This window comes from Paenibacillus sp. UNC499MF (assembly GCF_900107975.1).
Classification (GTDB): domain Bacteria; phylum Bacillota; class Bacilli; order Paenibacillales; family NBRC-103111; genus Paenibacillus_F.
In genome coordinates this window covers 91499-148772 of the sequence record NZ_FNVF01000011.1, presented here as the reverse complement: position 1 = coordinate 148772, position 57274 = coordinate 91499, and the positions used below count along the sequence as shown (strand labels likewise).

Genomic DNA, 57274 nt, shown 5'->3' with positions numbered 1-57274 from the left:
ATCGGGTTATAATCGTCTCTCTTCCGGCATTTGTAGACGGCGGCAAAGTCCAGGATGTTAATAACCAGCTGGATGAGTGTAAAGTAACCCAGCAATTCCGTTAGATTGCTGAAGAAGACAAGAATACAGGCAAATGTAACCTGAGCGATAATCGAGAAGCTGGGGGTTTCGAATTTGGGATGGACTTTCCCGAAGCGTTGGAAGAACAGTCCGTCCTTCGCCATGGCATACTCCAGGCGCGGCTGAAACATAATACACGAGCTCAAAGAACCCAGAATAACAATGATTGCGGTAACGGCCACAAAGGATGAGGCCATACCAGATAATCCCGGAATGTATTTTACGGCGTCGGACACGGCAGCGCTGGAGCCCATCAGCTTGTCGAACGGCATCAAGCCGGTGACACACACCGCAAGCAGTGTATAAAGGCCAAGTATAATCAGCACCGAGCTGATTAACGCCTTAGGGAGAACTTTCCCCGGATTTTTGAATTCTCCGGCCATAAAACAGATGGCTGCCATTCCCGTGTACGCCCAGGTCGTAGCGGATACGCCTCCGATAAGGCTTGAGCTTCCGGCTCCCGCCGCTGGAGTGTAAGAGAAGTTGTCAAAATTCATATACATAAGTCCGAGCACAATAACAATCAGGAAAGGTATAATTTTAACAGCGGTAATAATGACCTGAAAGCTTCCGCCTCCCTTAACGCTGCGGTAATGGATGGATGTGATAATCAGAATGATCGCCACCCCGAGCAGCTTGCCGGCGAACCCGGCAAAGAACGGGAAGAAGCTTGCCAAGTAGGCCACGATGGCCAAAGCCATAATTGAAATGGACGGCGGATCGAGCGCCCAGAATGTCGCCCAGCCATACAGGAAGGCCAGGGGCCTCCAGCCCGCTTTATTCAGATAAACGTAACCGCTTCCATTTTGCGGATAAGCCGTGGATAATTCAGCCAGCACCATGACCTGGGGAATTGCGATGATCCCGCCTATAATCCAGGCCAGGATTGAAATCGAGGGAAGACCCGCCGCTTTTGCCACATCTCCCGAAGAGACAAATATTCCGGAACCTACCGTAGTTCCAACCGCGATAGCCAGGGCCGACCAGAAACCCAGTTTTCGTGTAAGTGTGTCATTACTCATAGCGAGTTCCTCCAAATCAAGATGATAGGACTTCCATATCCCTTATTTTCCTGATTGATTTCTTAAGTGCCTCATGCGGGTTCTCATAATAACCGGATCCCATAATCTCTAAGGTGCAAGCTCCTTGATAACCGCGGCTTTGAAGCGCTGCTACATATTCCCTCCAATTCAGCACCCCGTCATCTAAAGCCAGATGCGCATCGGAAGAGCGGTCTCCGTCAATCAGATGGAAATGGCAGAGCTCTGGCAGTTTCGTAAAGTAATCCTCCGGTGTCTCACCTGCGAGCTGCATCGCTACGGTATCGATCATTCCTTTTAACGAAGGGGAATCGATGTCCCTCATCACCCTCAGTATTCCCTCCACATCGGTCAGAAGATTCGATTCGAACCGGGTCAGAGGCTCCAATGCAAGCGTCATCCCCTCCTTCTCAGCCACCCGCGATACCTTATAGATCGAATCGGTTGCATATTTCCACGATTCCTCCCGGGATACCGAGAAGTCCCCGATTCCCGAAGTCATAAGCATCATATCCGTCCCCAGCTCCAGCGCGGCGTACAGATTATCGATGAAATAATCAATGCTCTTCTGCCGCAAATGCGTGTCTGAGGCCGCGATGTTGAACGGATAAACGCACTGCTCCGGCGTGTAACAGACAACCTGCATATCTCTTGACTTCAACTGCTGCCTGATTTGCCTTAAGTTACCGAGAACATTGCGGTAGACATACAAATGAGGCTCACCCGCCCACAGTTCGATATGACCGATGCCTAGCTCCGACATGGAATCCAGGAAATGCTGAAACGGAAAATGCTTGTACGTAATGTTCATTCCGGCTAGGTTCATTGCTTCACCCTCTCTTAATGAAAGCGTTTTATTATTTGTTATGCTTTGTATTATAACTAAGAGTTACATTGATTTCAATGCCTTTTTTTAAAAGGGTAAAAATTCCGGTGTCTCGTCTTAAAAGTACGATCCTACTTTCAGTTCGTTTAACAGAACACAAAAAAGCAAGCTTGGCGGTGCTGCCCGCTCTGCTTGCTCTTTTGGGGATTAATTTTAGCTTGATTAACAAACCTCGACCAGCTCATTTGATTTAAAACCGTTACAGAAATCATGGGATGTCTTTCCTGAAGGACGGGTACACTAGGTTGGGACCATCGCTGATCCAAACAAGCTGTGCTTCCGTATCACGTACGTACAAGGAGGGAAACAACATGTCCGAGAATAACAATAAACAGAACCGCAACAGCAACGGCCAAGACGGTATTAATGCCGGTGAAGCTGTGGGAACCGTCGGAGGTGCTGCGGCAGGCGCTGCCGTTGGCTCCATTCTAGGCCCTTTGGGCACATTGGCAGGCGGGGTTGCGGGCGCCGCATTAGGCAACAAAGCCGGTGAAGGACTGGGCGACAATGATAAGCAGTCGGGCCATGGAAATAAAAACAGATCATCTTCGGGCCAGGAATAACCTCCACGCAGAACAAAAAAAGGAGAACAGGGATTCACTGTTCTCCTTTTTGAATTTGCACCTTTTTCCACCCGAAGCGGCAAAATTATTTTCCATTAGGACGCATTTTCCCGTACATTCGCCACTTCTTACTGCGCCGTCAAAATCAACGGCCCATCCGGCGTGATTGCGACCGTATGCTCATACTGCGCGGACAATTTGCCGTCGGCTGTTCTCGCCGTCCACTGATCGTCGTCGATCATGATACGGAATGTACCTTCGTTGAGCATCGGTTCAATCGTAAACACCATGCCTTCCTTTAACCGAATGCCTTTGCCGGCTGCGCCGATATGCTCGTAGCTCGGTTCCTCGTGCAGGCTCCGCCCGATCCCGTGCGCCAGCAGATCGCGTACGACCGAAAACCCGTTCGCTTCCGCATGCTGTTGAATCGCCGACGTTATGTCTCCGAGCCTGCCCCCGGGGATCGCCCGGGCGATCCCCAGATCCAAGCATTCTTTGGTCACCTTCATTAATTTTTGCGCCTCCGGCCGGATATTGCCCACCGCATAGCAATGGCACGAATCGCCGAACCATCCCCCGTATTCCACGACGATGTCAAGCTTGAGCAAGTCGCCGTCCTTAAGCGCCCGGTTGGAAGGAATGCCGTGGGCCACCACATCGTTGACCGAGGTGCAGGTTTCGGCGGGGAAACCGTTGTACCCTTTCGTAAACTGCCTGCCGCCCAGCTTGGTGATGTGTCTGGCAACAAAGTCATTGATTTCCCGGGTAGTGATCCCAGGCTCGATCAGTTTGGCCGCCTCGCGGTAACAGTCCGCAATGATTTGGCCCGCCGGCTTCATCTCTTCGATTTCCCTGGGTGATTTTAAAATGATCATCTTGGTTTATTCCCCCCTTATTTCTACTATAATTTTAAAAAACGGGCGATATCCCCGGCCTCCTCGTGCAGCTTTCCGCGGCGAAGCGAAACCGAGGCGCAGCCGACCAAGGCGGCCAGCAGCATTTCCGCGTGCTGCCGCCGATACGGCGGTTCCGCACCGTTTATACCGGAAACGGCAGCCCCGTCCGCCGCACGCCCGGTTTCCAGCAGCGCGGAAAGCGGCGCGAGCACTTCCCGGCGAAAGGCGGACGCGAGAGGGGCCGAGCGCGCTTCAGGCAGCCAGGCAAAGCCCTCACCGGCCTGCTTGTGCAGCAGATACAGGGCGTGGTCCTCCGCCCATAGCTGCAGCAGCCGGACGCCGGCTGCGGCGACGGGGCCAAGCTCTGCGGCAGCGGCCGTTTCGCGGCCTCCGCTTCGGGAATCCGCGGCAGCCGAGCTCTCGGCGTCCGGCTCGGCAGCGGAGCCGAAAAGCCCACCCGTCGGCGCCTGCCCTGAAGCCGAAGCGCGCCGGACCTCCGACGGGGCCTTCAGTTGAGCCTCCAGCGGGACCTTCGGCAGAGCCTCCAGAGGGGCCTCCAGCCATCCCCCTGCCCGCTCCAACGCGTCCCACAGCAAATCGTGGAGCAAATCACCCTTATTGCTGTAATAATGGTATACCGTGCCATAGCCGAGTCCCGCCTGCGCAGCCACATCGCGGATTTCCAGTAAAAGCCCTTTATTCAAAAACACATCGGCAGCGGCTTTCCGGATTTGTGCCAGACGCCTCAGCCGGATCTCTTCGTTTTGTTCCTTCGTGCGTGGAGTCATCCCGTCCGTTCACCTCTTTTATTTTTGACCTACTATTATGTCAATATAAAACATCGGCTTGCAAATAACAAGAGTTAGCCGGAGGATTTCCGGCTCAAACCTATAACCTGGAAACCCGTGCTTTACCGACGGGTTGGGGCCTGATTGCTGTTGTTATCATGTGAAAGGTAAATAAAAAAAGCGATAGACCGCCCGCCAAGGCAGGATCCATCACTTAATTGTCGTGGTTAAAGATTTTTACCGGGCCTGTCCGCTCTATATATAGACGTTGTGCACCAGAGCCAGAGTCCTTAGATGGTCCGCCCATCTTAGATTTATTTTTGCTGCTGACAATACCGTTTTAACTGCGTATTACACAGCTTTTTAGATATCCGCCTCCCTTTCGTCGTCCTATTCCGCCTCGTCTTCCCGCCGCTCGCACACGATAATCTGCCGCTCGAAGTTCCCTTTGCGGACGACGCAGCGGTCCTTCACGGCGAAGCCCGCCCGCTCCAGAGCGGCGTCTACCGGCTCCGCCGAAATGACGACCGCCCGCGGAGACAGCCTGCGGGCGCTGCGCAGCATCTCGAGCTGCTCCTCCGTGCTCAGGACCGAGCACAGATTGTACGGCATATCGAGAAGCAGCGCATCGTAAGCGCCATCCAGATCGCGGATGTCGCAGATCTTCACCACATCGGGATACCCGAAGTGGGCGAGATTTTCCCGCGCGCCGCGGACGGCAAGCGGGTTGAGGTCGCGGCCGACGATGTCGATGCCCATCGACAACGCCTCCACCAGCACCGTGCCGATGCCGCAGCACGGATCGACTGCGCGGATGCCGGCCGGGTCCGGCACCGCGATGTTAACCGCGGCGCGGGCCACGCGCGTGCTCAGGGCCGTGGAGTAGTGCCGCGGCTTGCTGTTGTGCGCCAGCCAGAGAGCTTCGCTCCGGCGGCACGGGCCCAGCACCCAGCGGCCGCCGGCGTAAGCCGCGCCGAGCAGGTGCCGGGGCTGCTTCATGTCCGCTTTGCCCCGGACATGCCGGCCGATCAGGCGCTCGATGGCGCGCCGCTCGTCGTAGGAGGCCTTCCCTTCGGCCTCCACATAGAGCAGCTTGAACGTGTCCCCGTTCAAATCGAGCGACTCGGCCTCCTCGGCCAGCTCGTCCAGGCTGGCCGCCTGGAGCCGGACCTCCAGCCGGTGCCGGATAAACGGGCTCCGGCTCGGGTCGAGGTCCAGCGGGCTCTCGGCCCAACCGTCCTGCGGCCGGACGCCCAGGAGGGTGCGCAGCTCCAGCATGCAGAGCTCCTTTTCATCTTCGTGGCAGGCGAAGCTGTATACAAAAGACGACATAGGCCGGCCGTCTGCGGATAAGTTCATCAAGATCCCTTCCTTGCTGTTGAGTGACTGGTATCCCCGTATTTTATCGGATACCCCGGTCTGCGTCTACAAGCGGCTTTGCTCCCACGTTAAAATGCTTCCGATGAATAAACTCCCGCATCCATACCTTCGCTTTCCGCTTCTCCGGAGCATTAGAACCCCAGAGAGGAACTCGTAGTAGGTGCACGTAACCGGATAGAAAAATTTATCAAGAACTAGGCATTACAAAAATTTTTCATCATATATAGGTGATATACGTTCGGATTTGATGAGGAGGATATCATGCATCCTAGGTTACCTATAGAAAAATATTTTGGGCAGTTTGAACTGGTGCATGCTTTTTATGGGGCTATGCCTACAGGTGTCAGCGTTTCCGAAACCGGTCGTATTTTTGTTTGCTTTCCGAAATGGGGAGACGACGTTCAATTTACTGTGGCGGAAATTGTTGAGGGTGAATTGCAGCCTTATCCCAGTTTAGAAACCAATTTGGTTAATACCGGAAATATTACAATGTCTTTCGTCAGTGTCCAAAGTATCGTTGCTGATGGAAGAGGAACCCTTTGGGTACTGGATACAGGTGCACCAAATTTTTCTGAACCTATTCAAGGGGGAGCAAAATTAGTTGCTGTTGATTTAAGCAGGAATACAATAAGGAGAGTATATACCTTTGCCGAAGATGTTGTCCTGCCGACAACTTATCTGAATGATGTCCGTTTGGATTTTCGGGTTGGAAGAGCAGGCTATGCCTATATAACGGATTCTTCTTCCAAAGGGCCGGGGGCTGTTATCGTCGTAGATTTAGAAAATGGGAACGCGTTCAGACGGTTAAATGGGGCCCTATCAACTTCACCTGACCCCTATTTTTTACCGAAAGTAGAAGGTCGAATTTTGATGAATCGAAACCCGGACGGCTCGACGTCCCCATTCAGATTGGCTTCCGATAGTTTAGCGATTTCTCCTGATGGAAAGATTTTATTTTATGCTCCGCTAACCAGCCGTCAGCTGTTCTCGATCTCAACAGAAGCCCTAAGAGACAGAAGGATACAGGACATGGATTTATCCCACTATGTGCGGTATTGGGGGGAAAAAGGCGCGTCTGATGGAATGATCACCGGCGCAAAAGGAACCGTTTATGCGGGAGACTATGAAAACAACAGTATCCGGAAGATATTGCCGAATGGCACTATGGAAACCATCGCACATGACCCGAGAATTTTATGGCCGGATACTTTTTCGATTGGCCCCGATCAATACTTATATGTCATTGTGAATCAATTACATCGGCAGGCGAGATTTCATTATGGAAGAGACCAGCGGGAAAAACCGTATAGTTTACTTCGTATGAGAATTGATGAATTCCCTGCTCCTACCTTTTCATAAGGAAGGTAGCTATCCCTCATCAGGGAGCCGGCCATCTACCAGCTCTTTTCGCATTTTTCGCGACTGATCCCGTCAAGCTGAACCGCATCACAAATGGTGGTATAGCAGAAGGTGGAAATAGAAGGCACTTTAATTAGAAACCTAATAGCACAGGCGGAATCCGGTTTAACTTCGGATTCTTTTTTTATGCACGTACCAGGCTCCTACTTAAAAGACACGCCTTGTTAAGACATGCGGCAGGCAGCATAAGGTCTTTCCGTCTCCTGCCGCAACAAAAAATCCCCGACACCGGGTCAGGGATTCGGCCTGTTCCGTTCGGAGCAGGGGAGGAAGACGCAGCCCGAGCGAAATCCCGGGAGCGTCTTTTTTATTGAACTAGCGGGCAAGTTAGTTGAATCCGACATTTTAATACCGGATCACCGTATCGAGCGCGACTTCGATCATCTGGCGGAACGTCGTCTGGCGCTCTTCCGCCGTCGTTTCCTCGCCGGTCACGAGGTGATCGCTGACGGTCAGAATGGACAGCGCGCGGGCTTTACGCTTGGCGGCCAGCGTGTACAGCGCGGCGGTTTCCATCTCTACCGCCAAAGTGCCGTACTTCGTCAGCAGAGCCGCTGTCGCCCCTTCGTCGTCGCGGTAGAACGTGTCGCTCGTGAAGACGCTGCCCACGTGTACGGGCATGCCTGCGGCTTCGGCGGCTTCGTACGCGCTCTTCAGCAGCCCGAAATCAGCGGCCGGGGCAAAATCCAGCCCGTTGAAGCGGATGCGGTTAACCGCGGAATCCGTATGCGAAGTCATCGCAAGCACAAGATCGCGCACCTTGACGTCTTCATGGAAGGCTCCGCACGTACCGACGCGCACCAGCGTCTTCACGCCGTAGCTTTCCAGCAGCTCGTGCACGTAGATCGAAATGGTCGGCACGCCCATGCCCGTCCCTTGAACAGAGACGCGCTGGCCTTTATAGGTTCCGGTAAATCCGTACATCCCCCGCACTTCGTTATAACATACGACATCCTCCAGGAAATTCTCGGCGATAAACTTCGCCCGCAGCGGGTCTCCCGGCAGCAAAATACGTTCCGCGATTTCGTTTTCCTTCGCTCCGATATGTACACTCATGATTGACAGGCTCCTCTCAACTTCTTTCGCATTTGTTGATCATCTCGCCGGTACCGGCACGTCCGCCGGCTTCCTTTTAACGGTACGGTACCGCGGTTATTTCCAGTGGCTGCCGATAAATTCGTCCCGCCCGGATTGGGCACGGTCTTCTTTATAATGCTTCGGATTTTTACGGTGGTAATCCTGATGATACTCCTCGGCTGCGTAGAAAGGTCCCGCCGGCACGATTTCCGTCACGATCGGCTTGTCGAAACGGCCGCTTTGCGCCAGCTCAAGCTTGGACTGCTCCGCAAGATCCCGCTGTTTTTCCGTGTGAGTAAAAATAGCCGCCCGGTAGGAAAGCCCCCGGTCCTGAAACTGCCCGAACGCATCCGTCGGATCGATCTGCTGCCAGAACAGCTCCAACAGCTTTTCATAAGGAAAAACGTCTGGGTCGAACCGGATTTGCACCGCTTCCGCATGGCCGGTCTCTCCCGCCTTCACCTGCTCGTAGGTCGGATCGGTCTCGCTGCCGCCCGTATACCCCGATACGATGCCATGAATGCCCGGCAGTTCCTCGAAAGGAGTCACCATGCACCAGAAGCAGCCTCCGGCAAAGGTAGCCAGTTCTTCTGCAGGCGCCTTTTTTTCGAATTCTGTCATCTATATTCCTCCCGTCTAACCGTCCAGGTTAAAATGTGTCCCGCATGGCCTAAAAATAGCACGGCTCCAGCCGCTATGGCAAGTTTCGCGACGGTTTCGCCCAGCATAAATACCCGCAACCGGAATTGCGGGCATCGCTTCTGGAAATGCGGCGGAAACACGGCCTGCATAAAGGAGACTATTCCCCCTCCACGCCTCCGGAAGGATCCTGTTCCATACGGCTGAGCGCCGTGTCCACAAGAAAATCAAAAAGATCGTCATCTTCCTCCAGCTGCTGCTCGATGGCGACAATTTCTTCTTCCGTGCCGGATTCGGCGGTAAAGTTCAAGCTGTACATCCATTCTTTCCCCTTTTTGCTGAAAAGGGCCACTTCATAAGCGGTCTTGCCTTCCGCCAGTTTAAATTCCACTTTGCCGATATATCCGTTCTCCGCATCGTGAATCATGCTTGCGTTCAATACTTGAATCGTTTGTCCGTCCATTTCACCCATTATGTCACCTGCTTAAATTAGATTTCGTAGTAAATCGGCTTGTTCCTATGCGTTGGTTTATATTGTACAGGAAGAATCGTCTGCGGGATAGAGCGGAGGTCTCAGGCGGATAGAAGCCGAAAATGCTCCGCCGCCCGTCTCCAGGTTATCCGGAGCTGCGGCCCTTTATTCCCGCCCGATGATGCCCGATGCGAGCAGCTCGTAAGATTTCAGACGCTGCGCGTAATCCGGCACCTGCGTCACGATGAGGAACTCATCCGCCCCGCACGTTCTCTGCAGCTCGCGCAGCTGCTCCTTGATCTGGCCGGCCGTGCCGACCAGCGTGCGCCCGTCGGGCGCTTCCGCTTTCTCCGGCCGCGTGCCGGCCGCAGCGGCCCCGTCCTCCGCCGGAGCGGCATCCCGCTGCCCTTCCCGGCCCGGCGCATGAGCGGCTTCGCTTCCGGCAGCCTCCTCCGCGGCCGGAAGCCCGGCGTTCAGCCAGCCCGCCGCCTCTGCGGCCAGCTCGCGGGCCTGCTCCTCCGTCTCGGCGCAGACCGCGCCGACGGCGACGATGGCTTTCGGCTCCGCCAGCAGGCGGGAAGGCCGGAAAGCGCTGCGGTACTCTCCGAGCACGGCGGCGCCGTCGTTGTCGCTCATGAACCGGCCGAATACGTAGCCTGTCCCGTATTCGGCCGCGTAAGCGGCGCTTTTGGCATTCGTGCCGAGCAGCCACAGCTCCGGCGAATCGGCGGGAACCGGGCGGGCTGTTACCCGCTCCCCTTCCACGGTAAATTCGCCTTCGATCAGCGCCGTCAGATCGCGGATTTTGTCCGGCATCTGCCGCACATTCTCCAGGAAATTGCCGCTCAGGGCAAGCGTGACATGCGCGGAACCGCCCGGAGCCCGGCCGATGCCGAGGTCGATGCGCCCGGGGTGCAGCGTCGCGAGAAGATGGAACGCTTCCGCGACTTTAACCGGCTGGTAGTGCGGCAGCAGAACGGCGCCCGATCCGATCCGGATATGCTCCGTGTGGGCCCCGATATGGGCCAGAAGCACTTCCGGACACGCGGAGGCAAGCTGCTTCATGTCGTGATGCTCGGATACCCAGTAGCGCGTATAGCCGAGCTTCTCGGCTGTCCGCGCCAGCGTGACGGCCTGTCCAAGCGCCGTGTAGGAATCCGCTTTTTGCATGACCGGTACGAGATCCAGCACGCTGAGACGCAGCGGCAACGGTTTCATCTGTCTTCCTCCTTCACGTCTGTCGTCAGAATCCGTAAATGGTCATGCCGCCGTCCACATAAAGCGTCTGACCCGTCACATAGCTGGCCGCATCCGAAGAGAGGAACACGACCGGCCCGACCAGCTCCTCCAGCCTGCCTACCCGCTTCAGCGGCGTGCGGCCCGTCACCTCGGCCACGAAGGACTCGTCGGCCAGCAGCTTTTCCGTAAGCGGCGTCGGGAAATACCAGGGACCGATGGCGTTGACCAGGATATCGTATTTCGCCCATTCCAGCGCCAGGATTTTGGTCATTTGAATGAGTGCCGCCTTGGTCGAGCCGTACACGACTCCCGTGCGCAGCGCCATATGGCCCGCAACGGAGGCGACATTCACGATCCGTCCGCCCCCGTTCTCCTTCATGTGGCGCCCGACGGTCTGCGACATCAGAAATGCGGACTTGAGATTCGTCTGCACGATCGCGTCCCACTCCTCATCCGTTACTTCGAGCGCCGGCGTACGGATGTTCATGCCCGCGTTGTTGACGAGAATATCGAGACGTCCCGCTTCGCGTACGGCACGGCCGACAGCCTCCGTCACGCCTTCGCGCGTCCCCGCATCGGCCGCTATCGCGTAGGCTTTGCGCCCGGTCGCTTCGGCAATTTCCGCCGCTACCGCGTCCAGATCGCTCTGTGTCCGCGAAAGCAGCACGACATCCGCTCCGGCTTCCGCCAGACCGATAGCCAGCGCCCGGCCGATGCCTCTTCCCGCCCCGGTCACCAGAGCCGTTTTGCCTTCCAGCTGAAAAGACGGCAAATACATTCTATCCACTCCTTTTATATAACCGCACCCGCGCATACGGGAACAGAACAGTAAACTAAATTAGTTTTCATGATAAAAGATTAACCGCCAGAAAGCAAAGGCCGGCTTTTCAAAAATCAGGGATAAGGACGCAAAAAACAGACAGTTCCGGCCGGCCCATGCTTTCCTGCGCCTTCCGAACCTGTCTGCCTGTCTAAACCGTCAACCGTCTTTACGCGGGGTGAGCTTGCGGGGATCCACGCCGTTGTCGATACGGAGAGGAGCGTGGAACGACTTCGCCAGCTTATCCCACGACACGATTTTAAAGTTCTGGTTGCGTTTGTTTCCGTTATCCACATTCTCATCGTCCTGCGCCACGAAAATCCCGTTAGGATAGGCCGGACCCAGACCGAATCCGACGACATCGATTCCGTCCGTCTCCGTTGTCCCGTCGATAAGCCCGTCCTTGACGGCGAAGCTGCCCAAATAGCGGTTTGTGCCTTGGCGGTTGTAAACCGCGTAAGTGCTGTTACCCTGGCTGGAAGCCAGGAGATAGCCTTTGCCGTCCGCCCCGTAATAGAGCGTTAATCCTTCGATATCCGCAGTTAAATGCCCTTTACCCGCCTCATCCACCTTGGCGTAAGGCTTCAGGCCGCTGTCCGGCTCGGCGCTGATTTTCCAGATGGCCTTATCTTCTTCCGCAATATAGATCGTCCCGTACTCGTCGTCCGCGACAATTCCTTCCGCTTGGGACGCCAGTTTAAAGTGGCGTACAAGCTTGCCTTCCACACCGGCCGGTCCGGGTATCAGCTCGATTTGTTCAAATTCCCCTTCTTTGCCGAGTACAAGCGCGTAATACTTGCCGGTTTTAAGGCTGTGATACAGGCTGAAGCCGTATACCTCGCCCATGTCCGGTTTGATCGGCTTGGCCGCGATATTCGTGAGCGCCCCCGTCTCCGGGGAGATCGAGAACACGTCGATCGTGTTGCTCGTCCGGTTCGTCGCCGCCGCAATGTCTATTGGCTTGCCGCCGAGCTCATATCCGTAGCGCACGTCAATGTTGTTCATTTTGCCGAGCTTGTAGGACTGGACCTGCTTGCCGTTCAGGTCATAGACCAGAATGCCGCCGCCCTTGTTGGTCGCAATCAGCCTGCTCTTGGCAGGATCGTCCGGATGGACCCAGATGGCAGGATCATCGGCCGCATCTTCCCCCGTGTCAACCGCTTCCGTTTCACCGTCCGCCGTTACCCGGACAAGCTCCTCGCCGGCAGCCGTCTGATCCCCGCCGCCGCTGCGCAGCTTGCTGAGCACGAGCTCGACGAAGCCCGGCGGCACATATGTTTTGTCCCCGATCAGCTTCACGCGCCCGTTCAATTTTCCGTCCGTTCCGTTTAGCTTATATCCGTCGTTCCCGATGGTGACCGAACCTTCAAGACCGCTCTGCAGAGCAAAATGGGCCGTCTGGGTGCTTTGATTCCACGACACGTGCGCTCCTGCCTGTTCCAGCATATCCCTCAGCGGTTCATAGCCTTCCTCGACCGAAGCCCAGGCAGCCTGGCTGTAAAAACTTGCGGCGATCAGCAGTACGCTTAAGCTTTTGAACAGTTTCATCGTTAAGGTCCTCCCGGTATTTACCCGAATGAGCTTCTGCCTTCATTATGTAGGGTGAATATTAGAGGAGATCACGGAAGGCATTAACGTTTTGTTAAAACGCATTTCATTTATAATGGCAGCCTCCAAAGGAAAGTATTGACAGAAGGCGTGAAATGCTTTTTAATAACGTTGAGAATGAGAATCATAATCAACATAAAACATACAAGCATTCTCCGTACCTACATAATCTTGAGGGGGAACCAAGAAATGAACCGTCGTAAACGGTCCTTGTCTACACTGGCTCTTTTGATTTTCACGATTTTTGCCCTTGCTGCATCCGGGTGCGGCAAAACGGAAACGGCTCCCGCCGGTTCAGCGGCACCGAACACGTCATCACCTGCCCCTGCGGCGGCGGATACCGCGCGTAAAGTAAAGCATGCGATGGGAGACACCGAGATCAAAGGCACTCCGCAGCGCGTCGTGATTCTGACCAACGAAGGAACCGAGGCTCTTCTGGAACTCGGCGTCAAACCTGTCGGCGCGGTTAAATCGGGCGTCGGTAAGACGTGGTATCCCCACATTAAAGATGCGATGCAGGGCGTCACGGAGCTTGGAGAGGAAGTCCAGCCGAACCTGGAGCTGATCGTGACTCTCAAGCCCGACCTCATCATCGGAAACAAAGTCAGACACGAGAAAATATACAGCCAGCTCCAGCAGATCGCCCCGACCGTTTTCGCCGAAACGTTAACCGGGCAGTGGAAACAAAACTTCAAGCTCTATGCCGAAGCCTTGAATAAAAAAGCAGAGGGCGAACAAGCACTCGCCGCTTACGACAAGCATGTGGCGGATGTGAAAGCGAAATTCGGCACCAAAACATCGGCCAAAGTATCCATCGTCCGCTTCCTCCCGGGAGCCGTCCGTATTTACCAGAACGATACGTTCTCCGGCATTATTCTGAAGGATTTGGGCTTCGCACGGCCAGCGGCCCAGAACAAGAACGCCTTCATGGAGGTCATTACAAAAGAACGCATGGTCGACATGGACGGGGATATCCTCTTCTACTTCAATTCCGATTACGATGATTCTAAAGGCGGCACGAAAACCCAGCAGGAATGGATGTCGGACCCGCTCTACAAAAATCTTAACGCGGCCAAAAACAACAAAGCCTTCCAAATCGATGAAATCATCTGGAATACTTCAGGCGGGATCAAAGCCGCCAACCTGATGCTGGACGATCTGGTCAAGTACGCGGATAAGCTGTAAGCAGGCAAGGCTCCGGCCTTCGCGATTTCCGCCTTCAAACTGCGGGACCTGCCAAGGTCTTGCCCCCCTAGCTCTCCTATACACGAGCGCCTTATAACGGCCCCTTGTATAGGGGAGTTTTTTGGCTGGCCCAAGCGTGCCGGTGCCTAATCTTTTATCTTTCTATGGCAGACTCCTTTTAAAAGAAAAAAAGCGCCTGTGCCCCGGCGCAGTTCCTAACGCCGAAAAAAAGAACCTTCCCCATTAGAATGGAGCAAGGTTCTTTACGGTAAGTTAACGTTCGGTAAGAGCGGGCTCTGAAGACGCCTTACCGGATCTTTTTTTAAGCAGCCTGAACGCTATATAGGCAAGCAGGGCCGATTGTGGGAGCAGCGTTTCCCAGGTCGGATAAATTCCAAGCCAGCCCACGGACGGGAGGCCGGAAGCCGAATGAGCGGGTATCACCGATGCCACCTGGAGGGAGTGGATACTTTCTCCGAGGAAGCGGAAAACGAGGTAATAAATAAGCGCCGACGCCGTCATAAAAAAGGGCCGGATCGGCAGTCTGACACTCAGCCGGATGATGGCGAAACCGATACCGATCAGCAATAGCAGCGTCACTCCGATACCGAGAAACAGCTGGGACGGAGCAATCGAAGGCGCCATACCCGCGTAAAAGATCGTCGTTTCGGCCCCTTCCCGCAAAATGGCGAGAAGAGAGACCGCGAACAGCGACCATAAGCTTCCGCCGGCCAGAGCGCTGCCCATCTGCCGGTCAATGTAGCTGTTCCACGCTTTCACATTGGACTTGGCGTGGAGCCAGTTGCCTACGGTCAGCATAAGAACAACGGAAAGCAGCCCCGTTCCGCCTTCTATGAATTCCCGTGTACTGCCCGAGGCGGCCTGGGAAATCGTATAGGAAAGCAGGAATGCCATCGCTCCGCTCAGAAGCAGTCCGCTTGCGACGCCCGACCAGATCCATCCGCGCTTATTCCCGTTGCCGGTGCGCTTTAAATAAGCGAGCAGCGCCGAGATAACGAGAATCGCTTCGAGTCCCTCGCGCAGCAGAATAAGCCCGGCGTCTACGGCCGTGTACCGCTTCTCGCCCGTCATCGGCTGAAGCTGTTCCCGCATGGCCGTGATAACTTGCTCCGCTTTATCGCCGGCGGGGGGAACCGACAGCAGATAACGCGAAGCTTCCGTCATCTGGTTTTCGACCTGCGTGTAGACATCTGCGGAACGGATTCTGACCTGGCCTTCGGCTGAAGGCCACTTCCGAATAAATGCCTGCATCTGCCCGGCGGCTTCCGAATGATGCCCGGCCGCAATGTCCGAAGAAGCCTGGTCGAGAATTCCGATAAGCTCCGCAACGGACATGTCGGCAGGTTCCGGGGCTTTGGATACGATTTTGCCTGCCGTATAATCGTTCACAAGCTGAATGAGAGCCGCGGTTTCTTCCGCCGCCTGCTCCGGCTGTTTGGGCTCGGCCTGCAGCGCCACGCGGATCATGCTCATCTGCGTCTCCATCCCGCTGTATACGGTAAAATTGTCGCTCCGGATGGCCTGCTCGACTTTGAGCCAGCCGTTGTTCAAGGTTTTATAATCGTTGTAGGCCCGGGTCAAGTCACCTGACCGGATGCTCCCGGCAAGCTTGGTCATGACGGGAAGAAGACTTGCCGCCGTGTCCTGTCCGGACTTGCCCGTTTTTGCGTCCTGCCGGCCTTCTTTCGCATACTTGTTCACGGCCTTGGCAAGCTCGGACAAGGCCGCGGTAGCGGCCTTAGGATCCTTCTCCCCGTCGGCCACCGCTTTCTTCGCATGCGCCAAGGCCGAATTGACGTCCGCCGCGGCAGCGGAGGACTTGGCGGCGTCAGCCTGCCAAAGCTGGTCGGCCTCCGCCAGATGCCCGGCGGCTTTGGCCCAGCTTCCCTGGCCGGCTTCAACGAGCGCTCCCCCTACAACGGGAAGCATAGCGTCGGCGCCCGACGCCTTGCTTTCGCCGGCGGCATAAGCGGGAGTGTACCCTGCAGGGCCGGCCGTTACGCTGATCAGCAGCAGGAGCGCGGCCAGGCCGATTTTGAAAACGCCCCGGCTTGCGGCCGAAGAAAGGCTGCTTTTTTTCCGTTTAAAAAAGGGTGTCGCCAATATAACCGCCCTCCTTTACGCCGGGAAAGCAGGCAAAAACCGCACTGCCGATATGCACGATATATTCGTTAAGCTTATCGCTCTTGCCCAGCGCCTTCTGGATGGGAACAAACTGCTTGCGCGGATCGCGCTGGTAGCAAACGAACAAAAGACCCGCATCCAGCTGGCCTGTTTTGTGATCGATTCCGCTGGAGTAGGAGTAAGAGCGGCGGAGAATTTTGACGGAGCCGTCTCCCCGGGCCAGCTTCATATGGGAAGTATCCGGGATGACCGGCTTGCCGGAGGCATCCTTCTTCTCCATATCGGGCGTATCGAACTCGCCCGCCGCGCCGAGCGGGGCGCCGCTGTCCCTGTGGCGGCCGAAGGTCGCCTCCTGATCCGCCAGACTCGACCGGTCCCAGACCTCGATCCGCATCCGGATCCGGCGAACAACCATATAGCTCCCGCCGTGCATCCAGCCGCTTCCGTCCGCGCCGTCCGCCCACACGACCTTCTTCATCTCCCGCTCATCCTTCACATCCGGATTGCCGGTGCCGTCCTTGAAGCCCATCAGGTTGCGCGGAGTCGCCTTGGCCGGGTCCGAATATCCCGTCCGCTGGAAGCCTTCCTGCGTCCAGCGCAGAACGGCCTTGCCCCGTGCGATGCGGGCCAGATTGCGGATCGCGTGGAACGCGATCTGCATATCGTTGGCGCACACCTGCACGCACAGATCGCCGCCGCACCATTCGGGCCGCAGCTCGTCGCCGCCGAAAGCGGGAAGATCCTGGAGCGCTTCCGGCTTCTTGCCGGCGAAACCGAAGCGGCCGTCAAACAACGACGGACCCGCCCCGAAGGTAATCGTAGTCCGGGACGGCGTAAGCCCTGCCGCCTCACCCGTATCCGCGGGAGGCAGCAGCTCATTTCCGTCGTCCCGGCCGACCATTTTGCCCTGGGCCATATTAGCCGCGGCGGCCGTCCATGCCTGGAACAGCTTGCGTAATTCCGCGGCGGAAGAAGCCGTCACATCAAACGCCGCAAAGCAGATAAAATCCTGCACGGGCGTAACGATCCCAGCCTGGTGGCCGCCATAGAAAGGCACCGCGCCCTGGGGATCCGTTTCGGCCCCCGAGGCGGAAAACGCCTTTTCCGCTTTGGAAGCCTGCGCCGCAACGAGGCTGCCGACGCCGCCGGCGCCAAGCAGAAGCCCGGCGCCGCCAACTCCGGCCAGCTTCAGAATATCTCTTCGGCTGACCGGTTTATCGAAAATCCCTTTTTTCCGTTCGCTGTCGTTCCCGCTCATTTCGCAGCCGCTCCCAGAATCGTTCCCATTTGAGAAAGGGGCTCGGCCAGCGCATCCAGCAGACGGCTCAATTTTTTCGTATCATCCTGTGTCAATTTCTCGTAAGAGACGTACCCGTCTCCTTCTTTGTAGACGGCAAGCGCTTGTTCCAGGTCCTTGAATTTCGCTCCGATCGTTTCTTCGAGCGCCGCGTCCTTGCTCTTGAGCTTAGGCTGTAAGAGGGTATAAATCTTCCTGGCTCCCTCGACATTCGCTACGAAATCATACAGATCGGTGTGCGAATAACGCTCCTCTTCCCCCGTCACTTTGGAGGCGGAAACTTCGTTCAGGAGCTCAACCGCACCGGTTACGAGCAGAGCCGAATCCACCTCGACCGTTTCGATCAGGGCACGAAGCTGCTTCGCGTCGTTTAACAGACGGTCCGCATATTCTTCCTGGCCACTCGTCGTGTTTTTCTGCCAGAGCGCCTGCTCGATACGGTGAAATCCGCGCCAGTCTTTCTCTTCGACATCGTTCTCGCGGGCATCGATATTCGGGTCCAGATCACCGAGCGCTTCGGCGATCGGTTCGATTCTTTCATAATACATCCGGGTCGGCGCGTACAGTTTCTTGGCTTCTTCAACCTTACCGGATTTAACGGCGTTCACGAACTTCTCCGTCTCTTTGACGAACAGATCGGATTGTTCCGTGGCGTACGTGCGGTAAGCGTCGAGAATCGGTTTCCACGATTCGTCGCCTGCCGGAGCCGGGGAAGTCGAAGCCGCGACCGGAGCCGCTTTGGCATCCGGAGTTGCGGGAGCACCCGCTTTTTCATTGTTTTTGGAACCACATCCCGTAAAAAGCACCGTACACGCTGCAAACAGCGCGACATAACGAATCTTCATAAAGACAACTCCTCGAGTTCTTTTGGCTGATTTAGCTAAAACAGGATGATAAAAGCATGGTTCTCATGTCCGTTCATCACAAAATCCCAAAACGAGTATATCAACATTGAGAATCATTATCAATATCTTTTTTTGGAAAAATGAACGTTTTCTTGCATTCGTTTCATTTCCGACTTAAAAAGGAATTGACAGGAACAAGCGTTCTTATTTATACTGTTTACAACAGCTCCCGGGAGGTTTTTTTATGCTTCATCACGTCGAAATCAATGTATCCGATTTGAACGAATCGGCTCTGTTCTGGGAATGGCTGCTGAGTCAGCTCGGATACGAGAGGTTCCAGCGCTGGGACCAAGGAATCAGCTGGAAGCACGGGGACACGTATCTCGTTTTTGTCCAGACCGAAGACCGTTTTCTGGACCTTCCTTACCACAGGCGGCGTACCGGCTTGAACCACCTTGCCTTTCACGCGGAATCCAGAGAACAGGTAGACAAGCTGACGGAAGCACTGACTGCAAAAGGTGTCCGTGTCTTGTACCGGGAAGATCATCCTCATGCGGGTGGCCCCCGGCATTATGCCGTCTATTTTGAAGATCCCGACCGGATCAAGGTGGAAGTGGTTGCTCCCGGCGTTTAACGGGGTGCCGGCTCTGTTAGGCAGTACGAGTGTCTCTCACGGATTACAATAAGGAGAAACTTCTCTACCCGCGAAAAAAGAGAGCCCCGGCAGGACTCTCCTCTGACTTTTCCTTTTCGTTTCCCCCTCTTCCTCTTCCGCTGGGTATTTATACCAGCATTTCGGCGAGGCTGCGGTATTTCCGGTAGCGGGCCAGAACGGCATTAACCCGGGCCGCTCGCTCCTCCAGCGTACCCCTGAGCACAAAATAAGGGATACGGCGCACGTTCAGATCCGCCAGAATCTGTTTCTGAAACAGATTCCGCTGGGCGTCGCCCGACCGGTCCCACGTGTCATCGTAAGGGATGTCCGTGTCGCATACGAAGACCAAATCGTAGCGTGCCGCGGCAGCCTCCGCCAATTCGTGAAGCCGCGGCAGCGCCTCGCCGTGATAATACATCGAGAACCGCAGCGTTGTGCGGGCATCGGTATCGACGAATACAAACTTGTCGGCTTCCTCCGTCAGCCTCTCCTCCCTCTGCACGTGGCCCTCGGCGATTTCCAGGAGCTGCTCCTTCGACAAACGGCGGCCGGTCTGGTGCTCCGCCCAATATTCCCTTCCGTATTCAGGCATCCAGCTCGTTCCGTGGAGATCCGCCAAGTAACTGGCGAGCGTCGTTTTTCCCGTCGAAGGAGCTCCCAGGAACACAACCTTCGTAATTAAATCCCGATAGACGACAGGATCAACATACCCGCGCCGGCCGTACGGATCGTGACGAACCCGGGTACCGGAGACAGGCACCTTCAGCCGGCCGGGATCTACCTGTCTGTTCTGCGCCCCCAGCGCCGCGCTTACATGCTCTCCGTATCTTTCGCTGGAATAGAAACGCGTAATCTTCCTTCCGCCAAGCAGGGCAAGAATATGTTCCTCATGCATTTTCTGAATTTCGGGGGTATATCCGCTTTCCGCCGGTCCGTCCCAAGCTTCGATAACTTCTACGCCGGGATACAGTTTTCGTATCCAGCCCGCCCTTACGGGTAGCGGAACATCCGTGACTTCCGGGCTGTCATAGATGAGCACGATCACTTCGTCGTTCTCCTCAATCGCCGTCTCGATCATCAATTGATGCCCTCTATGAAGGGGTGCGAATTTCCCCAGAGTAAAGCCCGTGGTTACAGGTCCCTTTTTCAGTTCCGGATCGTGCACAGTCCTCTTATCCGTTTTCATTTGCATACACCTTCCTCCGTGTCATTTGGAGCTCCTGCGGGCCTCTGTGGGAACCGAAACCTTTCCTGTCCCGCTGCGGCATAGTTTCTTTTCCATGTAATCAGTCCGGATATCGCGATGCCCAGGTAGATCAAATACAAGAACGCAATCGCATCCAGCCCCTTATAGGCGTACATGCCGATCGACAGCACATCCACCGCTATCCAGACCGTCCAGTTTTCCAGAATCTTAGCCGATAAGAGCAGCTGGGCAATGATGCTGAGCGTAGCGATGAACGCATCCGCGTAAGGGATGGAAGCGTCGGTATACTTGTGCAGAACATACCCCCAGCCTGCCGTCGCGCCGATCAGAAACAGAATCAGAGGAAGGATCAGCCACGGCGCTATTTTCCTCGTCGGACGCACTTCCGCGCCTCCCCTTTTTGTGAGCCAGACGATCCAGCCATAGATGCTCAACAGGAAAAAGAAAACTTGAAGCGCCATATCCGCGTAGAGCTTTACCTCCCAGAACATATAGAAAAAGCAGGCCACATTAATCAGGGAAATCGGCCACGACCATATGTTTTCCCTGGCCGTCAGCCAGACGCAAAGCAGTCCTGTCGTAGTAGCGGCAATTTCCAGCGCCGACGATGATGTCAACCATGCGACCGTCAGCATAGCGGCCAGCAGCACAAGCATAGTTCCCGTTTTCTTCATTTCGTTCCCTCCAAATAATTATTTTAATAATATTAAAACGACAATATTAAGTTTTAAAAGAAAAGCCTAGCTGTACAGTGACAGCTGAGGCACATCTCCGGTAAACCGGTAAAGCTGGGCCGCGCGCTGGGAATAGCGGTTGGAGAACTTGCGCTCACCCCGTGAATCCCTCACTTCCTCTATAATGCCTCTGCGGCTTTGAGTGGAAGTAATTTTACGGATGAAATTTTTCTCCTCAAACTCTGGCACCAGCGTCCGGATAACCTGGTACAATTCGCTGATCGTGAATTCATCGGGCAGAAATTCCTTGGCGATAATCGTTGTCAGCATCTGCCTGCGAACCTGATCCAAGGCGTCCTGGAGAATCTGCTTATGATCGAAAGCGAGCTCCATCTCCAGCGCCTCTTCCACGGAGAAAAGCTTAACGTCGGCTGCATCGTCCGCCGCCTGCCTGCCGGCCAAGTATTGTTCATGCACCAGCGCGAAGAAAGCATGCGAGATGATCCAGCCCCGCGGGTCACGTCCGGGCGTACTGTACACATTGAAGTATTGAATGTGCACTTCCTCGACTCCGGTTTCCTCTTGCAGCTCACGCTTTGCGCAATCGTAGACCGTCTCCGTGTCCTTGCAGAAGCCCCCGGGAAGCGCCCACTGGCCGGCGAACGGCCAGGCTTTACGCTGGATAAGCAGAACCTGCAGCTCCCGGTGGGGGAGCGATTTTTTGACCGTGCCGCGCTCGGTCGAAGTGATCGTAAAAATCACGATATCCGCGGGAGCGCCGTCCGGTGTTCTGTATTTGTCCGCCGAGTAATTCAGGGCTTCGGAATTCGTGTCCATGTTTTCACCTGCCGTTTCCTAGAGAAAAAGATTTATATAATCAATTTGATATTATCATTATGACACATTAAAACTAATTGTCAAGGTGGGTTTCTCCTCTTTTTTCTATAACAATGAGACAAGTGCTGTCCGGAAGGGGAACCGGATCGCCGGCCTCGTCCATAAAAACGACTTTGTCCGCAAGCGCGTCCGTGTAACCTTCCTGCAGGAAGTGCCGGAACTCCACAATAACGGCTTCCGGACCCAGCACCTTTCCAATAAAGTCGGCATAGTCAGAAGGCGTAAAGTAACCGAACTGCTCCTGCACTTCGTGAACGTAGGCTTCCTCTCCCCACGTATACGTATAGAGAAATTCCATCGCATCATTCACCGGCATTACCGCATCGCCATCTCCCATGTACTCAACTTGTATCTGCCTGCCGGCAAAATCGCCCGCGTACCGCTTCAGCCACTCCTTGTCCTCTCGGGCCAGAAACCGGATGCGCCGTTTTGTTTCTACGGGTTCCGTCATGATGCCGTCACGGATAATGATTCTCCCTCCCACGGCCAGGACGTCGAAAGCACTGCGCAGAGCGGCTGCAATCGTGTCCCGGTTGAACTTGGACCCGTTCCATTCGATATACGAGTACAATTCATGCAGAATGGAGGAGAAAATGACAGTTCCGACGGTTCCCGGATGCACGTAATCTTTCAGGTTGAGCGCATCGCCCTTCAGAACCTCCCAGCGGTGTCCTTCCAACTGCTTTTTGCGGTTTAACGCCTCAATGACATTGGTGGAGATGTCAATCCCGACCGGCTGTTTATCCGGCAGCCTTTGCTCGATCAGGTCCAGCATAACTCCGCCGCCCGGCCCGATATCGAGCACTTTTTCTCCCGTGATGAAATCCAGCATCACGCTCTTGTAGTCTGCGGTCCGGTTCATCGTCTCCAGATACTCGTCCTCGTTATGAAACCGGTCGTAGGCGTCGCGCCGCAGCTCGAAAAGATCGAACAAAAGCAATACCGCTTTCTCGTAGAGCGGAGATTTCTCCGCTTCCATACAAAATTCAATGAGTTTTTCGGCGGCTGCGGAAAACTCGAAGGTGAAGAAGACCGTATCCGCAGACGAAGGGCTGCGTTCCACTTTATAAGCCAGGTGGGGGTTTACAGGTGCCCCGTCGGTTCCGATATGTTCGAAAGCAAACTCCCGCAGAAACTTCTCGATGATACGCTTCTTGTAGACGTTGATTTTCTTAACGCCCTTGTAATCATAATACATGGCGTTCATCAGCCTTTCGAAGCTGATATGATGGACCGGCTCCTCCGGCATGACGGTGTTTGCCTCCGTTTGCAAAGCGAGCATAAAGATCTTCACGACTTCCTCCAGGCTGAAGTCCTGAAGTGCGGATTCCACGTACCACAGTGTTTTCCCGGCCAGAGGCTCCAGTGCTCTTTCGAGAATGTGTGCAGTGTGCCGGGCAGTCTCCGCGGATTGCCCGGTCTGTCCGTTCACGGCTTGTCCAGTCTTCGCAGCTTGCCCGGCTTGTCCGGCCCCAGCGTCAAGCACTACGCCGCTCAATACGTCCCGGTTCCGGGATTCCCCTTCTCCCGGTTTTTCCCCCCGAGCGCGTTCAACCGCTTCCAGCGCTTCCGCTACCCGCTCGTATTCGGCCTCGAAGTTCTCCCCCCGCCGGATAGATCTGCTTCTCAGTTTACGCAGCCGTTCACGGACCGACCATCCCCCGGGGTGCTGCCCCTTTGAGATATGCTCGGCCAGTTTCTCCACTTCGCTGTGCACCGTGTTCCATAATTCGGGCGAAACGGCGCCGATGACACACTGATTCAAAGGAAGCAAAAGACTCTGGAGCTCTCCCGGGGTTAGAAGCCCCCGCTTCACGATTTCCGTCAAAGGTCCGTTTCCTTCGAACGGGACTTCACCCCGTATGTACTGGCCGATCAAGCCGTGAGTTTCGATCAAGGTACGGATTACGCGAATCTTATCCGTCTCCGTCTCACCCGTTTCGTTAAAACGGTCAAAGAGCTGGGCGGACCCGATATTATGAACGAACAAATTGATTCCGTCGGCCTGCCACTGCATCCGCTGCCGGACCGTTCCGCCTTTGGCCGTTTCGGACCAGACGAGGACGGTTTCCAAAATTTCTTTCACCCAGAAAGAAAGCCCGAGCCCGTCCAGAATACGCAGCGTTCTTTCCACATAATCCAGTACCGGGTTGGCTTCAGCCAGCTCATGAATGGACCGGATCCGCTCCAGATTGACGATCCGCTCTTCCGCCGAAACGAGAAAACGGAGCCACGAATAAACAGAAACCGGAGTTTCATCCCCCCGGCGGTATGCTTCGATCGCATTTAGTGAAGTAAGCATAATAGGTCCTCTCTTCCTGCAAAAACATAATAGGCGTTACAGCAATCATATGATGTTTAACCCAAAGGGGAAAGATTTAATTCACCTCATGAATAACAAAAAGACGGAAAGGAACTTTCGTTCCTTTCCGCCCTATATCCTTAAAGCAGCCTTCTATAGAAGAGTCCTTGCACTTTTCGCGATTCGACTGAACATAATCGTTGGACGTAAATCTTCCGCTGCCGTAAGTTTTCTAGAGCAATCTTACAGTTTTCTGGAAGTCAATTTAGCCTGTGTGAACAGAAGCAGATAGTCGTAGCCGCCGGCTTTGGAATCCGTACCGGACATATTGAAGCCTCCGAAAGGATGCACGCCGACCAGTGCGCCCGTACATTTGCGGTTAATGTAAAGATTGCCGCAGTGCATATCTTGAAGTGCCGTCTCGATACGGCTTTCGTCTTTGGAGAAGAAGGCGCCGGTCAAGCCGAATTCGGTATCGTTGTACATGGCGATCGCTTCTTTCCAGTCTTTCGCTTTCGCGATGGCCAGAACGGGACCGAAAATCTCCTCCTGCATGATGCGCGCTTTCCCGTCCACATCGGCAAAAACAGTCGGCTGGATGTAATAGCCGTTTCCTTCGGCTTTGCCGCCGCCCGTAACGAGACGGCCTTCTTTTTTGCCGATTTCAATATATTCGAGGATTTTATTGTACGAGTTCTCGTCGATTACGGGACCTGCGGCGTAGTTTTCATCCTGGACACCGATCTCCAGCTTCTTGGTCAGCTCCGCAACCTTCTCCACGATCTCGTCGTAGACGGATTCCACAATAACGGCGCGGGAACCGGCCGAGCATTTCTGTCCCTGGAAGCCGAAAGCCGAAGCGGTAATGGCTGCGGCAGCCGCCTCAAGATCGGCGGTTTCATCGACGACGATCCCGTCCTTGCCGCCCATTTCGGCGATAACGCGCTTGATCCAGATCTGACCCTCAGCCGTTTCGGCGGCAAGACGGTTGATGCGCAGACCGATTTCCTTGGAGCCGGTGAAGCTGACGAACCGGGTTTTCGGATGCGTCGTTAAGTAGTCGCCGACTTCGGCGCCGCTGCCCGGAATGTAATTGATTACGCCGGCAGGCAGGCCGACTTCTTCCATGAGTGCCACGAACTTGTGGGCGATGACGGGAGTAGTGGATGCCGGCTTCACAAGCACCGTGTTGCCCGACACGACAGCCGCCGTAGCCATACCGGCGCAAATCGCCAGCGGGAAGTTCCACGGCGGAATCACCACGCCTACTCCCAGCGGAATGTAGGTCACGCGGTTATCTTCACCGTCGAGCTTCGTCAGCGGCTGATGCGTGTTCGTCTCGCTCAGACGGATCGCTTCTCTCGCGTAGAATTCCATAAAGTCGATCGCTTCCGCCGTATCCGCATCGGCTTCCGCCCAGTTCTTTCCGGACTCCAGGATCATCCAGGCCGAAAATTCATGTTTGCGCTGGCGCATCAGTTCCGCCGCTTTCAGCAAATACTCGGCGCGCTCGCGCGCAGGCACTCTTTTCCACGTTTCAAAGGTAGTCAAAGCCGTCTGCATTGCGCGCTCGGCGAGCTCCTGAGTGGCTTTGCTGACACGGCCGATTACCTGGTCGATGTTCCCGGGATTGATCGAGACAATTTTGTCCTCGGTCGTTACTTTATCCGCGCCGATGTGAAGAGGGTACTCCCGGCCAAGTTCCTGCTTAACTTTAGCCAGAGCTTCCTGCATCGCTTTTTTGTTATCCTCTTGCGTGAAATCCGTAAACGGCTCGTTTTTAAATGGGGCAATTGTCGTTTGGTTCGTAGACATAGTAGGCACCTCTTCCTAGAGAATAAGATAGGTTATCTAAAAAAATTATTTAAAAAAGTTTTTCAAAACAAACCAGACGTTGGCCGGGCGCTCGGCAAGCCGCCTCATAAAATACCCGAACCAGTCGATTCCGTAAGGCACGTAAGCGCGCACCCGGTATCCTTCCGCGACCAGCTGCTTCTGGAGATCCTCGCGGATTCCGTAAAGCATCTGGAATTCGAATTGATCCCCCGAAATCTTCATATCGCGGATAAAAGCTTTCATCTCATTAATGACTGCTTCGTCGTGGCTGGCGATAGCGGCATAATTGCCGTTTAACAAGTGCTGTTTAATGATCTTTTTATAATTGTCGTCGACGTCTTTCTTCTCGGGAAAAGCAACCTTCGGCGATTCCTTGTAGGCTCCTTTGACCAGGCGCAAATTCGCGCGGATGCTGTTCAGATCGCGGATATCCTGCTCCGAGCGGTACAAGTAAGCCTGGATGACGGTACCGACGTTATCGTATTCGTCGCGCAGCTCGTGCAGAATATCGAGCGTGATCTGGCAGTGCTCGTAATCCTCCATATCGATGCGGACGAAATTCCCGTGCTTCCGGGCGCAGTCCAGAATCCGGCGCATGTTCTGCAGGCACAGATCTTTGCTGATATCCAGCCCCAGCGATGTCATTTTAAGCGAAAGGTTCGATTGGACACCGGACGCTGCAATCGCTTCCAAAGTCTTGATACACATTTCGGCCGATTCGTTGGCTTCTTCCTCGCTGAATACAAATTCGCCCAAATGATCCAGCGTGGCCAGACGGCCGTCGCTGTTCAATCCGCGGACAGCTTCAATCGCCTGCTGAATGGATTCTCCCGCCACAAACCGGGCTGCGCCAAACCGGAGACCGAATCTTTTGGCCATTTTGTTCGCCGAATGGCTTTTACCCAGCGCTTGGAACATATTTCTCATGATGGCTTCCATAAAGATGCCTCCATATTCCAAATTATAGAATATTGTGTTCACTTAAATGAACACATATGTTTAATATATGTCCAATAATACAGTAATGTTCATCACTTGTATACACTTTCTTCTAATTTCAGCCAACAAAAAAACACCTCTGAACAGTTTTCTGTCCTGAGGTGCCTTATATAGGTTGCTATGTCCGCATCCGGGAACTGCCGCTATTCCGTCTGAATATCGTATTCTCTCATTTTCTTGTAGAGAGTTCCCCGGGAAATACCGAGCAGCTTGGCGGCCGCGCTTTTGTTGCCGTACGCCCTGCGCAAAGCTTCTTCGATCAGATGATCCTCCTGTTGAAAAGAGGAATGAGGCTTCGCCGTACCCGTCTCCTCCCTTTCCGGGAAAGACTCGGCATGCTGCATTTTGGAGGAAAGACCCGGCGGCAGGTGGATGCCCGTAATCGTATCCCCTTCACAAAGAATGACCGCGCGCTCCATAACATTCCGCAGCTCCCGGATATTGCCGGGCCAGTCATGGTTCATAAGTACGTTCAGCACGTCCGGATCGATCCTGGGAACTGGCTTGTGATAGTGCTCGGTAAATTCCCGGATAAAAGCCTGTACCAGCTCGGGGATATCTTCTCTCCGCTCGCGCAGGGGCGGGATTTCAATGCTCATCACATTGAGCTGATAAAACAAATCTTCCAGAAAAAGCCCCTGCTCCATAAGCGGCTGCAGCGAGGTATGCGTCGTGGCGATAATCCGCGCATCCGTACGGATGCTCTCTTCCCCGCCTGAGCGCTGGAACGACTTGTCTCTTAAGTACTGGGAAAGCTTGAGCTGGATATCCAGAGGCATCTCCCCTACTTCCTCCAGAAACAGAGTGCCGCCGTCGGCAAGCTCCAGCTTCCCTTCCTTCCCGTGATCTTCCCCGCTTGTAAAAGCGCCTCCCTGGTAGCCGAAAAGCTCCGTTTCCAGCAGACCGCCCGGAATGGCTCCGCAGTGCAGGGAAACGAAAGCGGCGTCTTTGCGCTCGCTGCTGTAGTGTATGGCCTGGGCGAGCATCTCCTTGCCCGAGCCGGGTTCCCCGACAAGCAGCACGGGGGTGCTGAAACGGGCGAATTTGCGGGCGACCTCCAGGGAGCGTTTAATGTCGTGGCCCATTCCGATAATGGACGAGAAGGGTTTGTCCTGCTCGATCCGCAGCGGTATGGCCGAATACAGCTCTTCGTTCAAGCGCACGATCCTCGTAATATCCTGCTCCGTGGCGATTCCGCCGATAATCTGATTGTTCTCCACAATCGGAGAAGCGCTGATCAGGACATGAGTGTCCGGAGCCGGCTGGTGATAGACTTGGCGGATCGTACGGCCCTCGTCCAATATTTGATGAAGCATGATCGATTCTTTCTCAAAATGCTCGCCGATCGTCCGGCCGATAATGTCCTGCTTGCCGATCCCGTACACCTGCTCCGCCGTCCGGTTCCAGTAAATCACACGGCCTTCGCGATCCACGGCCGTCACCGCGTCGTTGACGGTTTCCACGAGGGTGTCCAGATAAGACACCAGCTGCCTTTTCTCCTGGAGCAGGCAATTCATCATCGCTTCGGCCGTAACGATGCCGAGCTTTTCCGAATCTTCGCCGAGAATCAGAACAGGTTTCTGCCAATCGGTTTGAAGCCCGCCCAGCCTGGACATCGGCAGTACGGCCGAGCAGGGCCAGCCTGTACGGCGGACCCACTCCTCTATAGTCATATCCGGATGAAAGACATCCAGAAATTTGGCTTCCTGATAAGAAATAATATAAGCTGCGCCGGGGGCCGTGTCCACGATCACAAAACGGACCTGTTCCAGCAGAGCCTTGGCTTGCGATACCGGACAATCCCCTTCCAAAGTAAGGAAAGAGGTATCCAGTTCAAGGTGTTCAAGACCGAACATGAATGTGTATCCTCTCGTTAATAATCTCTATATAAAATTAACACAGTTACATAACCAAATCCATCAGGACCGGTTAATTTGGCCCGCAAAACCCAGGCGCGTCCTGCGGCGCCGCGCCGTGGTCCGTCTCGCCGTATAAGGAAAAGACCCGCTTCTCCGGAGAGAAAGCAGGTCTCATTCTAAATACGGTCAAATTTTGAATTTGGAAAGGCTCTCCTGCAAATTCTGAGCCATCCGGCTCAAAGACTCGCTTGCGGAGGAAACCTCCTCCATAGAAGCAAGCTGCTGCTCGGATGCCGCGGAAATCATCTGGGCATTGTCGGCCGACCCTTGAGAGATTTGCAGCATTTCCATCATCGAAGCGCTCACTTCCTCGGAGCCGGCGGACATTTGCTCCGTTGCCGCGGAAACCTCGCGGATCTGATCCGATACGTTCTGAACGGCCGTGTAAATATCCTGAAAGACGATCCCGGCAATATGGATAATTTCCGCACCTTTGCCGACTTCAGCGACGCCCCGGTCCATCGTCGTGATGGCATTGTCCGTGGACGTGCGGATGTGCGCGATCAGCTCCGTAATATGCGCGGCCGATTTCGCGGACTGCTCCGCGAGCTTCTTCACTTCGCCCGCGACGACCGCGAAGCCCCGCCCATGCTCGCCCGCTCTGGCCGCCTCGATGGAGGCGTTGAGCGAGAGCATCTGGGTCTGGCTCGCGATTTGCGTGATCGCGTCGACGATGTCGCCGATTTGCCGCGAATGCTCGCCGAGCGTCTTAAGCTCTCCGGAGGTCAGGGTTACGGAATCGCGGATAGAATCCATCTGACGGACGGCCATCTGGATAGCGTTGTTCCCCTGCTTCGCTTCGGCGGCCGTCCGGTTGGTCGTATCGGCAACCGTCGACGAGGATTCTGCGATCCGCTGGATGCCTCCGGCCATCTCCTCCATCGCCTGTGAGCTCTGCTCGGCGCTCTGGACCTGCGTTTCCGAGCCGCGGACGATATCCTCGATCGACTGGCCCACGTGCTTGGATGCTTCGACCGATTCGGCCGACGAAGCCGTCAGCTCTTCCGAGGAAGCGGCAACCTGCTCCGCCATGAGGCTCACGTCCCCGATGATCGTACTCATCGATTCGAGCATCTTGTTCGTATTTTGGGCGATATCCCCGATCTCGTCTTTCGAAGTTACCTTCAAGCGGGGAGTCAGATCTCCTCCCGCAACCTTCTTCAATACTTCCGAAAGATGCAGCATAGGCGCAACGGCCACCCTGCCGATCTGCCAGGAAATGAGCAGAACCAGTATGCACACGATCAGAATGATGAGAGTAGTCGTCCGGACGAACTTCTGGAGTGTCTCCAAAACCTCGACGTCATTGGTCAGAACAATCATCTTCCAGCCGGTGGCCGATACGGTATGATAGGAAGCCGTACGGGCTATGTTGTCGACCGACTTGTAATCGACTTCTCCGTCATTTTGCACCAGTACCTGTTCTTTGAATTTCTTCAGCTCGGTCGGCTGCATGACCTCATCAAGCTTCTTCCCGATCCGTTCTTTTTCCGGATGAGTCAAATACGTCCCCTCACCGGAGATCAGGTAACCGAAGCCGTTCTCGCCCACCTTGACTCCTGCTATGAGCTTTTGAAGAATGTCGGGGTTAATGACCGCATGAATGGCGCCGAGGAACTCGCCTCCCTCTACGATCGGCACGGCGATGACGATAACCGGTTTTCCCGTTTTGGAATTGATCAGCATGTCGCTGACGACCGTTTTTTTTGTCTCGGCCATTTTTTTGAAATAATCGCGTTCCCCGACTTTCGATACGAGGCCCGCGGTGTTTGTACTGGTACCATCCTTCTCCACGTAGGCGTAGTACTCGAATTCTTTGTCGATTTCTCCTACCGTCTTGAGCACGCTCAAAATTTGGGTCTTTTCCCCTTTAGCCATCTCGGGATGCTTCTGTATCATCTCTTCGACCAGCGATATTCGCTGGCGCACCCAGTAATCTACGCTATCGGCATTGGACTTCGCCAGGTTTTTCATGTTGTAGGCAATCTCGTTCTCCGTGTTGGTTTTCGCCATATTCAGAAGAACGATGGATGTCACGACCAGCGGCACAAGCGAAAGCAGCAGAAAAGCGGCGATCAGCTTTGTTTTCAGGGAATTTTTCAGCTTCATTTTCTTCCACACCTGATTCATCTGCTTCTCCTCCAGTTATGTATGTCAGCCTTTTATTTATCGGAGGAAGACGGGCAAGAGTTGAGTTCATTTTTTGCACAAAAGAGAATCCGGCGTATCTTGCCGGTCTAGTTCCTGTGGCCTATACTTGGAAAAGAACGAAGAAGAGGCAGGTGTCCGCATGAAATGGTTCACGGACTACAAAGAAGAGCTGGAGCTTGTTTTCGATGAGGCGGTGCGCCGGATTTCCGCATTTCCCGCCCCGCTGAACAAGGCAGGACTGGACTTTCTGGACAAGTTTCATCCCCTGAAAAAAAACAGCACGAAAAACTACATCTGCTATCTGCTGCCGTTCTGGCTGAGGGAACAGACCAAACTCCCCGCCGGTACGTACAGAACGCTTTCGTTAGCCAATGTGTTCGTGATGCTTCATTTTTTCGTCCAGGACGATCTCATGGACACCGATACGGGAGCGGAAGAGCGCCGGACGATGCTGCCCCTCTCGAATCTGTTCCAGGCCGAATATTCCCGTCTCTACCGGGGGTACTTCTCTTCCGATTCCCCGTTCTGGGCGCACGCGGACACCTGGCTGGGGCAGTGGGCGGAATGTGTAACCCGGGAGAACGAAGCGGATTATTTCCGCGATGATCCCGTTCGCATCGCGCATAAAGCCGCTCCCGTTAAGCTGGCAAGTACGGGCGCCCTGCTGCTAAGCGGTCAGGAGGAGCTGATTGGGCCGTTCTCACGGCAGACCGATCATACGCTGCTGGCCCTGCAAATGGCCGATGACTGGGCCGACTGGCGGGAAGACCTGGAGACGGGCAGCTACAACTGCCTCCTCTCCCTGATCCGGACACGAAGAGGCTTGAAGGCGGATGAGCCGCTTACGGAAGACAACGTCAAACAAGCCGTGTTCGTTCACGGCTGCCTGCGCGATTATGCCGAGGCTGCATCGGCCTGGTTCGGCGGTGCCCCGACGGGCTTGTTCCATGCCCCGCATATGGACGCCTTTCATCAATCCCTATTGGATGACCTTCTGTCCGAAGCCTCCCGGATTGACAAAGAAAGGGGACTTTTGGAACTAGGAGGATTTACCTACCTTCTGTCAAAAAGAAACAAATCTTAATGACATTAGACCTATGCACATGCTATACTCAGGGCGGAATATGAACCCTTTACTTTGAGAGGATGAGCCTTGTGTCAGCAGAAGAGATTTTAAAAAATCAAATCATTGAGAAAGCTTGGGCGGACCCCGAATTCAAGAAAGCGTTGCTGAACGACCCTAAGGGAGCCTTAAAGCAAGCCTTTGACATCGAGCTGCCGGAAGCGGCGGACGTAAAGGTTCTGGACGAAGCTCCGGGCCGTTACTTTCTCGTAATTCCTCCCAATCCGGCTGAAGTACTCAGCGCCGATTCCGACCCGAACAGCGTCTGGTAATCGCCTACAAACCGGCTAGCCCAGTATCAAAGGAAACCGGACGATCGCTTCAGTGCCGACACCTTTCTCGCTCTTAAATTCCAGACGGCCATGCATGACCTCGATGATTCGGAAGGTGACCATAAGACCCAGGCCAGTCCCCTTGGTTTTCGTTGAAAAGTACGGCTCTCCAAGTTTGGAGAGCTCTTTTGTTTCCATCCCCTCTCCGTTATCCCGGATATGAATCCACACTTCATTTTTCTCTTTATACGCCCAGATCCGGATCTGACCCTGTCCGTCCAGCGCTTCGATACTATTCTTAATGATATTAATAAACGCCTGCTTGAATTTCGAAGAATTGCCCTCAATGTACAGATCCTCCGGCACCTCCAGCGTGATTTCACCGCCTTGCAGATTAGCCAATGGAACCAGAATGCCCTCGATTTGCTTCAGTTCCTGACAGACATTAAGAGACGTGATATGTTCCAGCTGCGGCTTCGCGAACGTAAGGAAGTCCGTAATGATGTTGGAGGCCCTGTCGAGTTCCTCGATCGCCATGTTCATGTACCCTTTTTCCTTCTGATCCAGCTTCTCTGCGGCCAATTGAAGGAAACCTCTCGTCACCTGCAGAGGGTTGCGCACCTCATGAGCCACGGAGGCGGCGAGGTCGCTTATGATCTCCATTTTCTCCGCTCGCTGAAGCTCATTATTGTACATCACCAGCTCCTTGGAATATCTCACGATTTTCTCGTGATCGCGGGCAAATCCTCTCCCGAGAATAATGATCAGCGACGTCACGAAGCACACGATCCCAAACTTCCAGTAAACAAATTCGTACTGTTCGTTCTTGGCATAAAATACGAGCAGATCGACGATTCCGGATGCCGCGAACAGGCCGATTCCCGTCGTTAAAGTCACCCCGTCCTTGCTGCCCTTGGCCGCGTGAGCGATGGCCATTCCGATCAGCAGTACGAATTGGATCAGCATCGTAACCCCCAGCATCGTAACCGTTACGAAATAATAAACTTTGTCATACCGGTAGGAAGCCAAATGGTTGACCAGCAGGAACAAAATACAGAGAACCGAGAATCCGATCTGGAACCAGCGGTATTTCGTCAGCATCGACCAGGTACCGTGGCCTAATATTTGTTCGAAATATACCGTCAGAGTCGGCAAAAATACAAACAGCGCAAGGTCGAACAAGCTTTCGATCCACTTGCCCTGATCTTCAAAAAACGTATACGTAAACTGGGAAGACCCGATCATGAGCATTCCGATGGCCAGAATGACGAGACTGAGCGAGAGCCATTTGGCAAGCTGCCCGCGGTTCAGAAATACGGTGCAGATCAGCATCAGAACGGCAATGAACACGAAGGCGCAGCCCAGTAAAACATCGGTCAGATTCGTTTTGACATAGCCTGGAAGCAGGGCCTGATAGTCTCCGACTTTCACGTTTTTCTGGAGCCCGATCCGGTCGCTGTTCGTTTCGATATGAATATAAACCGTTTTGCCCGAGTCTTTGGCACTGAGCGGAATCAGCAGCCGGTTCTTATCGTACACGTACGTGTGTCCCGCTTTGTAGATTTTACGTTCATCCGTAAAAACTTCAATGCGGTGGCCGTACAGTTTTCCGATCAGCATGCCCGGCTCGTCCCACTCCAGGCGGGGCAGCTCGATTTTCAACCAGAGTGCGGAAACGCCTTCCGGCTTGACCGGCATGTCTCCCTTCTCGTTGGCGGTCATCCATCCGTCAGTGTTGGCAGGAGCCTGTGTCTCGTCAAAGCCAGTCCCCTGACTGTCCCATTTATATGCCCATTCGGTAATCTTGATCGTATCCAGGGGAGATTGCCCCCGCGCCGTGGCCGGGACGAACAGCAGGGCAAGCAGCACGATCCCGATATAGACGGACGCCAGGACCGCCGTTGCTCTTGATTTGGTCATTATGTATGCACCTCTGAAGAGAAATGGAAAAGAATAGACTTTTACCTGATATGACAAAATTCGCCAAATACACTTATATTTCCTGCCTCTTTGGAAAAATAAATGACAAAGCATGATTTCATTCGACAAATATCGCTGTATGGCCTTCTATTTCTCCTGCTCTTCGGTTTCCAGCAGATAGATCCTATCACGGAACCCTCCGCGCTTGTCCGCTTTCCGCCTGCGTACAGCCTCCAGTTCTTCCGGGGAGGTACCGTGCATATCCGCCAAGGCATGCAAAAGCTCCAGCAGATCGGCCAGCTCTTCCACGGCATGAGCATCGTCTCCGGCTTCCAGATATTCCTTTAACTCTTCCCCGAGCTTCCGCCTCAGTTCAAGTCTGTATTCTTTTTCGCCGAGCACACGCGTGCGGCAGTTTTGTCCGTTTTCCCGGATGATTGCCGGTATTTGATCCCGAACGAGTTTGTTATAAATGGTCATACGCAGCCTCCGTTATAACGGTTCCGTTTGTTCTAAGCTTACCATTTTGCAAGAGGCGTCAAAACACCGGAGGGCAGAAAGCGCAAATTTTCTTCCTGAAAATCCGCTGCAAGGGCCGAAGAGCCGAAAACGGCGCCCCTTCAAGGATTTTCTTGCACATTCCGCCGATTGCCGATACATTAATAAGTACTTGGGACAAACAGATCGGAGGAAAACACCGTGGACGTTCTTATATTAGGAAGTGCCAGCGCTTCGGGAAGCAGAGAAAGGGACAACACTTACCTGCTTCTTCAGCATGAGGAAGGCAATTGGATGATAGACGTGGGCGGCAATCCGCTCGGCAAACTGAAGCAGGCTGAAATTCCGCTGCAGTCCATCCGGGGGGTCATTCTTACCCATTTCCACATCGACCATATTTTCGGTCTCCCTTCTCTGCTCTGGGGCATGTGGCTCGGCAAAAGAAAAGAGCCGCTCATCATCTGCTGCCCGCAGGATCACCGGGACCAGCTCGGCGACATTCTCCGCGCGTACCGGACGGACGAATGGCCGATCGGCTTCGAAATCACGGTGCGGCCTTTCGACTGCGCAGAGCCCGGAACCCTGTTCGCGCAGGGCGACATGACCGTCTCCGCCTTCACGAGCCTGCATGCGGGCTCCACGTCCGGCATCCGGGTCGAATCCGGTGACAAGGTGCTTATCTATTCGGCGGACACGGCGCCGAGCGAATGGATACGCAGCCAGCCCCGGATAGACGTTCTGATCCATGAAGCGACGCAGGCACGGGGCGATATGAGCATCCATACCAGCCTGGAGGGCATTCTGACCTACTATCCGGTCGCCCGGATCCCTCAAGTGATCGCCATTCATCTTACGGATGACGAGCCTTACGAAGAGGTTTTAGCCCAATATAAAAAAACCGGCACACCCGGTGTGAAGCTGGCACACGATATGATGAGGGTTTCTCTCTAGGAGGTGAGTTTCTTTGAAAGTAATTGTGTATGATCTGGAGATGACCGTTACCCGCAAAAAGATCCACGTTTCGGAAATTATCGAAATCGGAGCGGCGGCCGTTGAATTCACGGACGGCAAACCTGCCGTAACCGGCACGTTCCAGTCTTTTGTAAAACCAGACCGGTCCCCGGTTGTTTCCGCTTCTACCCAGGCCCTGACGGGAATTAAGCAAAGCGATCTGCAATCGGCGGAGTCCTGGCCGCTCGTACTGGAACGTCTGCTGGAGTGGATCGGAGACGGAGAATACTATCTGTGCGCGTGGGGTCCCGACGACCTGATCCAGCTTGGCAGCGACTGCCGGATGCACGGCGTCAAAACCGATTGGATCTGCAACCACAACAACCTGCAAAAGCTCATGGCCGGACTCGTCCAGCAGGAGAAGCAGCAGCAGATGGGCCTCAAAACCGCCCTCGAATACTGGAATATCCCGTTCGACGGCTCCCATCACCGGGCCCTGGACGATGCGATGAATACCGCCAAGCTGTTCATCCATCTGCACGACCGGCTCGTGCTGGAGCGGAATCAGGCGGGGGATCTTCCCCTGTATACGACGGAGGTCGTGTACAAAACCGGCGACAGCTTCACGAACAACCCGTTCGAAAAGCTGGCCCTGTTCGCACAAAAGGAACCTACGACGTAGGTTCCTTTTCTTTTGGGCCGGATAAGATCCCTCCGGCAGTCAAGGTGCTCCCAGGCTCGATCCTAAGCCCGCGTCCGCGTTTGTTACAGGACCGCTTCGACGGCAGGCTGCATATCCAGAGGATCGACGCCCGGCTCGAAGCGCTTCACCACATTCCCCTCGCGATCGATGAGGAACTTGGTGAAATTCCACTTCACATCGTCGCCCTCCAGCAGATGCGGCTGCTTTTCCGACAGAAACGCGTTAAGCATTTTACCGCTCGGATGATTCAGGTCAAAGCCTTCGAAAGGAGCTTGTTCGGTCAAGTAAGCGAAAAGCGGGTGCTTCTCTTCACCGCGCACGTCGATCTTCTCGAACAGTGGGAACGTAACGCCGTAGTTGAGCTGGCAGAAGGTGTCTACTTCCTCGTTCGTGCCCGGCTCCTGCCCGCCGAACTGGTTGCACGGAAATCCGAGAACGACCAGTCCCTGATCGCGGTATTTTTCATACAGCTTCTGCAGATCGGCGTACTGCGACGTAAACCCGCATTGGCTTGCGGTATTGACGATCACCAGCACCTTGCCTTTGTACTCTTCAAGCTTCGTTTCCGTTCCTCGAATGCTTCTGGCCGAATAAGGGTATACGCTCATCGTCTACTTCCTCCGTGTTCTTGCGGTCCTGCACTCCCGGGGCGGCTGCCCGGCGCGGTACAGGTACCCGCTTTTATTTTGATTTGCAAAAATTAAATTGTCCACAATGTATGTACGAATTAAATGTAGCACAGTCCGGTACCCAAGTCAAAACTTGGGTACTCCTGTTTACGCGGTTCCCAAAATTTCCATCCGGCACCCAAACGCGGTATGATAGAAACGAAAACATGCAGATAAGGTGGTATGAATGACATGACAGGCAAGCGCAAAGGTTTTACAGGTCTTCTGCTTCTCGTGATGGCTCTTCTGGTCATCGCCGCGGGATGCGGGAAAGCGAAGACGGACAGCAGCGGTACGGCAACTCCGGCTCCGACACCGTCCCCGACGGCAGCCGGCTCCGCGGGCGGTTCGGAACCGCCGAAGACGGACGGTAAAAACCCCGTCGTGACCATCGAAATGGACAACGGCAAAATCATCAAAGCGGAGCTTTATCCCCAAGTGGCTCCGAATACGGTGAACAACTTCATCTCGCTTATCAAAAAAGGATTTTACGACGGTAAAATTTTTCACCGGGTCATCCCCGGTTTCATGGTCCAGGGCGGCGATCCCGAAGGAACCGGCGCCGGCGGTCCGGGCTACGATATCAAGGGTGAGTTCACCTCCAACGGCTTCAAGAACGAGCTGAAGCATACCCGCGGCGTCCTCTCGATGGCCCGCTCCCAGGACCCGGATTCGGCCGGTTCCCAATTCTTCATCATGGTCGCGGATGCTCCTCATCTCGACGCTCAATACGCTTCCTTCGGTAAAGTAACCGAAGGCATGGAAGCGGTCGACGAGATCGTCAACCAGCCTACGGAAGCCAACGACCGTCCGAAAACTCCGCCGGCGATGAAGAAAGTCACGGTGGATACGCTCGGAGTCGACTACCCGGAGCCGAAAACGGTTAAGTAAGCCCCGCGGCACAGGCTGTCCGTTTCCGGCAGCGGAAACCGCCCGGCCCGCACCTTGCGTGGAGGCCGGAAAAGCCCGCCAGCATATACGCTGGCGGGCTTTTGTGTGTGCGCGGGCCTCCGGCGGAGCCTTACGACGCGGTGGCTTTTCGCGCCGCTTAGTGCGTGATATCGGCCGGAATGGCGTCCGCCGCCGCCGCAAGATCCCTCCCGCTGAGGAAAATCTGCAGCCCGCGCCGTCCGGCCGAAATGCTGACCGGCTCGGTGTCCAGCGCAGCGCGTTCCAGATACAGCGGGTAGTTCTTTTTTGTGCCGAGCGGAGATACCCCGCCCCGTATGTACCCCGTCAGCGCCTGCAGCTCCTTCACCGGGACCATATCCACCTTCTTGTTGCCGCTTGCCGAAGCGAGCGCCTTCAAGTGAAGCTCTTTGTCCCCCGGTATGCACGCCAGCAGAACCCCGGTTTTGTCCCCGCGCAGAACGAGGGTTTTATACAGGCTGCCGATTCCGATCCCGACTTTACCCGCCACGGTTCCGGCATCAAGCTGATCTTCATCCCACTCGTATTCGTGAAGGGTATACGGGACAGCAAGTTTGTCGAGCATCCGGCACGCGTTTGTTTTGGCTTGTGTTCCCATCTTTTCGGCCTCCTTGCCTTGTTGGATCTTAATTACACCCGGCCGTCTGCCGGTCCCATTCTCGCCTTCACGGAACGGGCATACTCGGACGGACTCATGCCGGACGCTTTCTTGAACGTTTTGGAAAAGTGATGCACGCTCCCGAATCCGAGCCTCCCGGCGATTTCCGTAAAATTGCACGTTTCTTCCCGGATAAGGAGCTTGGCCTGGCCGATCTTGATCCGGCTCCAATATTTCATGACGGTTGTACCGGTCTGCGCTTTAAAGGTCTCTTTGAGCACCGTTTTGCCGATATGAAAATGACGCGAAATTTCATCCAGCGTAACGGGTGATTCCACATTCGCTTCCATGTAGGCAATCACTCTGGCCGCCAGCTCCTCCTGATTTTTCTGTCGTGCCGGAGAAGACATCTGAGCCCGCGAAGCTTCCCGGTCAAACGGCGCCCGCCGCAGCAGCCGGATCAGGAACGCTTCGAAATAGCAGCGCAGCAGCTGCTCGGAACCCGGCGGAGCCTTCTCTCTTCGCTTCAGCGGATACTCGAACGGAAATTCGAACGCGTTCTCCCCTTCCTGGATTATCCGGGCCAGCAGCTCCCTTTCTTCGTCCTCCAGCCTCAGCACCCCGCCCGCGAAAGCGTTCATAGCCGGGGAATCGCAGTCAAAGGTGAGCACGATGACATTGGGCGCCCTGCCAGGAGCGGCACGGAAGCTGTGAAACTCGTTCGGCTCGTGGAAAATGGCCATGCCCTGCTTCAGAACGTGTCCCGCGTCATCGGTCACTACCTCGATCTCTCCCTTATCCACGTACAGAAGTTCCCAGAAGTTATGCCGCTCCCCCCGGAACACGTAGTCCTTCCCATGCTCGAAATAGTACATCGTAATAAGGCTGCCGATTCCGATTACCTGCTCCAGATGCGTCCTCTGCATCCGGTTAAGCCGGGCTTCTCGTGTTTCTCGGGTTTCTCGGGTTTCCCAGCCTTCGCGAGCTTCCCGGGTTTCTCCGGTCCCCCTAGCTTCTTGAAGTTCCCAGGTACGAGCTTCTTGTGCTTCTTGTGCTTCTTGTGCTTCTTGTGCTTCTTGTGCTTCTCGCGCTTCCTGGTTTCCCTTTAGCACCTCTCGCTCCTCCAGCTTCGCCCGGTCTTCCCGAATTTTCCGGTTTTCCTGCTTTTCCCCGACAGTCGGAACTTCCCGGACACCGTTTTTTTTCCGTGATTCCTTTTCCCCCACTCTGTCACCTCCTCACCGTTTTCAACTAAAAGGGACAAAAAATCCGGCCCTTCGGACAAAGAAAAAGAAGGCTTCCCTTTTTATACTGAACGTAGAGGACGTTAATTTTATCCAAATGCGCTTTCAGAAAAGAGGAGCTTCCATGAACCTGGGTATAATCGGCTATGGCGACCGCATCCGCCACGTTGCGTCGGAGATCATGAAGGAGGATCCCGACTGCAAAATAACGGCCGTCACGGATATCCGTCTCGGAGAACTGCGGGAACAGTTCCGTGAAAAAGGCCGGGAGGACGTCTCCTTCTATGAATCCGCCGACGAGATGCTGAACAACGAACAGCTGGATGGCGTTCTGATCGGAACGCGCTGCTCCCTGCATACGCCCATGGCGCTCAAGGTGCTTTCCCGCAATCTTCCGTTGTATCTGGAAAAGCCCGTCGCGACGACGATGGACGACCTGCTGACGCTGAAACAGGGCTACGAGGCGTCCCGTTCGCCGGTCGTAGTGTCGTTCCCCCTGCGGGTCACGTCTATCGTCAATATGGTCCGGGAAATCATCGACTCCGGCAAAATCGGCACCGTCGAGCACGTGCAGGCCGTCAATAACGTGCCGTACGGAGCGGTGTATTACCAGAACTGGTACCGGGACGAGGCCGAGACGGGCGGGCTGTTCCTCCAGAAGGCGACACACGACTTCGACTATATCAATTCGGTTCTCCGCCTCGCTCCGACGGACGTGGCCGCCATGACGTCCAAGCAAATTTTCAAAGGCACGAAGCCTGCAGGACTGAAATGTGCCGAATGCGATGAGAAGCGGACTTGCCCGGACAGCACGGCGTTCCCCTCCAAGGATATCCCGGAGACATGGGAATACTGCGTATACGCCGAGGATACCGGCAACGAGGATTCCGGAAGCGCGCTGATCCGCTACGAATCGGGCATGCACGTGTCGTATTCGCAAAATTTCTTCGCCCGCCGGGCGGCCGCTTCCAGAGGAGCGCGTTTCCTCGGGTACAAAGGCACTGTCGAGTTCGATTTCTACACGAGCCAGGTGAAAGTGTTCATGCACCACACGCCCCGCGTGGAAACTTACGAGATCGGAGCGGGCGACAATCATTTCGGCGGCGATTCCGCCCTTGCGGCCAATTTCGCCGGACTCATGCGGGGCGCGGCTGCGCCGGTCGCTACAATGGACGACGGCCTGTTAAGCGCCTTGATGTGCATCCAGGCCCGTGAATCCGCCGCATCGGGAACGTTCCGGCCCGTCCGGTACGATACGCCCGCGGAAAGTACGCCGAAGCGGTAAACCGGGAGCCCGCACCGTACCCCTGAAGCAGCCTGTCCGCCCCCGGACGGGCTGCCGTCCGTTTTACTCCATCTCGTATACGAGCCATTCCGTAGAGACATGCCCGCCCATTTTGTTATACAGCGATTGGGCGGCCGTATTGTCCTTGGCCGTCTCCCACGTCATGTAGGCGAAGCCGTGCTCCCGGATATGGGAGAGGCACGAGCGGAACAGCCGCTCTCCGACTTTATGCCCGCGGGCCGAAGCATCGACGAACAGGTCGTTCAGCACGGCCGCCCTTTTGACTTGAAGCGTGCTGAATGAAAAGTACAGCGTCGCGAAGCCGACGAGCATGCCGTCTTTTTCCGCTACAAACTGCAGGCCGGCGGACGGGTTCTCCCGCAGATGATCAATGAGCTTCACCAGTTCGCGTTCGTCCGGGCGCGGCCTTTTATAGAAGTCGACGATATATTGGATCATAAGATCGTGAAGCTGGCGGGTATCTTCGGCCGCAGCGGGTCTGATCTGGACCTGGTCCGTAGTCATGGCAGGCGTTCTCCTTTATAGGGCGGTATTAGGTATATGCTTTTCTATCATTTTAGTTACGGCAGCCCCCGGTTACAACCTTATTTTGCGAACCGATCCGTTTCTTCCTGTCCTTCCGCGTACAAAAACATCGTGTGTTTTCCGCTTCGCAAGTTTATAATAAATGGAATAAAACTTCATAGTTGCTGGAGGATTAGGAAATGAATGCCGTCGAGAAAAGAATTCATACTCTTCATCAGTACAAGCCCGCGCTGACGCTTGACCCGTCCGCAGCCGATCAATTCTGGGACAAGAAGCTGGACCTTTTCAAAAACAAGCCCCTGAACGCCCGTGTCGAACGCAGAGACTCGCTCATGAACGGAGTCGATACGTATCACGTTGCTTATGAAGGCTTTGACGAAACCCCTGTTCACGGATGGTTTCTGGTTCCCTCTTTTCTGCAAAAGAAAAGCTACCCCTGTCTCGTTATGTTCCCGGGGTATACGGCCGACAAAGGCCTGCCGGAACGATATGCGGCTTGGCTGCTTCAGGGTTTTGCCGTTTTTGCCGTCGATGTGAGGGGCCAGGGTGGCGAAACCGGCAACCGGCTCGACTACGACGCGGGAACCAGCACCGGCTGGATGACGCAGAACATCCTCGACAAGGACCGCTGCTATTACATGGCGGTTACGCTGGATGCGTACAAAGCGGTCGAGTGGGCCACCGGACGGCCCGAAGTGCAGGCATCCAAAATCGCGGTAACGGGTGGCAGCCAAGGCGGCGGCCTCTCGCTGATCACGGGCGCGCTCCACGAGAAAGTGTCGCTGATCGTTGCGGACATCCCGAATATGTGCCACATGGATTTCGGCGTGCTGAACTCGGTCGGTTCTCTGAAGGAAGCCGCCGATTTCATCAAGCGGAATCCCGACCGGCTGGAGCCTGTATTCGAAACGCTCGCCCATTTCGATATGATGAACCTGGCCCACCGCATCCGCGTGCCTGTCCGGATGACCGTCGGGCTCAAGGATATGGTGTGCTGGCCGGAAACCATCTTCGCGGCTTACAACCGGATCGAAGGGGATAAGCACATCGACGTGCATCCTTTCTCCGGCCATGAAGTCAGCGAGCGGCAGCAGCAGGAGCACAGGAAATACCTCGCCGAATGGGCCCGCGAGGAGCAGGCGTAAAGCCGTTCCCGCAGCCCAGCCGGCAAGGCCCCGATTTATCCGGCAGCACATGGCGGCCCGATAAGTCGGGGCCTGCTTTATGTGTGGGCGGTCCGGACGCACGCGGAAACTACGCAGCTGTGCTGCAGGGACGCGGGCTGGGGGCACGAGCTGCGGGACGCCGGGCCTGAGCAGCGCATGCCGTGCGGAAAATGTCCGGTTATCCGCGCTCCCGAAGGCTCGGCCCTGTTCATCCTTCGTGTCCGGGAAGTCACAGTCGGCAGCCGAGCCGTTTCCTGCCTGCGGACCGATCATCGGAACACGGCGGCCGCCTTTCTTGATCTGACAGATGCCGCTATCATGTAATCTTCCAGCATCTGGCTTGATTTTCATTGACGCGTATACGTGTATACACGTATACTTATTTTTAATCAAAAGCTAATTACATGGAGGTGAGTCATTTGATGTCTACCCGGCAAGTCCCCCGCATAACGAGCGGCAAGTCTTTGGGCGAACAAGCGTATGATGCCTTGCGGGATTCCATCATTACGTTAAAACTGGAACCCGGCCAAACGATTTTCGAAAGCGAAATCGCGGATACGTTCAAGATCAGCCGGACACCGATCCGGGACGCGTTCCAGCTTCTTGTAACGGAACACCTGATCGAGGTGCTTCCCCAGAGACATAAGAAGATCGCCCGTATTTCGGAATCCAAAGTAAAGGAAAGCAGCTTCGTGCGGCTCAGCCTGGAGAGCAGCGCTTTCAAGCTCGCGGCTGGAGGCTGGGACAGTTCGGAGAAGTTCGTGCACGCGGAGAGGCAGATCGGCCGTATTCTCCGGGAGCAGAGCGAGGCGGCGGATCATCAGGATGTGGTTCAGTTCCTCCAGCTCGATGAGGCTTTTCACAAATGCATCCTCGAACTGACCGGCAACGCGACTCTGCTGGAAGTGGTTTACCATATGCGGGGCCATCTGAACCGTCTCAGATACCTGGCAATGAAAGAACTTGTGCTGACGGAAAAACTCGTCGAAGAACATCTGGAGCTGTTCGACAGCTTGAAAAAGAACGACGAAACGGGCACCGTACAACTGCTGGAACGGCATCTCGGCAATCTGGACCATGAGATCCCGCAGCTCCGGGAGCAGTTTCCCCACTATTTCACCGACTGATCACACAGAAAGGATGAAAACCATGAAAATGACTTTTCGCTGGTTCGGCGAGAACGACCCCGTAACTTTAACGAACATCCGGCAAATCCCCGGCGTAACCGGAATCGTATCGGCCATTTACGACGTTCCCGTCGGAGAAGCGTGGCCGCTCGACAAAATTACCCGCTTGAAGCGGACGATCGAAGATCACGGCCTCCGGCTGGACGTCATTGAAAGCGTCCCCATTCACGAGGATATCAAGCTCGGTCTTCCTACGCGCCAGGCCTATATCGACAATTACAAAACAACGCTGCGCAACCTGGCCAAAGCCGGAATCGATACCGTCTGCTACAATTTCATGCCGATCTTCGACTGGACCCGGACCTCTCTTCATTACGAGCTCGAAGACGGCTCCAACGCCCTCATCTACGAGGAAGAAGTCGCGCAGAAAATGAATCCGCTTACAGGCGAGCTTAAGCTTCCCGGCTGGGACACGAGCTATACCGACGACCAGCTCAAAACCCTTTTCGACCATTATAAAAACGTCGACGAAGAGGAGCTCTGGACGCATCTCGCTTATTTTATCCGGGAAATCATGCCGGTGGCGGACGAGGAGGGCATCAAAATGGCCATTCATCCGGACGACCCGCCGTGGCCGATCTTCGGGCTTCCCCGCATTATTACCAACCGGGAAAACCTTGACCGTTTTCTCGGGCTCCACGACAGTCAAAATCACGGCCTGTGCATGTGCAGCGGTTCGCTCGGCGCTCATAAAGACAACGATTTTCCGGCCATGCTCCGTCATTTCGGGCATCAGAAGCGCATCCACTTCGTTCATGCCCGCAATATCAAGCGGATCGGGGAGAAAAGCTTCTGCGAAACCTCCCATCTCTCGGAGCACGGGTCCGTCGACATGGTGGAAGTGATGAAGGCGCTCAAAGAAGTCGGCTTCGACGGCCCCCTGCGTCCCGACCACGGCCGCATGATCTGGGGCGAAACGGGAAAACCCGGCTACGGGCTTTACGACCGCGCCCTCGGCATCGTCTACCTGAACGGCATCCGCGAAGCCCTGAACCATTAACTGGTTCACTCCGCCCGGCGTAAGGGTAATTCCTTAAAGGACTTATCTCGTTCCGCTATCCCGTATCCCGTTCGGATCTTGCGGGCAGGCGGAACTCACGCTGACAAGGAGGGCATACACATGCCGGATAAACGTTTGGAAGGTAAAGTTGCCGTCGTCTCCGGCGGCGGCTCCGGAATCGGTAAAGCTTCGGCTATCCGTTTGGCCCAGCAGGGAGCTAAGGTCGTTATGCTTGACCGCACCCCGGATAAAGCGGAGCAAACGAAAAAGACGATCGAAAGCGCCGGCGGAGAAGCTCTCGTGATCGAGTGCGACATTTCCAAGCCGGAGATGATCGAACAGGGATTGCGGCAGGCGGTAAGCAAGTTCGGAGGCATCGATATCTTGTTCGCCAATGCGGGCATCAACGGAACCAAAGCTCCGATCGAAACGCTGAAAATCGACGAATGGGAGCAGACGATTAACATTAATCTGCGCGGAACGTTCGCTACCGTCAAGTACGCGATTCCTCATCTGAAAGAAAAAGGCGGAAGCATTATTATCACCAGCTCCATTAACGGCAACCGCGTCTTTTCCAATATCGGATTTTCCACGTATGCGACGACAAAGGCCGGCCAGGTAGCCTTTATGAAAATGGCGGCCCTGGAGCTTGCCCGGTACAAAATCCGGGTGAATGCCATCTGTCCGGGCGCAATCGACACGAATATCGACGAGAACACGTATCCGACCGACGATTTGAAGGAAGTTCAAATCCCGGTCGAATTCCCCGAAGGCGATCACCCGCTCAAGGGCGCGCCGGGAAAACCCGAGCAGGTGGCCGATCTCGTGCTCTTCCTCGCTTCCGACGAGTCCTCCCATGTCACGGGGACGGAAATCTACGTCGACGGGGCGGAGTCGCTTCTGCGCGGCTGATCAAACAAAGGGCGCTCTCCACGAAACATGGAGAGCGCCCTTTTGGCGCACGGACGGCCGCGTATGTCCGCCGTCGGCCGTGCCCTATGTAATGTCTGACGGGTGCGGCCCGCCTCCCTAGGCGCTGGCGCGGTCGCTCTCCCATTTTTCCATCATCAGCACGTACAGATCCTCCAGAGGCATCTTTACGGCAGTTTGCGTAATGTTCACCGTAGCCTGCACCAGTCCTTGATTCGCTTTCATAAGCGCTTTCTTGAACCCGCTCTGGCGGGCGAGGAACGTTTCCGTGTCGTGCAGACGGATGCCGATAAACCGCTGGCCCATATAGTCGTACAGCATAATTCCCTCGATGTCGGCCCATTTCAGCTCTCCTCCGCCGATAGCCGACGAATGGTCCACAATCCCCTCATCGCTTACGATTAGAGAAGGCTTCCGGTTAAAGAGCCGGTAAACCAGATACACCAGACACGCCCCGAAAAAAACAACGCTGATGCCCCCGATCACCACAAGTCCCAGGGAATTCTCCTCTTCCGACTGTCCCACTCCTATGAATACAACGCCCAGAACGACAAAAACGAGTGCGGCCAAAACAAGCCCGATCGTTTTTTTGGTACTCGGATAAATGATCAAATCATTAGGCTGATGAACCGGCAGCAATACAATCCCCCCTAATTTTTTCCTCTATCCGTTATATAACAAGCCGTCCGCAAGTTGAAACACAAAGACACCTTTAAGACAGATATACGTGACCCTGATACAGCTCGGTAATGCGCCGAGCCGCTCCTTCCAGTACCGTCTCGTTCAGCCCGTCGAGTTCTTCCAGATGTTCCAGTCTTTCTTCAAGCGAAAGCTCCGGGAACGTGAACAAGCTCCAATTGGCGAGGTTCTCGATCGCCTCCGGAAAATCCAGCCGTCCGTAATCCAGATAAGCCTTGTAAATATAACAGGCGCCGTAGGAAGGGTCCAGAGCCAAGGCCTGGTCGAAAGCGTTGCGCGCCGCATCTTCTTCCCCCTCCAGCTTGAAGCAGACAATGCCCAGATTGAAAAAAGCCGACGGACTGTCCGGATGAAGTCTGGAAAACTGGCTGGCGAGGTTGCGGGCCTCGGCGTATTCTTTTTTCAAATACAGCACATTGCCCCGGAGGCTGATCAGGTCCGTATAGGAGGCGTCCTTATCGTAGCCGACGATGCAGTCCAGCTCCGCTTTCTCCAGCTCGCGCAGCGTGAGGTAGCATTTCGCCCGGCTCTCGTAATAGGCCGCATGCTCCGGCTGTATGTCGATCGCTTTCGTAAAAGAAGCGATCGCCATGTCCAGATGGCCCATCTCCTCAAGCACCCGCCCCATCGCATGATGGTAGCCGGCTCCTTCGGAAATGGCGGGCTCCAGCTCCGCCGCATGATGCAGATCCATCAGGGCCTCGTCAAAGCGGGAGTCCATGAAATATGCGTAGCTGCGCTTCATGCGGAAATCCGCCCGGTCCTGCATCGCGATCGCCCTGCCGTAAGCGGACGCCGCCTGCCCGTAAGCGCCGGTCTCTTCCAGAATCAGCCCCCGCTGCTGTTCGTTGAGAGGATCGTCCTCTTCCAGTTCCAGCAGCCGCTTGTTGAACTCCAGCGCTTTCTCGGTCTGGCCCAGATCCAGGTAAGCGTCCGCCAGCCAGTAGCAGACGATGGGGTTCGCGGAATCCTGCCCGTAGAGTTTGAGCAGCAGAGGCACCGCTTCCGAATCCCGGTTCTGCGCCCGGTAGAGAAGGACTCTTTCCATCCACAGAACCCGCTCTTCCACGTCCCGCTCCTTCTCCAGAACATCCAGCTCGCGCTCCGCGTCCTCCCAGCGCCCCAGGCTGCGGTAGATCCCCACGCGCTGCAGATACAGACCGTCATTGTCCGGATAGGCTTCAAGAGCACGGTCGATCTCTTCCAGAGCTTCCTCGTAACGCTTCAAAGTCGTGTACAGACCCGCCAGATCTTTGCGGAATCCGCACGTACGCTCCGTCTCATCCATGAAAACACGGAAAGCTCCCGGACCGTATCCGGTCCGGTTGAGCACGAGCCGCTGCCCTTTATCCGAAATGTATTCCCATTCGATCACCTGGTCGACGGCTTTGCGCATGTAACCGACGGCTTCCTCCGGGCGGCCCAAAATTTCCAGCGTCTTACCCAGCCTGTAATGGAAAATGGGAATGTCCCGGTCGGCATACGACAGCACTTTGCGGAACGTTTGCTCCGCCCGTTCGTAATCGTCCGTCCGCCAGTAGCACATGCCCAGCTCGTAGTAGGTCGATACGACGGAATCTTCGGGCTCGCGCTTGACGCATTCTTCCAGATCTGCGGCCGCCGCCTCGTAATCCTGAAAATCCTTGCGCCATATCCCCCTCGTATACCAGTACATGTAAGGCTCGGGATTGAGCCGGATGGCCTCGTCCATATCCCGCATGGCCTCTTCTTCCCGGCCGATTTCCTGCAAAATATGCGCCCGCCGCTCATGGGCCTTATCCGAACTGACCCGCCCGATAATGTTCCCCAGGAGAGACAGTGCGTGTTCCGTATGCCCGCATTCGTGATACACCTCCGCGACCCGAATCTTTTCGGCGGTGTCCAGCTTGCCGTAATCGGCTTTTTCGTAATACTGGAGCGCTTTCGCGAAATTTCCTTCTTTTATGTACTGTCTGCCTTTTTTTATATAATAGCCGTTAAAAAGCTTCACGGTCTTCCCTCCCTCTGTTCTATCATCCGGCAGTAAGTAAGTATACCTGAAACCGTTAAAATGAAACACGGTTTCATACGTCGGCTGTCCCGGCCCGTTTCAAAAAATCGGAAGCCCCCGATGCAGGAAAAGAACGTCAAAGGAACCTGCCTTCGTACGCTCTTCCGGTACAGCTATCCTTTTATTATACAAATTTTTACTCGGGGGAGGTATACGTTTTTACGAAGGGGCGATAAAAGAAAACAAAAATAGCCCTTCAACCGGCAGGAGGCCGGCAAGGACTATAAAAAGAAGGACCGCCGGAAATGCCGGTCTAATGAGGACGGACGCCGGTCCGGCCGATGATGGAGGCGATCTCCAGGATAAGGGCCACGTTTCCGTCGCCCAGAATGGTCGCCCCGGCGATGCCGTCGACTTTTCCGATATAAGGCCCCAGCGACTTGATGACGATCTCCTGGTTGCCGATCAGCTCGTCGACCACCAGAGCGAGGCGTTTCTCGGCCGATCCCACGATAACGAGCGGAATGTGGCTCCGCGTATTCTCCGTATACGGGATCTGAAGATAATCATGCAGCCGGGCCACCGGAATCACCTGATTGCGCAGCACGATGACCGACTGTCCCCGGATGCTCCGGATGTCGTCCGGGCTTACGCGGACGATCTCGGCTATATTGCTCATCGGGACGATAAAGGTGCGCCCGCCGAGCTTGACCTGAAGCCCTACGATAATCGCCAGCGTCAGGGGAAGCTTGATTTTGAAGCAGGTTCCGCGGCCGAGGCGGGTTTCGATGTCGATCAGCCCGTTCAGCTTCTCGATGTGGCTGCGGACGATATCCATTCCGACACCTCTGCCGGATACGTCGCTTACCGTGCTGGCGGTTGAAAAGCCGGGGCGGAAAATAAGCTCTACGGCTTCCCTTTCGCTCAATTGCTCCGCTTCTTCCCGGGAGATGATCCCCTTCTCCAGCGCGGAACGGATCATCCGGGCCGGATCGATCCCCGCCCCGTCGTCCTGCACGTAGATGACGACCTGGTTGTCTTCGTGGGCGGCCCGGATCGTAAGGACGCCTCCCGCGCTTTTGCCGGACTGCGTCCGGATCTCCGGCTTCTCGATCCCGTGATCCACCGCGTTGCGGATCAAGTGGATAAGCGGGTCGGCGATCTCCTCGATGAGCGTCCGGTCCAGCTCCGTGTCTTTGCCTTCGAGCACCAGCTCGATTTCCTTGCCCAGCATGCGGGAAAGATCCCGGATCATGCGCGGGAAGCGGTTGAAGAGCTGCTCGATCGGCAGCATCCGCGTCTTCATGACGCTTTCCTGCAGATCGCCGATGATCCGCGACAGATGGTCGGCTATCTGGCCCAGCTCGTCAACGCTCTCATCGGCGATACGCCGCCGCTGCGTGCGTTCCACCTGATGAATGCGGGTCTGGTCGATCACGAGTTCCCCGACCAGATTCATCAGGTGCTCCAGCCGCTCGACGCTCACGCGGATCGTCGGAGACTTGGCCTTCGCCGGAGCATCCGCGGCCGCCGCCCGGGAGGGCGGTGCGGAGGCTTGCGGCGATGGGGCGGCGGCCATGGCGCCGCCCGTGCTGTGCGCCGGGGCGTCTGTGCTGCCGCTCACGCCCGCATGGCCCGCCGCTTGCGCCGGGGCGTCTGTGCTGCCGCTCACGCCCGCATGGCCCGCCGCTTGCGCCTTGGCGTCTGCGCTGCCGCTCATGCCCGCATGGCCTGCCGAGTCCTCTGCGGCCATGCCGCCGCCCGCTCGGCCCCCGGCGTCTGCATCCGCCGCGCTGTTCGCTGCATCCGCCGCATCCCGCGCGGCCTGGGCGCCCGTTACCGCCGCTTCTTCCTGCGCAAGCGGCTCCACCACGGCCCGCTCGACTTCCATGAGGCCGTCGGCGAACGCCTGCAGTTCCTCCTGGGACTGCTTTCCCGCATACAGGAAAAGCAGATCTCCGGGGCCCTCCTCGTCCAGACCTTCCGGCTCCGGATCGGCCAAAAGCACGTCGCCGCGCTCATTCAGCGCGGAGTGGATAACGTATGCGCGGGCTCCGCGGATGAGGCATTCGGAAGCGATCCGGATGTCCACCCAGAACAGCTCTTGCCCTTGTTCCATGCGCTCCTGCACCCGAAGCTCCAAATCAAGCGAAAGAGACGGTTTGCCGCGGCGAGCGGGCGTTTCCGCTGTTTCCGGCCTATCTCCGGCGAGAACAGAATCTTCGCTGCCGAAGCTTCTCAGCGCGCGGACACAGTCCGAAATATCTGCGGAAGGCGGCTCCCCGCCAACGATGTCTTGCTTAAGCTGCTTGAGAATATCCAGCGCGGTGAACAGGAGATCGACCAAAGCGCCGGACACGGCAAGCTGCCCGCTTCTGACCCGGTCCAGCAAATGTTCCATCTCATGGGTTAACTGCTTCATCTCTTCGAAGCCCATTGCCGCCGACGATCCTTTGATCGTATGAGCGGCCCGGAACAGGCTTTGAATGACGATACCGGACTCACCGGACTGCTCCAGCTTCAAAATCTCCCCGTCCATGACCTGAAGCTGTTCCTCCAGCTCCTCCAGAAAGATTTCCCTATACTCGGACAACATGCCAGTCAACTCCTATTCGTGAAGCAGAACTTCGTCCAGTTTTAAAATCCCCGCCAGGCCGCTGTCCGCAAGCCCGATTCCCGTAAAAAATCCGCCCTGTACGCCGCCCACCCGCTCCGGTGGAGGCTGTATGTCCGTGAACGTCGTCACTTTGCTCACATAATCCACCATAATTCCGACGGTGTCCTCCAGGTGATGAACCACGACAATCCGGGATGCCTTCGTCGGCTCCGCCTCTTCCATACCGAACAAAGTCCGGAGGGAAATGACCGGGACGATCCGCCCCCGCAGGTTGATCACCCCTTTGACGTAAGGCTTGACATTCGGAATAGCCGTAACGGCCTGCATTTTAATAATCTCGTGAATATCGTAAATCCGGATGGCGTACTGTTCCCGGTCGATGCCGAACGCCACATATTGCTCGTGCCCGCTTCCCTGCATAAAAAAGGTCCTCCCTGTCATTCGTAAGGAATCCGGCTCCCGCCGTTAAAAGAATAACCCCAATCAGGCTGACTGGGGTCCCTGCCTCGTTAGGCGGATTTGCTGATTTTGAACACCGCTACCGTCCGGTTAAGCTCTTCCGCCAATCCGGCGAGCGACTGGGCCGTGGAGGCCGTCTCTTCGCTGCTTGCCGCCGACTGCTCGGTTACGGCGGAAATGCTCTCGATCGACGACATGACCTCGGAGGATTGCGCCGCCTGCTGCTCGCTTGCCGCGGCGATCTCCATCACCTTATTGGCCGATTCGTTCACCATGCCGATAATGTGATGGAACGATTCGCCCGTCTGGCGGGACAGGACCACACCGTCGCCGACCGCTTTGACGCTCTGGCGCGTATTCTCCTGCATGCCCTTGATAATCGCGGTAATCTGCTTCGTCGCTTCCCCGCTCCGTTCGGCCAGCTTGCGGACTTCGTCGGCCACGACCGCGAACCCGCGTCCCTGGTCCCCGGCGCGTGCCGCTTCGATCGCCGCATTAAGAGCAAGCAGATTGGTCTGCTCGGCGATATCGTCAATCACTTCGATAATCTCTCCGATTTTGTTGGAATCCTGTTCGAGTCTGGATACCTGCTCATTGACCTGGTTCATGCTCTCAATGGACGAATTCACGATCTTGCCGCCCTGCTGGGCGATATCCAGCGCATCCGACGAAACCTCCGAAGCTTGTTCGGCGCTCGTCGCGACCGACGTAATCGCGGTCGACAGCTCTTTGAACAGCTCGTGGATGGTCTGCGCGGCGTTAGCTTGGCTGACGCTTCCGCTCGCGATTTCCTGCGTGCTCGCCGAAATCTGCTCGGCCGCCGCCGACACGCTTTCGGCCGACGTCAGGATGCCGCCTACCGTGCTTCGCAGGCTGTAGACCATCTCGTTCACGGATTTGGCCAACTGTCCGATTTCATCGCGGGTGTCGATATCCGTGACTTCGGTCAGATCGCCTGCGGAAACTTTACCTACCAGGCCGACCACCTTGTTAAGCGGCCGGGAAATGATCCGCGCGATAGCGTAGCCCAATCCGATAGAGATCAGGAACGCTGCAATCATAACCGCAAAAGTCACGTTGCTGGAGCTTTTGTACAAGGCGGCGCCTTCGGCGTTGCGTTCTTCCGCCAGTTTCACGTTAATCTCAAACATGTCGTCGAAAGCCTTCATGACTTCATCGCCCTTGGTTTTCAGGCTTCCGCTCGCGAGCAGGGCTTTAAACGCTTCACGGTCATCGCCGTAGCCGATTTTAACGGCTTCCTCCAGCTGCTTCTGGTAGCTCTCCCATACGGGATGAAAAGCCTGAAGCAGATCTTTTTCACCCTGGGTAACGTCCGTTTTCTCGTAAGCTCCTATTTTTTCGCCGATTTTCTTCACGTTCTCGTCGATTTTTTTCTTGTACTCGTCCTTCTGGGCCGGAGTATCCGCAAGATCGTTCAAGTCCCGGAGATCCGTTCTTATGACCTGATAATAGAAGGAAGCGTCCGAAACGACCCGGAGCGGAACCAGATTATTTTCATACATGCTGCTTAGGCTGTTGTTGAGCCTGCTCATATTGACAAGCCCGAAAAAACCCGTGAACACCAGCAAAATGGCGATAAATACAAAAGCCGACACGAGCTTCGCGGATGTTTTTAAATTGCGGTACCATTTCATTGTCCGTACCTCCTGCCTTTGCGTCCTTCGATCACTTTGAGCTCGGTCTCCAGGTCGTGCAGAATGTCGTCTATTTCTTCGCTCGTTAATTCTCCCTCATTTCTTTCCGGATGATAATCGCTTCTTCCTCTGGAATTGTCCCACAGCGCTCTTATAAATCTCGTTTTTTCCATGTGTGCTTCCCCACCTTAAAATTGTTGATTTGTCGCGACGTTTTTTTTATGCGGCTTCGGTTTTCTGCAAAAGAAGGATCATATGGATGGTTCCGACTTCCGCAAGGGAAACCGCTATTGAAATCCCCTTCTCGAATCCGTAAAGCTGCATTTGTCCTACCATGACGGTGGGCGGGGTAATATCGATTTTGTGTCCTTTTTGATAAATAATCGCCGACGTATTCCCGGCAATCATATTCGCCATTTCCCCTACAAAACTATGGAGCATTTCACCTTCAAGAGGCATGCCAAACATGGATTGTCCCAGTTTACCGAACGTTTCGATATCTCCTTCGATAACCAGCCTTCCTTCGACATCCCCGACGATCCCGATCAGCACTCCGATTTCGCCCTGGATGACCGCATTTTGCAGCATGCTGGGAGGCTTCGTGTCGATGGAGATGGGAAAAACCTGGCTCATCGATGCAATGGTACTGTTCAGCAAATCTTTAACTCCGTTCGGATTCTGCACTTCAATCAACCACCTTTATGTGTATAAAATGATCTCTGCCCGTATCCTCGCCACAATCCGGCCGCGGATAGAGGCAGGCATTTACCGGCAAATCCGCTTCCTCCCTTTCGGGAGCTTTAAAAATCTGAGCAATCCGGCTTAGGTTAAAAGACCTAGAAGCTGTACTAATCATAAACCGCAAAAGAGCGGTGGTAACCGAAAAACCTTTGCGGGAACCCGCAAAAATATTGCGGAAACTTGTAAATTCCTGTCGGATTAATGGTAATGAATAGACAAAAAAACCGTATCACAACTGTGTACGGCCGGTTTTATGTCGAACTTGATAAATTTTTTATCATGCCATTTTCGGAAAATCTTCATCGGACAGCAGGCCCAGCTGCTTCGCTTTCATGGCGGCTTCGATCCGTGATTTCACGTTAAGCTTGTGAAAGAGGTTCGTCAGGCAGTACTCCAGCGAGCGTTGGCTCATCAGGACGGATGCGGCAATTTCCTTGTTGCTTCTCCCTTTCGCGATCTCTTTCAAAATCTCGTATTCCTTGGAGCTGACCGCCTGCGTTTCGGGACTGCCGCCTGCCGATTCCGCAAACTGGCTGCCCGTCGTCCGCCTCAGCTGTTTGACCAGGGACAAAGGCAGCACGGCTTCCCCCCTGAGAGCGCACCTCACAGCCGTTACGAGCTGTTCCTTGTTTGCCGTTTTGAGAACAAACCCGGCAATTCCGGCTTCAATCATCAGGTTGAAATGATTGTTAAATTCAAAGCCGGTGTAGATCAGGATGACGGCGTCCGGAATAAGGTGGAGAATTTGTTTGGCCAGATCGATCCCGTTCATCGTAGGCATATGCAGATCGATCAGCATCACGTCAAAATGCTGGGCAACCGCCAGCTCCAGCGCTTCTTTGGCCGTATGAGCCAAGGAAACTTTCATATTGGTGTCCTGTTCCAGCAGCATTTTCGTCCCCTCCATGACGGAAGGATGGTCGTCGACCAATAAGATCTCAATCATGGTTATCCCTAACACTCCAATTTCTGATTTCGAATTTCTGATTCTGTTTCACCGGTACGTTAATGAAAACGGCGAGCCCATTGTTCGGGGAGGAGTAAAACTCAACGTCGCCATCCATACTGCGAACCCTTTCTTTAATGCCGTAAACTCCCATACTGTTAAAGGACTCCACCATTCCACTAACATCCATACCGATTCCGTTATCCTCATAACTCAGATGAATCCGGTCGGAGTGAGCCGACAACTTGAATTGAACTTTCGCTGCGTTAGAATGTTTCGTCGCGTTGGCCAGAAGCTCCTGTACAATTCGATACAACCCGATTAACAAATCGTCGTCGTGCAGGGAGCCGTGAAAGCCCGTGTAGTCAAAAGCAATGGAATAGTCGGTCCGCAGCTGCGTAAATTCGAACAGGGCCTCCAGAGAAGCCACAAGGCCCTCTTCCTTGAGCATCGGCGGCCTCAGCTCGTTGCACGTGATGCGGATCTGGTAAATGACATCGAGCAGCCCCTGCGTGATCTGAGCCAGCTTCTCGCGCAGTCCCTGCGGAACCTCGTCATCGGACGAGATCTCGTCAAGCTTGCGGTACCAGATGATCTGCTCCTGCAGAGCTCCGTCGTGCAGATCCTGGGAAAGGCGCTTGCTTTCATTCTCGGATAGAGCGAATAAAAGCCGGATCAGCCAGGAAGGCGTCTTTTGCCGGGTCGCCAGCTCACGCAGCTCCTGAGTCAGATCTTCGATGACTCTGAAATTATCGTACAGGACACTCGCGTAGCGGGCGATCGTTTTGATCCATACCCTTTTGGATTGTAAAACGAGAGAAGGAGACTTCTCCCCGATGCACAGCAGGTAGCTTTTCCCTTTAATTTCTCCGATGCGGATCAGATGGCCGTCCGGCGTGTCGATAATTTCGCAGACGGGCAGCGGGTCGGAACAGCCCTCCACAATTTCCTCCCAGACGTGCTGGGGAATATCCGAACTGCCGTTCTTGACGGTAATCTTGTTCTGCTTGTCCACTTCAACGAGACTGATTTTCTCCGTTCGGATCATTTCCCGCACTTCCTGAATAAGCCTCCGGTCCAGCTCCTGCACGTTCATCAGTCCGAATAAATCGCTTGAGAAGCGGTCCAGACTCGTCTGGAGCACATAATAGCGATCCTTGCTCTCCCGTATGATTTGCTCCGCATAGTCCCGGTCCTTCTCCGCCTTCTTCTGCTCGCTTATATCCCGGATGATGGTCATGGCGACATCCATGCCGATATACGGAATGGGAATGGATACGACTTCGGCGTCGATGATCCGGCCGTCCAGCCGGACGATTTTGTGTTCGGCGATGCGTGTGGCTTCCTTGTTCTCGTAAACCCCGTTCAGACGGGCGCGCACCTTGTCCCTGGAATTCGGATGGACCGTATCGTAGATCGAGCGGCCGATCAGGCTGCAGGTCGTTCCCGCTCCGAACAGATCCAGGCCTGCCGGATTGACGTAATCGAATTTGTGGTCCCGGGTCAGAATCGTCGGAATCGGCGACAACTCCACCAGGTGGCGGCTCAGCCTCTCGCTTTCCTGCAGGGCGGTTTCGGCCTGTTTGCGTATCGTAATATCCTCGAAGAAAACGAGGAAAGCTTCGGAACGCGCGTCGTAGATCGCCGTCGCCAGCATATCGACCACATTGCCGTCGCGCCGGGTGATGGCCAGATCGATAGGAGCGCTGGACCCGCGATCCCGGATGGCCTGCTCTCCTTCGAACGGCGCATCCGGCTGGATCCAGTCCTGGGGCGTCGTCCCTATGATCTCCTCCGCGCTTCCCGCACCCAGCACCCGCACCGCGGCGGGATTCGCGTAGATGACCTGCCCGTCTTTGTAGAGCGCGATCGAAACCGGAGACAGCTCCACAAGACTGCGGTAGCGTTCTTCGCTGTCCCGGAGCGCCTGCTCCATCCGCTTGCGCACCGTAATGTCCGTATGCACGTGAAGGGAGGAAAGCGACAGCCTGTCGTAGATGCCCGTCACTTCCACGTCGATGACGCTGCCGTCGGTACGGACCATTTTGTACTCCAGCGGCGGAGCATACTTCGCCTGCGCCACCGCA

General features: G+C 55.1%; 52 protein-coding genes (2 of these 52 cut by a window edge). 15 read left to right on the top strand and 37 right to left on the bottom strand.

Annotated features, from left to right (window positions below):
* Both C4S74_RS20155 and C4S74_RS20150 read right to left on the bottom strand, forming a co-directional pair.
* Nucleotides 1–1142, bottom strand: the 5' portion of a protein-coding gene (locus C4S74_RS20155) for an amino acid permease (protein ID WP_103997079.1). It extends 202 nt beyond the left edge of the window; only the first 1142 of its 1344 coding nucleotides appear in the window; it begins with the start codon at nucleotides 1140–1142; the stop codon falls past the left edge of the window.
* Between the two features lie 16 nt (nucleotides 1143–1158).
* Nucleotides 1159–1986 carry a TIM barrel protein gene (locus C4S74_RS20150; protein ID WP_103997078.1) on the bottom strand — a complete coding sequence of 276 codons (828 nt, stop codon included), beginning with the start codon at nucleotides 1984–1986 and terminating at the stop codon, nucleotides 1159–1161.
* A 371-nt stretch (nucleotides 1987–2357) separates the two neighbouring features.
* On the opposite strand from C4S74_RS20150, the gene C4S74_RS20145 reads away from it, so the two are divergent.
* Nucleotides 2358–2609, top strand: a complete 252-nt coding sequence (locus C4S74_RS20145) for a glycine zipper domain-containing protein (protein WP_103997077.1) — start codon at nucleotides 2358–2360, stop codon at nucleotides 2607–2609.
* A gap of 128 nt (nucleotides 2610–2737) precedes the next feature.
* On the opposite strand, the gene map is transcribed toward C4S74_RS20145, so the two are convergent.
* From map to C4S74_RS20130, 3 genes are all read right to left on the bottom strand, one after another.
* A complete protein-coding gene (gene map, locus C4S74_RS20140; RefSeq protein ID WP_103997075.1) occupies nucleotides 2738–3484 on the bottom strand; it encodes a type I methionyl aminopeptidase in 747 nt (248 codons plus the stop codon).
* A 26-nt stretch (nucleotides 3485–3510) separates the two neighbouring features.
* Nucleotides 3511–4293: a TetR/AcrR family transcriptional regulator gene (locus C4S74_RS20135; RefSeq protein WP_103997073.1), complete on the bottom strand. Its 783-nt coding sequence runs from the start codon at nucleotides 4291–4293 to the stop codon at nucleotides 3511–3513.
* A 390-nt stretch (nucleotides 4294–4683) separates the two neighbouring features.
* Nucleotides 4684–5652: a TRM11 family methyltransferase gene (locus tag C4S74_RS20130; protein WP_103997071.1), complete on the bottom strand. Its 969-nt coding sequence runs from the start codon at nucleotides 5650–5652 to the stop codon at nucleotides 4684–4686.
* A gap of 282 nt (nucleotides 5653–5934) precedes the next feature.
* Between C4S74_RS20130 and C4S74_RS20125 the strand changes: the two genes are divergently transcribed.
* Nucleotides 5935–7032 carry an L-dopachrome tautomerase-related protein gene (locus C4S74_RS20125; RefSeq protein ID WP_103997069.1) on the top strand — a complete coding sequence of 366 codons (1098 nt, stop codon included), beginning with the start codon at nucleotides 5935–5937 and terminating at the stop codon, nucleotides 7030–7032.
* Between the two features lie 405 nt (nucleotides 7033–7437).
* Here the strand turns inward: C4S74_RS20125 and deoD are convergent, their stop codons facing one another.
* From deoD to C4S74_RS20095, 6 genes are all read right to left on the bottom strand, one after another.
* Nucleotides 7438–8148 (bottom strand): purine-nucleoside phosphorylase, encoded by a 711-nt coding sequence (deoD, locus tag C4S74_RS20120; protein ID WP_103997068.1) that lies wholly within the window; start codon nucleotides 8146–8148, stop codon nucleotides 7438–7440.
* Nucleotides 8149–8244: 96 nt separating this feature from the next.
* On the bottom strand, nucleotides 8245–8790 hold the full coding sequence (gene msrA, locus C4S74_RS20115; protein ID WP_103997067.1) for a peptide-methionine (S)-S-oxide reductase MsrA: 546 nt from the start codon (nucleotides 8788–8790) through the stop codon (nucleotides 8245–8247).
* A gap of 178 nt (nucleotides 8791–8968) precedes the next feature.
* Entirely contained in the window at nucleotides 8969–9280 is a 312-nt protein-coding gene (locus C4S74_RS20110) for a hypothetical protein (protein WP_103997066.1), read from the bottom strand.
* Between the two features lie 165 nt (nucleotides 9281–9445).
* Nucleotides 9446–10498, bottom strand: a complete 1053-nt coding sequence (locus tag C4S74_RS20105) for an LLM class flavin-dependent oxidoreductase (RefSeq protein ID WP_103997065.1) — start codon at nucleotides 10496–10498, stop codon at nucleotides 9446–9448.
* Nucleotides 10499–10523: 25 nt separating this feature from the next.
* Nucleotides 10524–11297 carry an SDR family NAD(P)-dependent oxidoreductase gene (locus C4S74_RS20100; protein WP_103997063.1) on the bottom strand — a complete coding sequence of 258 codons (774 nt, stop codon included), beginning with the start codon at nucleotides 11295–11297 and terminating at the stop codon, nucleotides 10524–10526.
* 201 nt (nucleotides 11298–11498) lie between these two features.
* On the bottom strand, nucleotides 11499–12887 hold the full coding sequence (locus C4S74_RS20095) for a phytase (protein WP_103997062.1): 1389 nt from the start codon (nucleotides 12885–12887) through the stop codon (nucleotides 11499–11501).
* 249 nt (nucleotides 12888–13136) lie between these two features.
* Here C4S74_RS20095 and C4S74_RS20090 point away from each other — a divergent pair, with 249 nt between their 5' ends.
* Nucleotides 13137–14132, top strand: coding sequence for an ABC transporter substrate-binding protein (locus tag C4S74_RS20090; RefSeq protein ID WP_103997061.1), 996 nt, complete (start codon nucleotides 13137–13139; stop codon nucleotides 14130–14132).
* Between the two features lie 273 nt (nucleotides 14133–14405).
* On the opposite strand, the gene C4S74_RS20085 is transcribed toward C4S74_RS20090, so the two are convergent.
* From C4S74_RS20085 to efeO, 3 genes are read right to left on the bottom strand one after another with little or no spacing between them, the layout of a single operon-like run.
* A complete protein-coding gene (locus C4S74_RS20085) occupies nucleotides 14406–16256 on the bottom strand; it encodes an FTR1 family protein (RefSeq protein ID WP_103997060.1) in 1851 nt (616 codons plus the stop codon).
* Nucleotides 16237–17535, bottom strand: coding sequence for an iron uptake transporter deferrochelatase/peroxidase subunit (efeB, locus tag C4S74_RS20080; RefSeq protein WP_103997059.1), 1299 nt, complete (start codon nucleotides 17533–17535; stop codon nucleotides 16237–16239). The genes C4S74_RS20085 and efeB overlap by 20 nt, the downstream gene beginning before the upstream one ends.
* Nucleotides 17532–18419 carry an iron uptake system protein EfeO gene (gene efeO / locus C4S74_RS20075; RefSeq protein WP_103997058.1) on the bottom strand — a complete coding sequence of 296 codons (888 nt, stop codon included), beginning with the start codon at nucleotides 18417–18419 and terminating at the stop codon, nucleotides 17532–17534. Before efeO ends, efeB begins: the two co-directional genes overlap by 4 nt.
* 244 nt (nucleotides 18420–18663) lie before the next feature.
* Here efeO and C4S74_RS20070 point away from each other — a divergent pair, with 244 nt between their 5' ends.
* Nucleotides 18664–19053 (top strand): VOC family protein, encoded by a 390-nt coding sequence (locus C4S74_RS20070; RefSeq protein ID WP_103997057.1) that lies wholly within the window; start codon nucleotides 18664–18666, stop codon nucleotides 19051–19053.
* Nucleotides 19054–19201: 148 nt separating this feature from the next.
* Here C4S74_RS20070 and C4S74_RS20065 read toward each other — a convergent pair whose 3' ends face one another.
* From C4S74_RS20065 to C4S74_RS20030, 8 genes are all read right to left on the bottom strand, one after another.
* Nucleotides 19202–20260 carry an AAA family ATPase gene (locus C4S74_RS20065; protein ID WP_103997101.1) on the bottom strand — a complete coding sequence of 353 codons (1059 nt, stop codon included), beginning with the start codon at nucleotides 20258–20260 and terminating at the stop codon, nucleotides 19202–19204.
* Complete coding sequence (gene pnuC / locus C4S74_RS20060; protein ID WP_103997056.1) at nucleotides 20257–20955, bottom strand: nicotinamide riboside transporter PnuC; 699 nt, start codon at nucleotides 20953–20955, stop codon at nucleotides 20257–20259. Before pnuC ends, C4S74_RS20065 begins: the two co-directional genes overlap by 4 nt.
* Nucleotides 20956–21021: 66 nt before the next feature.
* Entirely contained in the window at nucleotides 21022–21792 is a 771-nt protein-coding gene (locus C4S74_RS20055) for an NUDIX domain-containing protein (protein WP_103997055.1), read from the bottom strand.
* Between the two features lie 73 nt (nucleotides 21793–21865).
* Nucleotides 21866–24154 (bottom strand): class I SAM-dependent methyltransferase, encoded by a 2289-nt coding sequence (locus C4S74_RS20050; protein WP_103997054.1) that lies wholly within the window; start codon nucleotides 24152–24154, stop codon nucleotides 21866–21868.
* Between the two features lie 243 nt (nucleotides 24155–24397).
* The gene (gene pruA, locus C4S74_RS20045; protein WP_103997053.1) at nucleotides 24398–25969 is read right to left on the bottom strand and encodes an L-glutamate gamma-semialdehyde dehydrogenase; all 1572 of its coding nucleotides are present in this window, start codon (nucleotides 25967–25969) and stop codon (nucleotides 24398–24400) included.
* Between the two features lie 45 nt (nucleotides 25970–26014).
* Complete coding sequence (locus tag C4S74_RS20040) at nucleotides 26015–26929, bottom strand: proline dehydrogenase family protein (RefSeq protein ID WP_103997052.1); 915 nt, start codon at nucleotides 26927–26929, stop codon at nucleotides 26015–26017.
* Between the two features lie 203 nt (nucleotides 26930–27132).
* On the bottom strand, nucleotides 27133–28845 hold the full coding sequence (locus C4S74_RS20035; protein ID WP_103997051.1) for a sigma-54-dependent Fis family transcriptional regulator: 1713 nt from the start codon (nucleotides 28843–28845) through the stop codon (nucleotides 27133–27135).
* Between the two features lie 189 nt (nucleotides 28846–29034).
* Nucleotides 29035–31038 carry a methyl-accepting chemotaxis protein gene (locus C4S74_RS20030; RefSeq protein WP_103997050.1) on the bottom strand — a complete coding sequence of 668 codons (2004 nt, stop codon included), beginning with the start codon at nucleotides 31036–31038 and terminating at the stop codon, nucleotides 29035–29037.
* Nucleotides 31039–31198: 160 nt separating this feature from the next.
* Between C4S74_RS20030 and C4S74_RS20025 the strand changes: the two genes are divergently transcribed.
* Together C4S74_RS20025 and C4S74_RS20020 are read left to right on the top strand one after the other, a co-directional pair.
* Nucleotides 31199–32143 (top strand): class 1 isoprenoid biosynthesis enzyme, encoded by a 945-nt coding sequence (locus C4S74_RS20025; protein ID WP_103997049.1) that lies wholly within the window; start codon nucleotides 31199–31201, stop codon nucleotides 32141–32143.
* Between the two features lie 62 nt (nucleotides 32144–32205).
* A complete protein-coding gene (locus C4S74_RS20020) occupies nucleotides 32206–32454 on the top strand; it encodes an NHLP leader peptide family RiPP precursor (protein ID WP_258042556.1) in 249 nt (82 codons plus the stop codon).
* A gap of 15 nt (nucleotides 32455–32469) precedes the next feature.
* Here the strand turns inward: C4S74_RS20020 and C4S74_RS20015 are convergent, their stop codons facing one another.
* Both C4S74_RS20015 and C4S74_RS20010 read right to left on the bottom strand, forming a co-directional pair.
* Nucleotides 32470–34374 carry a HAMP domain-containing sensor histidine kinase gene (locus C4S74_RS20015; protein WP_103997047.1) on the bottom strand — a complete coding sequence of 635 codons (1905 nt, stop codon included), beginning with the start codon at nucleotides 34372–34374 and terminating at the stop codon, nucleotides 32470–32472.
* 147 nt (nucleotides 34375–34521) lie between these two features.
* The gene (locus C4S74_RS20010; RefSeq protein WP_103997046.1) at nucleotides 34522–34854 is read right to left on the bottom strand and encodes a nucleoside triphosphate pyrophosphohydrolase; all 333 of its coding nucleotides are present in this window, start codon (nucleotides 34852–34854) and stop codon (nucleotides 34522–34524) included.
* A 219-nt stretch (nucleotides 34855–35073) separates the two neighbouring features.
* Between C4S74_RS20010 and C4S74_RS20005 the strand changes: the two genes are divergently transcribed.
* Both C4S74_RS20005 and C4S74_RS20000 read left to right on the top strand, forming a co-directional pair.
* Complete coding sequence (locus C4S74_RS20005; protein ID WP_103997045.1) at nucleotides 35074–35823, top strand: MBL fold metallo-hydrolase; 750 nt, start codon at nucleotides 35074–35076, stop codon at nucleotides 35821–35823.
* A 13-nt stretch (nucleotides 35824–35836) separates the two neighbouring features.
* Complete coding sequence (locus tag C4S74_RS20000) at nucleotides 35837–36505, top strand: 3'-5' exonuclease (RefSeq protein ID WP_103997044.1); 669 nt, start codon at nucleotides 35837–35839, stop codon at nucleotides 36503–36505.
* Nucleotides 36506–36588: 83 nt separating this feature from the next.
* Here C4S74_RS20000 and C4S74_RS19995 read toward each other — a convergent pair whose 3' ends face one another.
* Nucleotides 36589–37134 (bottom strand): glutathione peroxidase, encoded by a 546-nt coding sequence (locus C4S74_RS19995; protein WP_103997043.1) that lies wholly within the window; start codon nucleotides 37132–37134, stop codon nucleotides 36589–36591.
* A 252-nt stretch (nucleotides 37135–37386) separates the two neighbouring features.
* Here C4S74_RS19995 and C4S74_RS19990 point away from each other — a divergent pair, with 252 nt between their 5' ends.
* A complete protein-coding gene (locus C4S74_RS19990) occupies nucleotides 37387–38085 on the top strand; it encodes a peptidylprolyl isomerase (RefSeq protein ID WP_103997042.1) in 699 nt (232 codons plus the stop codon).
* A 157-nt stretch (nucleotides 38086–38242) separates the two neighbouring features.
* Here C4S74_RS19990 and ybaK read toward each other — a convergent pair whose 3' ends face one another.
* Complete coding sequence (gene ybaK / locus C4S74_RS19985) at nucleotides 38243–38722, bottom strand: Cys-tRNA(Pro) deacylase (RefSeq protein WP_103997041.1); 480 nt, start codon at nucleotides 38720–38722, stop codon at nucleotides 38243–38245.
* 32 nt (nucleotides 38723–38754) lie between these two features.
* The gene (locus C4S74_RS19980; protein WP_258042555.1) at nucleotides 38755–39948 is read right to left on the bottom strand and encodes an AraC family transcriptional regulator; all 1194 of its coding nucleotides are present in this window, start codon (nucleotides 39946–39948) and stop codon (nucleotides 38755–38757) included.
* 142 nt (nucleotides 39949–40090) lie between these two features.
* Here C4S74_RS19980 and C4S74_RS19975 point away from each other — a divergent pair, with 142 nt between their 5' ends.
* On the top strand, nucleotides 40091–41251 hold the full coding sequence (locus tag C4S74_RS19975; protein WP_103997040.1) for a Gfo/Idh/MocA family protein: 1161 nt from the start codon (nucleotides 40091–40093) through the stop codon (nucleotides 41249–41251).
* 63 nt (nucleotides 41252–41314) lie between these two features.
* Here C4S74_RS19975 and C4S74_RS19970 read toward each other — a convergent pair whose 3' ends face one another.
* Nucleotides 41315–41776 (bottom strand): GNAT family N-acetyltransferase, encoded by a 462-nt coding sequence (locus tag C4S74_RS19970; protein ID WP_103997039.1) that lies wholly within the window; start codon nucleotides 41774–41776, stop codon nucleotides 41315–41317.
* 200 nt (nucleotides 41777–41976) lie between these two features.
* On the opposite strand from C4S74_RS19970, the gene C4S74_RS19965 reads away from it, so the two are divergent.
* The 5 genes from C4S74_RS19965 to C4S74_RS19945 all read left to right on the top strand — a co-directional run bounded on the left by C4S74_RS19965 (nucleotide 41977) and on the right by C4S74_RS19945 (nucleotide 46062).
* Nucleotides 41977–42942 carry an alpha/beta fold hydrolase gene (locus C4S74_RS19965; RefSeq protein ID WP_103997038.1) on the top strand — a complete coding sequence of 322 codons (966 nt, stop codon included), beginning with the start codon at nucleotides 41977–41979 and terminating at the stop codon, nucleotides 42940–42942.
* Nucleotides 42943–43023: 81 nt separating this feature from the next.
* Nucleotides 43024–43287, top strand: a complete 264-nt coding sequence (locus C4S74_RS19960) for a hypothetical protein (RefSeq protein WP_103997037.1) — start codon at nucleotides 43024–43026, stop codon at nucleotides 43285–43287.
* Nucleotides 43288–43385: 98 nt separating this feature from the next.
* Nucleotides 43386–44090 carry a GntR family transcriptional regulator gene (locus tag C4S74_RS19955; RefSeq protein ID WP_258042554.1) on the top strand — a complete coding sequence of 235 codons (705 nt, stop codon included), beginning with the start codon at nucleotides 43386–43388 and terminating at the stop codon, nucleotides 44088–44090.
* A gap of 22 nt (nucleotides 44091–44112) precedes the next feature.
* Entirely contained in the window at nucleotides 44113–45150 is a 1038-nt protein-coding gene (gene uxuA / locus C4S74_RS19950) for a mannonate dehydratase (protein WP_103997035.1), read from the top strand.
* Between the two features lie 120 nt (nucleotides 45151–45270).
* Nucleotides 45271–46062: an SDR family NAD(P)-dependent oxidoreductase gene (locus C4S74_RS19945; protein ID WP_103997034.1), complete on the top strand. Its 792-nt coding sequence runs from the start codon at nucleotides 45271–45273 to the stop codon at nucleotides 46060–46062.
* A gap of 117 nt (nucleotides 46063–46179) precedes the next feature.
* Here C4S74_RS19945 and C4S74_RS19940 read toward each other — a convergent pair whose 3' ends face one another.
* The 9 genes from C4S74_RS19940 to C4S74_RS19905 form a co-directional block, all read right to left on the bottom strand.
* Complete coding sequence (locus C4S74_RS19940; protein ID WP_103997033.1) at nucleotides 46180–46719, bottom strand: STM3941 family protein; 540 nt, start codon at nucleotides 46717–46719, stop codon at nucleotides 46180–46182.
* 73 nt (nucleotides 46720–46792) lie between these two features.
* Nucleotides 46793–48769, bottom strand: a complete 1977-nt coding sequence (locus tag C4S74_RS19935; protein WP_103997032.1) for a tetratricopeptide repeat protein — start codon at nucleotides 48767–48769, stop codon at nucleotides 46793–46795.
* Nucleotides 48770–49082: 313 nt separating this feature from the next.
* The gene (locus C4S74_RS19930) at nucleotides 49083–51365 is read right to left on the bottom strand and encodes a chemotaxis protein CheA (protein ID WP_103997031.1); all 2283 of its coding nucleotides are present in this window, start codon (nucleotides 51363–51365) and stop codon (nucleotides 49083–49085) included.
* Nucleotides 51366–51377: 12 nt separating this feature from the next.
* Nucleotides 51378–51806, bottom strand: a complete 429-nt coding sequence (locus C4S74_RS19925) for a chemotaxis protein CheW (RefSeq protein ID WP_103997030.1) — start codon at nucleotides 51804–51806, stop codon at nucleotides 51378–51380.
* An 89-nt stretch (nucleotides 51807–51895) separates the two neighbouring features.
* Nucleotides 51896–53500 carry a methyl-accepting chemotaxis protein gene (locus C4S74_RS19920; RefSeq protein WP_103997029.1) on the bottom strand — a complete coding sequence of 535 codons (1605 nt, stop codon included), beginning with the start codon at nucleotides 53498–53500 and terminating at the stop codon, nucleotides 51896–51898.
* On the bottom strand, nucleotides 53497–53673 hold the full coding sequence (locus C4S74_RS26675) for a hypothetical protein (protein WP_181024485.1): 177 nt from the start codon (nucleotides 53671–53673) through the stop codon (nucleotides 53497–53499). The genes C4S74_RS19920 and C4S74_RS26675 overlap by 4 nt, the downstream gene beginning before the upstream one ends.
* Nucleotides 53674–53719: 46 nt before the next feature.
* Complete coding sequence (locus C4S74_RS19915) at nucleotides 53720–54184, bottom strand: chemotaxis protein CheX (RefSeq protein WP_103997028.1); 465 nt, start codon at nucleotides 54182–54184, stop codon at nucleotides 53720–53722.
* Between the two features lie 334 nt (nucleotides 54185–54518).
* A complete protein-coding gene (locus tag C4S74_RS19910; protein ID WP_103997027.1) occupies nucleotides 54519–55187 on the bottom strand; it encodes a response regulator transcription factor in 669 nt (222 codons plus the stop codon).
* Nucleotides 55180–57274, bottom strand: partial view of a PAS domain S-box protein gene (locus tag C4S74_RS19905; RefSeq protein WP_103997026.1) — the 3' portion only. Its footprint extends 1445 nt past the window's final position; only the last 2095 of its 3540 coding nucleotides appear in the window; its start codon lies off the right edge, out of view — the gene reads right to left on this strand; its stop codon occupies nucleotides 55180–55182. Before C4S74_RS19905 ends, C4S74_RS19910 begins: the two co-directional genes overlap by 8 nt.

What these genes read in the sequence shown, in the direction of transcription:
- C4S74_RS20150 (WP_103997078.1), bottom strand. Translation starts at nt 1,986, where the DNA reads ATGAACCTAGCCGGAATGAACATTACGTACAAGCATTTTCCGTTTCAG.
- C4S74_RS20145 (WP_103997077.1), top strand. Translation starts at nt 2,358, where the DNA reads ATGTCCGAGAATAACAATAAACAGAACCGCAACAGCAACGGCCAAGAC.
- map (WP_103997075.1), bottom strand. Translation starts at nt 3,484, where the DNA reads ATGATCATTTTAAAATCACCCAGGGAAATCGAAGAGATGAAGCCGGCG.
- C4S74_RS20135 (WP_103997073.1), bottom strand. Translation starts at nt 4,293, where the DNA reads ATGACTCCACGCACGAAGGAACAAAACGAAGAGATCCGGCTGAGGCGT.
- C4S74_RS20130 (WP_103997071.1), bottom strand. Translation starts at nt 5,652, where the DNA reads ATGAACTTATCCGCAGACGGCCGGCCTATGTCGTCTTTTGTATACAGC.
- C4S74_RS20125 (WP_103997069.1), top strand. Translation starts at nt 5,935, where the DNA reads ATGCATCCTAGGTTACCTATAGAAAAATATTTTGGGCAGTTTGAACTG.
- deoD (WP_103997068.1), bottom strand. Translation starts at nt 8,148, where the DNA reads ATGAGTGTACATATCGGAGCGAAGGAAAACGAAATCGCGGAACGTATT.
- msrA (WP_103997067.1), bottom strand. Translation starts at nt 8,790, where the DNA reads ATGACAGAATTCGAAAAAAAGGCGCCTGCAGAAGAACTGGCTACCTTT.
- C4S74_RS20110 (WP_103997066.1), bottom strand. Translation starts at nt 9,280, where the DNA reads ATGGGTGAAATGGACGGACAAACGATTCAAGTATTGAACGCAAGCATG.
- C4S74_RS20105 (WP_103997065.1), bottom strand. Translation starts at nt 10,498, where the DNA reads ATGAAACCGTTGCCGCTGCGTCTCAGCGTGCTGGATCTCGTACCGGTC.
- C4S74_RS20100 (WP_103997063.1), bottom strand. Translation starts at nt 11,297, where the DNA reads ATGTATTTGCCGTCTTTTCAGCTGGAAGGCAAAACGGCTCTGGTGACC.
- C4S74_RS20095 (WP_103997062.1), bottom strand. Translation starts at nt 12,887, where the DNA reads ATGAAACTGTTCAAAAGCTTAAGCGTACTGCTGATCGCCGCAAGTTTT.
- C4S74_RS20090 (WP_103997061.1), top strand. Translation starts at nt 13,137, where the DNA reads ATGAACCGTCGTAAACGGTCCTTGTCTACACTGGCTCTTTTGATTTTC.
- efeB (WP_103997059.1), bottom strand. Translation starts at nt 17,535, where the DNA reads ATGAGCGGGAACGACAGCGAACGGAAAAAAGGGATTTTCGATAAACCG.
- efeO (WP_103997058.1), bottom strand. Translation starts at nt 18,419, where the DNA reads ATGAAGATTCGTTATGTCGCGCTGTTTGCAGCGTGTACGGTGCTTTTT.
- C4S74_RS20070 (WP_103997057.1), top strand. Translation starts at nt 18,664, where the DNA reads ATGCTTCATCACGTCGAAATCAATGTATCCGATTTGAACGAATCGGCT.
- C4S74_RS20065 (WP_103997101.1), bottom strand. Translation starts at nt 20,260, where the DNA reads ATGAAAACGGATAAGAGGACTGTGCACGATCCGGAACTGAAAAAGGGA.
- pnuC (WP_103997056.1), bottom strand. Translation starts at nt 20,955, where the DNA reads ATGAAGAAAACGGGAACTATGCTTGTGCTGCTGGCCGCTATGCTGACG.
- C4S74_RS20055 (WP_103997055.1), bottom strand. Translation starts at nt 21,792, where the DNA reads ATGGACACGAATTCCGAAGCCCTGAATTACTCGGCGGACAAATACAGA.
- C4S74_RS20050 (WP_103997054.1), bottom strand. Translation starts at nt 24,154, where the DNA reads ATGCTTACTTCACTAAATGCGATCGAAGCATACCGCCGGGGGGATGAA.
- pruA (WP_103997053.1), bottom strand. Translation starts at nt 25,969, where the DNA reads ATGTCTACGAACCAAACGACAATTGCCCCATTTAAAAACGAGCCGTTT.
- C4S74_RS20040 (WP_103997052.1), bottom strand. Translation starts at nt 26,929, where the DNA reads ATGGAAGCCATCATGAGAAATATGTTCCAAGCGCTGGGTAAAAGCCAT.
- C4S74_RS20035 (WP_103997051.1), bottom strand. Translation starts at nt 28,845, where the DNA reads ATGTTCGGTCTTGAACACCTTGAACTGGATACCTCTTTCCTTACTTTG.
- C4S74_RS20030 (WP_103997050.1), bottom strand. Translation starts at nt 31,038, where the DNA reads ATGAATCAGGTGTGGAAGAAAATGAAGCTGAAAAATTCCCTGAAAACA.
- C4S74_RS20025 (WP_103997049.1), top strand. Translation starts at nt 31,199, where the DNA reads ATGAAATGGTTCACGGACTACAAAGAAGAGCTGGAGCTTGTTTTCGAT.
- C4S74_RS20020 (WP_258042556.1), top strand. Translation starts at nt 32,206, where the DNA reads ATGAGCCTTGTGTCAGCAGAAGAGATTTTAAAAAATCAAATCATTGAG.
- C4S74_RS20015 (WP_103997047.1), bottom strand. Translation starts at nt 34,374, where the DNA reads ATGACCAAATCAAGAGCAACGGCGGTCCTGGCGTCCGTCTATATCGGG.
- C4S74_RS20010 (WP_103997046.1), bottom strand. Translation starts at nt 34,854, where the DNA reads ATGACCATTTATAACAAACTCGTTCGGGATCAAATACCGGCAATCATC.
- C4S74_RS19995 (WP_103997043.1), bottom strand. Translation starts at nt 37,134, where the DNA reads ATGAGCGTATACCCTTATTCGGCCAGAAGCATTCGAGGAACGGAAACG.
- C4S74_RS19990 (WP_103997042.1), top strand. Translation starts at nt 37,387, where the DNA reads ATGACAGGCAAGCGCAAAGGTTTTACAGGTCTTCTGCTTCTCGTGATG.
- ybaK (WP_103997041.1), bottom strand. Translation starts at nt 38,722, where the DNA reads ATGGGAACACAAGCCAAAACAAACGCGTGCCGGATGCTCGACAAACTT.
- C4S74_RS19975 (WP_103997040.1), top strand. Translation starts at nt 40,091, where the DNA reads ATGAACCTGGGTATAATCGGCTATGGCGACCGCATCCGCCACGTTGCG.
- C4S74_RS19970 (WP_103997039.1), bottom strand. Translation starts at nt 41,776, where the DNA reads ATGACTACGGACCAGGTCCAGATCAGACCCGCTGCGGCCGAAGATACC.
- C4S74_RS19965 (WP_103997038.1), top strand. Translation starts at nt 41,977, where the DNA reads ATGAATGCCGTCGAGAAAAGAATTCATACTCTTCATCAGTACAAGCCC.
- C4S74_RS19955 (WP_258042554.1), top strand. Translation starts at nt 43,386, where the DNA reads ATGTCTACCCGGCAAGTCCCCCGCATAACGAGCGGCAAGTCTTTGGGC.
- uxuA (WP_103997035.1), top strand. Translation starts at nt 44,113, where the DNA reads ATGAAAATGACTTTTCGCTGGTTCGGCGAGAACGACCCCGTAACTTTA.
- C4S74_RS19945 (WP_103997034.1), top strand. Translation starts at nt 45,271, where the DNA reads ATGCCGGATAAACGTTTGGAAGGTAAAGTTGCCGTCGTCTCCGGCGGC.
- C4S74_RS19930 (WP_103997031.1), bottom strand. Translation starts at nt 51,365, where the DNA reads ATGTTGTCCGAGTATAGGGAAATCTTTCTGGAGGAGCTGGAGGAACAG.
- C4S74_RS19925 (WP_103997030.1), bottom strand. Translation starts at nt 51,806, where the DNA reads ATGCAGGGAAGCGGGCACGAGCAATATGTGGCGTTCGGCATCGACCGG.
- C4S74_RS19920 (WP_103997029.1), bottom strand. Translation starts at nt 53,500, where the DNA reads ATGAAATGGTACCGCAATTTAAAAACATCCGCGAAGCTCGTGTCGGCT.
- C4S74_RS26675 (WP_181024485.1), bottom strand. Translation starts at nt 53,673, where the DNA reads ATGGAAAAAACGAGATTTATAAGAGCGCTGTGGGACAATTCCAGAGGA.
- C4S74_RS19910 (WP_103997027.1), bottom strand. Translation starts at nt 55,187, where the DNA reads ATGATTGAGATCTTATTGGTCGACGACCATCCTTCCGTCATGGAGGGG.